This window comes from Colwellia sp. Bg11-28, assembly GCF_002836245.1.
Lineage (GTDB): Bacteria > Pseudomonadota > Gammaproteobacteria > Enterobacterales > Alteromonadaceae > Colwellia > Colwellia psychrerythraea_A.
Window position 1 is genome coordinate 173015 of record NZ_PJBA01000018.1, and the last position, 57671, is coordinate 230685.

A 57671-nucleotide genomic window follows, 5' to 3' on the forward strand; every position below is an offset into this window, starting at 1 on the left:
AAAACAAAACCACCCGCCGTAGCAACGTGGGTATTGGACATATATTTATCACGGGCAACGACATGATGTAAGTCAACTAAGTAGCGACGAGGGATCTGTAATAACCCAAGCCAATGTATCGTTGATGATTGTCCCTGTGACCACAGCAACATACGTTTAACTGCACCGACTAACGTTAGCAATAAGGCAAACGAAATGAGGGTAAACAGAAAATGGGAAAGAAATTCGGATGATGACATAACAAGACCTATTAATTATCCTAGGTGTATACCCAAGCTACTTGATGATGTGTTTTCATGTAACTTGAGTTGCATACCACCGCACAGAACGATGGTATGCATTCTAAAAGCAACTTAAGCTAGAAATCCTTACATAAACGCAATGCGTCATATATTGCCGCATGAGTATTACGCTGCGATACACAATCACCAATGCGATAGAGTAAGTAGCCTTCGCCTTCTTCTGACAACATTGGCTGAGGTAAAGCCGCATAAAGTGCTTCAATATCAATTTGCCCTTTGTTGCGAGAATCGCTTTTCAATTGCAGATAAATTTCTTCATCAGGACGCACGCCATTTTCAATCACAACCTGATCAACAACACGCTCTTCTTGCTGTCCGGTATATTCATTCTCTAGCACTGCCACCAATTTATCGCCTTCACGATAGACTTTTTCTAGTATTAAATCCGAGGACATGATCACCTCTTTTTCATACAAGTTACGGTAATAGGTAGGGAACGTTGTTCCACCCACTGCAGCACCTGGTTTAATATCATCAGTTACCATCTCAACCAATGAACCGTTTTGTGCTAAAAAGTCTGCGGCTGACAAGCCACTAAATTCACAAATGGTGTCATACACTAAAACATTTTTACCTGGCGCAACCTTGCCACTTAAAATATCCCAAGTGCTTACTGATAAACCTTCTTCAACACCCCAATGCGGGTTTTGTGCTAAGAAAGGTTGGCCACCAACTGCTAAAATAACCACATCGGCATTTAGGCTGCGGATCATTGCTTCATCAGCAGCGGTATCAAGACGTAGATCAATTCCTAAGCGGTCTAGCTCTAAAGCAAACCAACGGGTTATACCGGCAATTTGGTCGCGCTGTGGTGCTTTTGAGGCAATAGTGATTTGCCCGCCAAGTTCTGGATTTTTTTCAATTAAGGTAACGTCATGACCACGCTCGGCACAAACGCGTGCTGCTTCCATACCAGCTGGACCACCACCAATAACGACAACTTTACGTACTTTTCCTTCGGTTTTAGCGATGATGTGTGGCATCGTCGATTCACGTGATGTAGCGGCATTTTGAATACACAATACATCTAAACCTTGGTACTGACGATCGATACAATAGTTAGCACCCACACATTGTTTTATTTGGTCAACTTGGCCAAGTTTGATCTTAGCGATCAAATGCGGATCAGCAATATGTGCACGGGTCATACCAACAAAATCAACATAACCAGCTTCGAGAATACGCTGTGCCTGATTAGGATCTTTAATGTTTTGTGCATGCATTACCGGCACATTAACCACTTCTTTAATGCCTGCGGCTAAATGTAAAAATGGTTCAGGTGGATAACTCATATTCGGAATAACATTGGCCAAGGTATTATGAGTATCACAACCAGAGCCGATTACGCTGAAGAAATCGAGTAAACCAGTGGCATCATAATAAGCAGCAACCTGTTTCATGTCCTCATGGTTTAGTCCATCTGGATGAAATTCATCACCACAAATGCGCAAGCCCACAGCAAAGTCACGACCCACTTCTTCACGAATAGCATGTAGTACTTCCATACCAAAACGCATTCTATTTTCGAAACTTCCGCCATATTCATCGTCACGCTGGTTAACCCGAGGGCTCCAGAATTGATCGATTAAATGCTGATGAACTGCTGACAGTTCAATACCATCTAAACCACCCGCTTTTGCACGCCCCGCCGCCTTGGCATAATCACCAACAATGCGTTGCATTTCTTCAATTTCAATAGTTTTACACGTGGCGCGATGCACAGGCTCACGAATACCACTTGGACTAACTAACGTTGACCAATTACCACCATCCCAACGAGAACGACGTCCCATATGGGTAATTTGAATCATGATTTTACCGCCGTGCTTGTGTACAGCATCGGCTAAGTTTTGAAAATGAGGGATGATTCTGTCAGTAGATAAGTTAACTGACTTCCACCAGTCTTGTGGACTGTCAATCGATACTACGCTAGAGCCGCCACAAATTGACAGACCAACCCCACCTTTGGCTTTTTCTTCGTAATACTTAACATATCGTTCGGTCGTCATGCCACCTTCGGTAGCATATACTTCGGCGTGTGCCGTACTCACCACACGATTTCGTATGGTAAGTTGATTAATTTTTAATGGCTGAAATAGTGCATCGAACTGCGCCATGATGAGCTCCTGATATTAGTTCTTTAAAAAGCTGTTTATACCCATGATACTTCAAGATGCACGTCTCAGGATGCCTGTGCGATTCATGATCGAGGCGCATTTTTTTATTAAGGGTTATTCCCTTAAAAAGAAATGCTACGAAGAGCATGATTTGCTCAGGTATCCCCGTAGGGCTGCTCCAGAAACGCTTTAAGCTACGTTATTGATTTCGACAATAGAATAACTATTCTCTTCAATCAATGCCTTGCCTAAAGGCATTTCTAATTCCAGCTGAATCCTGCATCTTGAGGTAACATGGGTATATAATAAAAAGTTAGCGTGGTGTTACTTCAAAGTAACCAACATCGCAACCCTCTTCAGCGGCACATTGTGTTTGTTTTGCAACGGTTTTCACTGGGTAACCTAAGGTTTCAGAAATTTGATCCATCGCACCAGCAAACCAACCAGTAAACATATAATCGACTTTGCGATTAACCTTGCCGTATTGATAAACAAAAGCAGAATTTTCTAATCGAACTTTTGCTGTACCATTTTCAAGATCGAGTTCTTCAGTTATGAAAAAGCCCCAACCACGTTGTGATAAACGTTTCATGTAATGCTCAAACAATTCTTCACCACGAATACCGTGCTCTTCGCCTTCTTTTTCACACCAGTAAAAAGCAGATTTATAACCAGCTTTATATAAAACATCGGCGTATTTTTCGGCGCCAAGTTCTTCTTCGATGCCCATATGGTTGTTAACAAAAAAGTGACGCGGTACATACAACATAGGTAAAGCATCGGTGGTCCAAACGCCAGTCTCATTGTCGACTAAAATCGGCATATCAGGACTGTGGCTCGCGGTATTCAGGTTATTTACATTACTCATTGTCTATTCTCCCCAGACGTCTTTAAGAACGCGAACCCAGTTCTCGCCCATGATTTTTTTAATTTTAGATTCTGACCAGCCGTGTTTTAACATCGTAGCGGTCAAGTTAGGAAATTCACCTAAGGTACGAATGCCCTCAGGGTTAATAATGGTGCCAAAGTTAGTTAAATTACGGGCATAACCTTTGTCGTGAGTTAACATATCGAAGAATGCTTGATCATGGCCTTGCGTAAAATCAGTGCCTATACCAACACAGTCTTCACCAGCTATATTGACTACATAATCTATCGCTTCAACGTAGTCATCAACCGTAGAATCAATGCCATTTTTTAAGAAGGGAGCAAACATGGTTACGCCAATAAAACCGCCGTGTTCGGCGATAAAGCGTAATTCTTCATCCTTTTTATTACGCGGATGTTCTTTTAGTCCGAAAGGTAAACAATGTGAATAACACACTGGCTTAGTGGACGCTAAAATAACTTCTTCTGACGTTTTTGGTCCCACATGAGATAAATCACACATGATGCCAACTCGATTCATTTCAGCAACGATTTCAAGACCAAAGCCAGATAATCCACCGTCACGCTCATAACAACCCGTGCCTACCAGGTTTTGCGTGTTGTAAGCCATTTGTACAATGCCAACACCCAATTTTTTAAATATTTCGACATAACCAATTTTATCTTCAAAAGCATTAGCATTTTGAAAGCCTAAAATGATGCCAGTTTTGCCCTGCTCTTTCGCTTTAGCAATATCAGCAGTCGTATGTACAGGCATAATTAAATCACTGTTATCACAGAAAAATTGATTAAATTCGGTGATGTTGTCAATGGTATCTTTAAAACCTTCCCACACTGATACGGTACAGTTGGCAGCGGTTAAGCCACCTTTAGCCATGTCTTCAAATAAATCTCGGTTCCATTTTGCGATGACTAAACCATCGAAAATTATTGAGCTTTCATGTAACGCTAAAGCTTGATCTGTATTCATTAAATTAACCTCATCTATGCTGTGAGATTTCTACTGATCAATCACAGGCAAATTTAAACTAAAGTCAGTCTAACAAAGGCAAATAGCGTGGTTTGGGAGAATGCGACACCTACCTTACTAAAAACGGCGTAGGTGTCGTTAATTGGATAGCTGACCAGAGATGGGGGTAATCAGCATTTGCTCATGACGCTAACTCATGGCGCTAATATAAGATCAGTTAAGTCAGGGTTATATATGTTGTCGATACAAAGTTAACGTTTTACGCCAAGCAAACTTAACTTCGGGGATCATCAATGGCGAGCGAGGCTCAAAAACATTGCTCGATTGTTCGCCTTGTTCATTTTCGAGATAATAGGCAATAACATGTTCTTTATTCATGCCATAGGTTTGGTGCATAAAGTCGAGTTCTTTGTCCCCTAAGCAAATACCGTAGTACCTATGTATCGCCTGTGCTATCTGCTCAGATGCTTTAACCATGTCTTTTTTGACTTCTTTGGCTACCGACTCGCCCCAGCCAACTTTGGTGGTGGTACTCAAACCAGGTTCGAAGCTACCTAAATCGACAGCATTAGAGGAATATATAGCGCCCTGAACTTCAGGTAAACTAATAAAAACACAGGGATTTAGGGCTAATGCCAAATCTATTGCCAGCTGTTTTGCGGCCCGCACATGCTGATTACTGACTTGCCAATTACTTTGTTGCGTACGGTTTCTTAAACCCTTTGACAATATGCTTTGACTATCAAAATGATGGGCTATTTTTTTAACAACGGTAATTTTATCCGCATCCGTTAACTGTATTTGCCGCTCGATAATGTGTAAGCCCTGCTTACCGGTGACCGATACCTTAGTGTTAGCATCGGCATACTTTAGATTAATTCGCTGCCAGCTATTAATATCTTTTAAGAAATCAGCATGTTCATTGATCACCATAGCACTACTTCGATAGGCTTGTTGATATAACTCCAGCGCCTTAATCAACACGCTACGATTGAGCTTTAACGCACGCATATCGACGTTTTCACGCTTTTGTACGCACTCGATATCGTCGCAAATATTTTGACAAAGCCGATCTATAGTTTCGAGACAAATTTGCAATAAGTCACTACTTGGCAGACGCTCAGCCACGGTGGAGTAATCGAGTAAATTACTGTCACTTAAAAAGTTAGCCAACGCCAATAACTGGCTGTAACCACGTGCTCTAGCGATGCGATATTTGGAGCGCTCTTTTTCTAATTTTTTGGTCGCTATGGTCAATTGCGATGAGCCAACACAATTAACTACTAGCATTGGAATACGTCGCCCAGACAAAAGCTCAAAGGCCAAGGTTAAGACTTCTTCAACATCGCTTAAGCCCATGATGTCTTCGTTATCTTCTTCAATCGCTGAAAATATACGCTCAATAAAAAAGGGCTCTCGTTCTACACCGCTACGCAAAGTATTTTTTTTACCTTGGAGGCGTTGTTCTAACAGCCGGGCCAATCGCGGACGATCTGGTTCTAAGCTTGCTAAGGCAGCAGAGATTTCCGTTGAAAGTTCCTGGTTAATATCGTGGATACGACTATACATACCCGCGCGCCAATAAATTTCAATATTCGCCACGGCCTGAGCAATCACTGGTGAATCAATAATGCTATTTACCGCAAGCGTTAACCATTGCGGACCAAGATCCGATTTTTGCAACAGTATACGTGCCGATTCATAACGCCTCGACTCAGGTTCCATACGACTTAGGGTGAGATCTCTGACCGACAGAATGAAATCAGGCAAGCTGCCAATAACCAATAACAACTGCTCTTTGGCATCATCAAGTTCTTGCCCTTTTGTCGCTTTGTAGATGAACTTTACCAAGACGGCAATCAGTCCCATTAATACGGTGTAACCGACAAAAAATATCAAATTCTCATTGGGCAACCAAGTCCCAAATCCTAGATAATATCCGCCTTGGGCCGCTAAGAAAGTTACCGGACCTGCAGTCCAACCAACTTCAGCGAGACTCCATAATGAAGATTTTCCGACGCCAGATTGCGCCATGCGATCAATACGGCGTTGGCCACTCTGTTGAATTTGAAGATGATTTTTTTCTGAGTTTTCGGAATTTAACAAGGAGGATAATTTCATATCGTTAAGTATTCATAAAGTAAGTTGTATTACCAAACGACTTCAAAAGTGCAGGATTCAGCGGGAATTAGAAACGTCTTAGACATGCTCAATCATCCTGAAATAGCCTATTGAAGTATAGATACCGTTTAACCTCAAGAGTAAACGGTATCTTGCTGTGTTTTGTTAGTTAGTGATGTTGCTGATGTTGATGTTGATGTTGAACCTTAACCGATCCCAAGCTGGATTCTTTACTGGAAGCAAATTGCTTATTTTTAGCTAAAACGTTACGCTCATCTCGGGGCGGAATGCTAAAAGAATTACGATAACACTTACTAAAATGCGGCGTAGAGACAAAACCACAGGCTATAGCAATTTCAATAATAGACATATTGGTTTGCTTTAATAACTGACGTGCTTTTCCTAATCGTAACTGTAAATAATAACGATGCGGCGAACAGTTGAGATATTTTTGAAACAATCGCTCTAACTGACGTCGAGATAAATCAACAAAACTAGCTAATTCATCTAGGCATAATATTTCTTCAATATTTGCTTCCATTAACGCGACTACATCTTGCAATTTTGACTGAGTAGCACCAACAATATGCTGTAATGGTATGCGTTGCTGGTCGTTTTCATCACGAATATGTTCATGAGAAAACATGTCTGAAATAGCCGTTGTTAAAGCTTTACCGTACTCTTTAGAAATCACCTGCAACATCATATCAATAGGTGCTGTACCGCCTGAACAAGTCATGCGATTACGGTCAAGTATAAACAATTGATTGGAGCTTTTTATTAAAGGGAACTCTTCCTGACAACTCGCCAACAATTCCCAATGAATGGTGCTTTGATAGCCGTTTAATAAACCCGCTTTAGCCAATAAATAACTGCCTGTGCAAATGCCGCCTAGCACGATATTACAGCGAGATAAATGGGTTAACCAGCTAAGCACTTTTCGCGTCACTGTGCCTTTTATATCTACACCGCCACAAACCAACACAGTATCAAACTCAACATAATTATTGATGCAAGAATCAACCTCGATCTTCAGTCCATCACTGGCAGTAACAACGCCGCCATCTTCACTGAGAATAGTCCAACGATATAGTTGTTCTCCAGACAATTGATTGGCCATTCGCAATGGCGCAATTGCCGAGGACAACGCTAACATGGTAAAATTGGGTTGTAATAAAAAACCAATATGTTTACATTTTATCTGTGCCTGACTGCTAGTTGATGGTACTAATGGCATGTGATTTATTCCTATTCTGAAGATTGCAGTTCTTATTATTATTATTGCAGTTTTTTTTAAAACAGCATGTAGATTTCCCTAATAACTTAATTATTCACTCGTTTAAATCTAGTTAGTCAAAATTTATCACCCAGGGATTGATTTAGATCAAAAAGCCAGGTTTTAATTAATAACAACGCATGATTTGAATCAATAAAAGCGTTAAGTTCAAAGTTGAAATCTACGCATACAATAGATTTACAGTACTTTAAAATCATCCCAATTACGACGTTATTCATACCAATTAGCGACATTCAAAGATAAGCATTTGATTTATTGTTGATTAATTAACCAGCTCTTCAAAGGCATTGGCAAGGGACAAATGTCTCTATTAGCTATGAAGATGTCTTAATCGGCTATATTTATTATAATCACTTATTTGATAATGGTATTAATGTAAAATGCCCAGAGGATTATTATGACTGCTACCAACGACAAAGGCCTGCAACAGATTGCGACTATTATCGAGCAACACCAAACATTGCCCGGAGCGATGTTACCAATATTACATGCCATTCAGAATGACTTGTCTTTTATTCCGTCCAATGCACTACCTTTAATCGCCAAGGCTTTAAACGTATCTAAAGCTGAAGTTCACGGGGTGATTAGCTTTTACCATCATTTTCGCACTGAAGAACCCGGTGCTCATGTGATTGAAATCTGCCGAGGCGAATCATGCCAAGCCATGGGGTCACGCGCGTTAGAAGAAAATATCAAACAAAATTTGTCAATTGATTATCATCAAACCAGCAAAGATAGACAATATACTTTAGAACCGGTTTATTGTTTGGGTAATTGTGCGTGCTCACCTGCAATGCGTATTGGTGATGACATTCATGGTGAATTAGATCTACAAAAATTTGAACAAATTATTGCATCGTTAAATACTTATTCGTTGGAGTTAAAATGAATCACTCACCTTCCGATGACAGCTCAATGCCAGTAGCGTCACGAAAAATTTTCGTTTCTTTAGATACTACTGCCCGCTCCCGCGGTAGTGATAAGGTAGCAACGCAGGTTGAAAGTGTACTTAACGCACAACCAGAACTAGCAGCAACATTAGTAAGAAATGGCTCTCGCGGCATGTTTTGGTTAGAGCCTTTATTAGAAATTAATACCCCCAAAGGTCGAGTCGCTTATGGTCCGGTAAAAGCGGAAGATGTAAACGACATCATTAACCTGCAATGTTTTGATGATGCTACTGAACACCCATTATGCCTTGGTTTAACCGAAGAATTACCCTGGTTTAAATCTCAACAACGGTTAACGTTTGCCCGAGTGGGCATTATCGATCCTATCGATGTTGATGATTACATTAGCCATGGTGGATTTGTCGGTTTAACTAATGCTTTCGCAAAAACTGCACAACAGTTAGTCGATGAAGTAAAAGAGTCTGGTCTCAGAGGTCGTGGCGGTGCTGCATTTCCTACAGGTATAAAGTGGCAAACCGTTTTGAATGAACCAAAGCAGCAGAAATATATTGTCTGTAACGCCGATGAAGGTGATTCAGGTACTTTTGCCGATCGTATGTTAATGGAAGGCGATCCGTTAGTACTAGTTGAAGGCATGATCATCGCAGGCCTTAGCGTAGGAGCAGACCAAGGTTATATCTATTTACGCAGTGAGTATCCTCAGGCCCATGACCTATTAAATAAAGCCATTAGCAATGCAAAAGCAGCTGGTTATCTAGGTGATAATATTTGTGGCACTGAGCACAACTTTCATTTAGAAGTGCGTTTAGGCGCTGGTGCTTATATTTGTGGCGAGGAAACATCCTTATTAGAAAGCCTTGAAGGCAAACGTGGCTTAGTTCGCGCTAAACCACCACTACCCGCTATTGAAGGTTTATTTGGTCAACCAACCGTGGTAAATAACGTCATATCACTCGCTTCTGTACCTTATATTTTAAGCCATGGCGGTGATAGTTATCGTGATTTCGGCATGGGCCGATCTCGTGGCACCTTACCCATTCAATTAGCGGGTAACATTGCTCAAGGGGGGTTAGTTGAATTAGCTTTCGGTATATCCCTTAATGAATTACTGCAGCAATATGGCAATGGCTGTAAAAGCAAACGTGCTATGCGCAGTGTACAAGTAGGCGGACCGTTAGGTGCTTATTTGCCCGCAGAGCAATGGGATACCGCGCTTGATTATGAAGAATTTGCCAGTATTGGTGCCGTATTAGGCCACGGTGGAATTGTTGTTTTTGACGACACTGTCGATATGGCTGCACAGGCTCGTTTTGCCATGGAATTTTGTGAAGTAGAATCTTGTGGTAAATGTACCCCATGTCGAATTGGCGCCGTACGTGGCGTTGAAGTCATTGATAAAATTATCGATGGCAACAATGACGAACAACAACGACAAGACAGCGTAGACTTATTACATGACCTATGTGACACCATGGAATTCGGTTCTTTATGTGCTATGGGCGGCATGACCCCATTCCCGGTGCGCAGCGCACTAAAATATTTCCCTGATGATTTTTCGCCACAACCGTCAACACAAAAGGCTCAATAAAATGATAACTTATTATGATCCCAAAACAGAGCCTGCTGCCAATCAATCAGCCGACCTTAGTAAAGATTTAGGCACACCGCCTTCTAAATCTACGGTACAAGTTAGCGTAGAAATTGATGGTGTTACTATTGTTGTACCTGAAGGAACTTCAGTATTACGCGCTGCCGCTATTGCCGATATTAATATTCCCAAATTATGTGCCAGTGATAATTTAGAAGCCTTTGGTTCATGTCGTTTGTGTGCGGTAGAGATCGAAGGCATGCGCGGCATGCCAGCTTCTTGTACTACACCGGTAAGAGAGGGCATGAAGGTACAAACGCAAAATCCTAAAATAGCGACATTACGTCGTAATGTTATGGAACTTTACATTTCAGACCATCCATTAGATTGTCTTACCTGTCCGGCCAATGGCGATTGTGAGCTGCAAGATATGGCAGGTGCCGTCGGTTTACGTGAAGTACGCTATGGTTTTGAAGGAAAAAATCACCTCGACGGAGCAACTGATTCGTCGAATCCTTATTTCAGCTTTGATGATTCTAAATGTATTTCCTGTTCTCGTTGTGTCAGAGCGTGTGAAGAAGTACAAGGTACCTTTGCCTTAACGGTTGAAGGTAGAGGTTTTGATTCACGTATAAGTACTGGTCAAGACACTAACTTTCTAGAATCTGACTGTGTTTCATGTGGTGCCTGTGTACAAGCTTGTCCAACAGCTACACTCACTGAAAAATCTGTAATAGATAATGGCCAGCCAGATCATAGCATCATTACTACCTGCGCTTATTGCGGTGTAGGCTGTTCGTTCCGCGCTGATATGCAAGGCGATAAAGTACTGAGAATGGTGCCAGATAAAAATGGTAAAGCGAACCAAGGACATTCTTGTGTTAAAGGCCGATTTGCTTTTGGCTACGCTACTCATCAGGACAGAATAACTAGCCCGATGATTCGCGATAATATAGAACAAGACTGGCGTGAGGTGAGTTGGGAAGAAGCATTAGCCTTTGCTGCTAAGCGCTTAACCGATATTCAAGAAGAACATGGCCGCAACAGTATCGGCGCGATAACGTCGTCTCGTTGTACCAATGAAGAAACCTATTTAGTACAGAAACTAGTCCGTGCAGTTTTTCAAAATAATAATGTCGATACCTGTGCCCGCGTTTGTCATTCGCCAACAGGTTATGGCCTAAAAGCTACCTTAAACGAGTCAGCAGGAACACAAACCTTTGAATCGGTGATGAAAGCTGATGTGGTACTCATCATTGGCGCCAACCCTACCGATGCGCATCCGGTATTTGGTTCATTACTTAAACGTCGTTTACGCCAAGGGGCTAAATTAGTAGTGGCCGATCCGCGCAGCATCGATCTTATCGACAGTCCGCATACCAAAGCACAACATCATCTTAAACTGCGTCCTGGGACAAACGTGGCATTAATCAATGCCCTCGCCCATGTCATTGTTGATGAAGGTTTAGAAGATGCTGACTTCATTCAAAGTCGTTGTGATGATGCTAGCTTCCAGCAATGGTACAAACATATTCAAGACCAACGCCATTCACCAGAAAACACCATGGAAATTACCGGTGTCGACGCAACAGAGTTACGCGCAGCGGCCAGACTATATGCTAACGCGGGTAACGGCGCTATTTATTACGGTTTAGGTGTTACAGAACATTCTCAAGGCAGTTCATCTGTCATGGCTATTGCTAACTTAGCAATGGTTAGCGGTAATATTGGTCGAGAAGGTGTTGGTGTTAATCCACTGCGCGGCCAAAATAATGTACAAGGCTCTTGTGATATGGGTTCGTTTCCACATGAGTTGCCTGGATACCGCCATGTAAGTGATGAGAGCACGCGCAACTTATTTGAACAAGAATGGCAAGTTTCATTGGATTGTGAGCCTGGTTTGCGCATTCCAAATATGTTCGAAGCAGCAATACACGGTGACTTTAAAGGTTTGTATTGCCAAGGCGAAGATATTGCTCAATCGGATCCAAATACTCAGCATGTACAAAAAGCGTTAAGTTCGATGAAATGCATCATTGTACAAGATATCTTCCTTAACGAGACGGCAAAATACGCCCATGTATTTTTACCCGGCTCATCGTTTATGGAAAAAAATGGTACCTTCACCAATGCTGAACGACGCATTTCTAGAGTACGTAAATTGATGCCAGCACTAGCAGGTAAAGAAGATTGGCAAGTAACGATTGAACTTGCCAAAGTACTCGGTTATGAAATGAATTATGAGCATCCAAGTGAGATAATGGATGAAATTGCCCGCTTAACACCAACATTTAGTGGTGTCAGTTATGAAAGGTTAGATCAGCTTGGCTCTATTCAATGGCCATGTAATGAAAAGTCACCTCTTGGTACGCCAATTATGCATACCGAGGATTTTGTGGGCGAAAAAGGCAAGTTTGCGATTACTGAGTATGTGGCCACACCTGAAAAAGCGAATAAGCATTTTCCGTTGTTATTGACCACAGGCCGTATTTTAAGCCAGTATAATGTTGGCGCACAAACAAGACGTACTGCCAATCAAGTTTGGCACGATGAAGATGTATTAGAAATCCACCCTAATGACGCTGAAGATCGTGGCATAAATGATGGTGATTGGGTAGGTATTGCCAGTCGTGCAGGTACCACCGCACTACGCGCACTCATTAGTCAACGCGTTCAACCAGGGGTTGTTTATACTACCTTCCATCACCCGTTAAGTGGTGCCAATGTAGTCACCACTGACAATTCTGATTGGGCAACTAACTGTCCTGAATATAAGGTAACAGCAGTGCAAGCAACTAAAGTTGATGAGCCGTCGCAATGGCAAGCAGAATACGCCCAGTTCAGTCAGCGACAAGCGAAATACTTAAAGAATAAAAATGGGGGGGAAGTTGCTAAAACATGACATTACAGTAGCAGACACTGACGTTAATGTGCCTACAGCACAGCAGCGTCAAGTGCTGCGCTGTACCAACGACACTCTAACAACAGCGATGGACGACATCGCTGAAGAGACTGCTATTGCCTTGGTTTATAACGGCATTTCTCATGTGGTGATGATGAGTACACCCAATGATTTGTACGACTTGGCAATCGGCTTTAGTTTAAGCGAGAAAATTGTCGATGACGCTAGTGAAATACTTGATATAAGTGCGACTAAACAAGCATTAGGCATTGAAGTAAATATCACAGTATCCAATCGAGCAGTTTGGCGCTTAAAACAACAACGTCGCAATATGACGGGTCGCACTGGTTGTGGTTTGTGTGGTGCTGAGTCGTTACAACAAGCGATGAAAAATCAACAAACTTCGATAGCTGATGGACAAAAAAACAAAAAAGCACCGCGAGAATTGAGTGAGTTAACTAATTTGGCGATACAAAAAGCTGTAGTTGACTTGCAAGCGCACCAACCATTGCAACAGATGACTGGTGCAGTGCATGCTGCTGCTTGGTGTGATGAAAATGGCAGCATTAAACTCATTCGCGAAGATATTGGCCGACACAACGCATTAGACAAGCTTATTGGCGCACTCAGTGCGTCAAAAATTGTCATTAACCATAGCAGTTTTTTGCTCATTTCTAGCCGTGCTAGTTATGAAATGATCAGCAAAGCACAAGTTGCAGGTATTAGTATGTTGGTAGCGGTTTCGGCCCCAACCGCTTTGGCGATAAACATAGCAAAAAACACTGGTATGACGTTAGTGGGGTTTGCCCGTAACGGTCGTCATACCATTTACAGTTAAACTAATTACAGTAAAACAAAGAAGCAAGAGAGCAGCATATGTCAGATGATCGTTTAAAATATGTGGTAGATATGGCCAATCAAATTGCGGTTAATTTATTACATGGTAAAGAACAGCAACAATGTGTGACTGAGATTAGTCATCACATCAATCGTTTTTGGGCGCCAAGCATGCGTGCACAACTTGCAGAAGCGGCAAACAATGATAACTATCAGCTCGAAGCTATGGTTATTTTAGCGCTCAAGCAAATCAAGAACGAGCAATAACACACTAGATATCACAGTATTAATGGCGATGATAATCGCCATTTTTTTCATTCAAACTTCCGCTGTTAATTGTCAAAACTATCCAATCACGCCCCTTTTCATCCAATTCCCCGTATTACCAATAGTAGAATTCACAAAGCTTTAAGCAATGATATATTGTCCAAAAAAACGTCGCTAGTCGTTTTAAAGATAATCAACTACGTCGTTATTTATTTAATAATTAACACTGCATGAATGCAGCTTATTAGACAATGCAAGAGCATATTGTCCTGAACAACTAGTTATTAAACTGAACTACATACCGGCTAAAGACGGTAGGTTCTTTTGCGGACTGAAAGTCCTATAGTGATCGTTGTACTCATATCCTTCCAAGTTAAATTGTCGGGCCTCGCTACGCTCGTGCCGACCTACCAAAGCTAAGCTGGTTTATTCCGTAGGTCGATGCTTGCCTCGACAAAAAGAATTATACCAGGACTTTCGCCTATCAATTTTTCATTGACGATATAAATCTGCATGTTCTTTATATATCTTTTCGGTTAACTCAGTTGCCACTTAACACTGTGATTTCTTTCTTTCCTACTGCGTTCTAAAGTCAACGGCTAGCTAAAGCTACTCATCTAAAGATGAGGGTTTTAACACACGTTCGGACTAATAAATTCCTTGTATTTGGCCATTTTCCCTACGTATAAAGTAGATCACTTAATTAATGAAACTGGTATTAATCGGCCTTTAATTTTTCCTTTACCTAAAGTAAAAAAAACCTGTAATTAGTGACAAAAAAGCCAGAGCATATTACCGCTCTGGCCTTGTTAATTAACACTTATCTTAATTTTTCACTAGTTAGTCACTAGCTTAGCTGGAGCGTATACCGCAGGAGTCAACTTCTCCTCTTTTAGCGATCTCATTAAACCCCACATCATAACTATCATGACTAATGAAAAAGGTAATGCGGCGGTAATAGCGGCTGTTTGCAGACCTTTCAATCCGCCTACCAACAGTAAGATGGCCGCGACAGCGCCTTCACCTAATCCCCATGCTACACGATGAGCCGTTGGTGGATGTTCATTACCCATTGACAAAATAGTGGTAACCACTAACGTGCCTGAATCTGATGAAGTAATGAAGTAGGTCGCAATAAGTAATGTCGCCATAAATGCTGCGATAGTACCCATGAAGCCAGCATCAAGCTTGTCTAATGTTACATATAGCGCTGAAGTTACATCTGCCTTAACAGCATCAACAATACCCGCTTGTCCAACAGCAGCAACTAGTTCTCCTGCTTCATTGGTTACTTGATGGAACAGCTCTAGGTATATAGCGGTGCCTCCGAAAAGAGTTAACCAAATAAAACCTAGCATAGTGGGTACTAACAATACGCCAACAATAAACTCACGAATGGTACGACCTTTAGAGATACGCGCAATAAACATACCTACAAATGGTGCCCAAGACATCCACCAACCCCAATAAAATGCGGTCCACCAAGATTGCCACTGACTATTTTCGTTAGCATCAGTCCAGGTACTTAGTGATAAGACATTACCTAAATAATCACCAGTACTTTGCAATACAGCACCCAATAAATAACGAGTAGGACCAAAACAAAGTAAAAATACCAAAATACCAATGGTCAACCACATATTGACTTCCGATAAGATTTTTACACCTTTACCGACACCTGATACCACTGAAATTGTCGCAATAGCAGAAATAACAGCAATCAGTATAATTTGATTACTCAGAGAAACCTCCATACCAAACATGGTATTAAGGCCAGTATTCATTTGAGTAACGCCTAAACCTAACGACGTTGCTACACCAAATACAGTACCAAACACGGCAAGCACATCAACTGCATGCCCAATAGGACCGTACATTTTTTTCCCAATTAATGGGTAAAGTGCTGAACGGATGGTCAAAGGTAATTTCTTTCTATAAGAAAAATAAGCCAACGACAAACCAACAACTACATAAATTGCCCATGGGTGAAGCCCCCAATGGAAAAAGGTTAGACGCATCGCTACTTGTGCTGCTTCCGGCGTTAATCCTTCAGTGATAAATGGATTACTTTGAAAGTGGTAAATAGGCTCCGCAATAGACCAAAAGACTAAACCTATACCCATTCCTGCACTAAATAACATGGAAAACCACGAGAAGTTACTGTATTCAGGTCTTGAGTCATCATCACCTAAACGTAAGTTACCGTAGCGACTAAATGCCAGCCAGATACAGAAGAACAAGAATATTGCAACAATGCCAATGTAATACCATTTAAGATAAGACAGTATCCAACCCGATACCGCCGTAAATAATGCTGCTGTTTGTTCAGTGAAAAACACACCGCACAAAACAAACAGAGTAATTATAGCCATTGATACAAGTGTTGTAACTGGATTCATGCCTTTTAACAGACCATGATTCGCTACCATGAGAAACCACCTTTTTTTTAGTTGTTATAAGTAAAAGTATAGATTTCTATAAACTGTTAATTTAGGTATCAGTTTATAAGCATCTAGATGAAAAATGTGCATTTACATTTATTATTAATAAGTGACTTACTTATAATTGGAGTTCACTTACAATAATTTTCTGTCAAGTTAATTGAAAAAATCAACTTATCCCATTAAGTCAGAGTTGATTTAGATCAAGGTATCTAAACACGACACCGAAAGAACATGTACCGACTTATAGCCATTCCACTTGTAGATTCAGAATTCTGCTGGAATTATAAACATATTTAGGTAAGCCTTTTGATGCTCACTAAGTGATAAATTTATTGAAATCTGTCTATACCCAAGCTACTTGAAGATGCTAGCTTCAGGATGCCTGAGCTAGTCATGATCAAGGTGTCTCTTTTTATTAATGGTTACTCCCTTAAAAAAGGAGACAACGAAGTGCATGGTTAGCTGAGACATCTCCGCAGGGCTGGTTTAAAAACGATTTATGCAGCTTTATTGATTTCGACAATGGAACGACTATTCTCTTTAATCGAAGCCTTGCCTAAATACGTTTTTAATTCCAGCTGAATCCTGCATATTCATGTGGCTTGGGTATATATTCAGACAAAAAAAACCAGCGATATAAATCACTGGTTTCAAGGCTGGTAATGAATTAACTCGACAACACGGTGGAAATGGCCCCCTTATTATTCAAAGACGGCGTTATCCACTAGCTGTTTAACTCTTTTCAGCTGACGCTTTAATATTACTTTGCATCGTATGGCTGAACCAATCGATAAAATTCACCACGCCAAACTCAAAGGTCGTTGAGTAAGGTCCAGGTTGGTAAGCCTTAGAATTAATACCTTTTTGATTATTCTCAGCTAACGTTCTGTCTTGCACATTGGTTGCATCCCATACTTGGCGTAATTGGGCAACATCATAATCAACACCTTCTACTGCGTCTTTATGGACTATCCACTTGGTGGTTACTTGAGTTTTTTGTGCGCCTAATGGGATCACCTGAAAGGCAATTAAATGATCTCCCATCGCGTGACTCCACGAGTTAGGTAGGTGCAAAATTCGCATCGAACCCAGATCAGGGTTTTTAATACGGCCCATTAATTTTTTACAACCCGCTTTACCGTCAATCGTCATAGATACTGTGCCTTCAAGTAAAGGCATACGTACTATGCGGTTACGTAAACCATGGCCATGTGAAACATGCTTATACGGGATACCTTCTGCTTCCCACATTGCTTGTTTAGCCGCTACCTGTGCCTTGAATTCATCACTAGCGCGTGGATCTTCAGTATCATCCCACTCTAATAAAGTATTTAATAGTTCAGGGTGATTGCCGCTACAGTGATAACACTCACGGTTATTTTCAATCACTAACTTCCAGTTAGCATCTTCAATTAAAGTGCTTTCTACAGCGACCTTACAATTATCTAAATCATATGGTTCTAGGTAATGGGTTAAATCATCGAAGAAACCATCGATATTTGTTGGATTTTCACTCAGAGAAACAAAAATATAACCACCAGCAACACGACAATTAACTTTGTGCAGACCATAATCATTCTTATCGAAATCATCGCCCATTTCAGTGCCTGCAAAGAGTAAATTGCCATCTAATTCATAAGTCCATTGATGATAAGGACATACTAACTTAGGTACCTTACCTTGTTTAACTAAACAAATTTTAGAACCACGATGACGACAAGTATTATGAAAAGCGCGTACTTCACCATTTTGATCTCTGATAACAGTAATCGGGTTATCGCCAATATCTAAGGTGATAAAATTACCATTATCTGGAATTTCGCCAGTGATGCCAACGAACAGCCATTCTTTGTAAAAAATTTGTTCCATTTCTACTTGAAAAACATCGGCGTCGCTATAAAACTGCTGTGGTAAAGAAAACGTTATTGGGTGTTTTTCTAATGCATCCGCAACAGCCTGCGCTGATTTATTTGGTGAAGTAACTAGTAAACTTTCGTGTTCATGTGAGCAAGACATAAGTAATTCCTCTGTTCTTTATATTCGACAAAATAGATGTCGCTTTTTTTTAGTTAAAATGAACAACTTTATCGAATCAAGTGTTCACATTATTTGTTGTTAGATATTGAGTCTCACGGCGTCAATCGGTTTACCTAAAAACGACCAAAAAGCGAATTAATACCGACCAAAAAGCGAATTAATACCAGCCAAAAAAAGTAATTATTAAATAAATTGATCTAGATCAAAATTATTACACAAAGGATAATTTTTAGAGCTGGCAAAAACGACTACATTCATGTCGCTTTTAGTTAAGTGGTTGATAAGTACTTAGCGCATCGTATTGCCATAACTATAATATTCGGATCCACTCATGATAAACACCTCCCAATACTCTGTTAACACGCAAACATGGACCAATGGGCGTCACGATGTTCAATGCGTTAAAGTGATTGACGAAACCATTGATGCACGTACCTATTGCTTTACCAGCACAGAGCCTGTAATGCACTTTTTCAAACCTGGCCAATTCGTGACGCTAGAATTAGAAATTGACGGTATGCAAGTATTGCGTAGTTACACTATTTCATCATCTCCTTCAGTGCCATACAGTTTTTCAATCACTGTAAAAAGAATGCCTGGAGGTCAAGTATCAAATTGGCTGCATGATAACCTTAAACAAGGTGATCAAATCGCGGTGCATGGCCCGGTAGGTATATTCAATTGCATCGATATTACGGCCGAAAAAGTTTTATTACTCTCTGGTGGTGTTGGTATAACACCAGTGATGTCAATGGCCCGTTGGTGGTTTGATACCAACGGTGATGTTGATATGGTTTTTGCCCATAGTGCCCGCACCCCTAAGGACATAATATATCGTCGCGAACTTGAGTATATGGATTCCAGAATAACTAACTTCAATCTCAACTTTATTTGTGAGAGGTATGACATTGGCGATAGCTGGAGCGGTTTTTGTGGCTTCTTCGATGAACAAAAGCTTCGAATGATAGCGCCTGATTTTCTCGATCGCACCATTTATTGTTGTGGACCGACGCCTTATATGACTGCTGTCAAAAGTATGTTGCAAAATATAGGCTTTGACATGGCCAATTACCATGAAGAAAGTTTTGGTGCGCCACCGGAAGAAGCACAACTCGACGCTGAACAGCAAATGGAAGATGCCGCAGGCGAATCAATCGATGACGATACTTTAATAGAAGTAGCATTTAGCAAAACGGGTAAATCAGTCAAGATACAACCCGGTGGCACAGTGCATTTAGCCGCTTCACAAGTTGGCCTTCATATTCCTAAAGCTTGTGGTATGGGCATATGCGGCACCTGTAAAGTGAAAAAAATTCATGGTGAAGTGATTATGTCACATAACGGTGGCATCACAGATGAAGATGTTGCTGATGGATATATTCTTAGCTGCTGTAGTGTTCCTCAAGGTGATGTTTCAGTCGAATATTAAAATTTAGACCCATTCCACATGAAGATACAGGATTCAACGGGTATATATACCCGTTCCACTTGAAGATGATATTTTAACTAAAATATCATCTTTTTTTTTTATGTCGTAAATAGATGTAAAAAAGACGTTAGCTGAATGGTTAGCCACTATTTAGCAAGCTACTATCGACTTAATCCAAAACAAAAAAACTACGGCGAATTGAGCCGCGGAGAAAGCAAAATGTTTTACAAAAATGATCAAATAGCCGGTTTCGATGACAGTATTTGGCAAGCCATGGAGCAAGAAGACAAACGTCAACAAGATCACGTTGAATTAATTGCCTCAGAAAACTATACCAGTGCGCGCGTGATGCAAGCCCAAGGCAGTCAACTGACTAACAAATACGCCGAAGGTTATCCTGGTAAACGTTATTACGGCGGCTGTGAACACGTTGATGTGATTGAGCAACTGGCAATTGATCGTGCAAAAGAATTGTTCGGCGCTGATTATGCCAATGTGCAACCTCATTCTGGCTCACAAGCCAATGCCGCAGTCTTTATGGCCTTGCTTAAGCCCGGTGAAACGGTGCTGGGCATGAGCTTAGCGCACGGTGGTCATTTAACCCACGGCTCTAAAGTAAGCTTCTCTGGTAAAATTTATAACGCAGTGCAATACGGCTTAAATGAAGCAACCGGTGAAATTGACTACGAAGAAGTCGAGCGTCTTGCAAAAGAGCATCAACCGAAAATGATCATTGCCGGTTTCTCAGCGTATTCACGTGTGGTTGATTGGCAGCGTTTTCGTGACATTGCCGATAGCATTGGCGCCTGGTTATTTGTCGATATGGCGCACGTAGCTGGTTTAGTGGCAGCAGGTCTTTATCCTAATCCTGTACCGATTGCGGATGTGGTAACCACCACTACCCATAAAACCTTACGTGGTCCACGTGGCGGCTTGATTTTAGCGAAACAAAATGACGAACTGGCTAAGAAATTAAATTCAGCGGTATTCCCTGCCGGTCAAGGTGGCCCATTGATGCATGTTATCGCGGCCAAAGCGATTTGTTTCAAAGAAGCACTTGGTGAGGGTTATGTTGAGTATCAGCAACAGGTTATCGATAACGCCCGTGAAATGGCAAAAACATTCCAAACCCGTGGTTATAACGTAGTTTCTGGTGGTACGGACAATCACCTGTTTTTATTGGATTTAATCGATAAAGGTATTACCGGTAAAGACGCCGATGCTGCGCTGGGCCGCGCCAATATCACGGTCAATAAAAACTCCGTGCCTAACGACCCACAATCGCCATTTGTCACCAGTGGTCTGCGTATCGGCACACCGGCCATCACCAGTCGTGGTTTTGGACTTGAAGAAGCAGCAGCATTAACGGGTTGGATTTGTGATGTGTTAGATGACATTAGCAATGAGCAAGTGATTGATGACGTGCGAAGTAAAGTGTTGGACTTATGTGAAAAAAATCCGGTCTACCGCTAATTAATACCCAAGCTGCTTCAAAAGGCGAGTTTCAGGTTGCCTGAGCGGGGCATGGTCAAGGCACATCTTTTTATTAATAGTTGTTCTATTAAAAACAGATGTAACGATGAACATGTTTTGCTCAGTCATCCCCGCAGGGCTGGTTTAGAAACGTTTTAAGCTGCGTTATTGATGTTGAGAAGGGACAGCCATTCTCTGCAATCAATGCCTTGCTTAAAGACGTTTCTAATGCCAGCTGAATTCTGCATTTTGAAGTAACTTGGGTATTTACCCACGGAGCGCTAAGCGGCTTAGCTATCCTTGTTTAGCCAATAATACAATGTAGAAAAAGGGTATACCATGCAACAATATTCAGGATTTGGTTTATTAAAACACTCGTTAACTTACCACGAGAATTGGCAGCGGGTTTGGAGTAATCCTACCCCGAAAAAACACTATGATGTTGTTATCATAGGCGGTGGTGGACATGGCCTGGCAACGGCTTATTATTTAGCGAAAGAGCATGGCATCACTAACATTGCCGTGATTGAAAAAGGTTATTTAGGCGGCGGTAATACCGCGCGTAATACCACCATAGTGCGTTCAAACTATTTATGGGACGAAGCGTCACATTTGTATGAGCATTCCTTAAAATTATGGGAAGGCTTAGCACAAGAGCTGAACTATAACTTGATGTTTAGTCAACGCGGTGTATTAAACCTAGGTCATACCTTACAAGACATGCGTGATATTGAACGCCGCGTGAATGCTAACCGTCTTAACGGCATTGATGGTGAAGTCTTAACCACCGCACAAGTACAAGAAATGGTGCCTATTTTAGATTGCTCAACCAATGCACGTTTTCCGGTGATGGGCGCTTCATGGCAAGCCCGTGCAGGTACGGCTCGTCACGATGCGGTTGCCTGGGGTTTTGCTCGCGCAGCTGATGCGTTAGGGGTTGATTTATTACAGCAAACGGAAGTCACGGGCATTCGCCGCAAAGATGGCGCAGTAGAGGGCGTTGAAACCAATCGCGGCTTTATTTCGGCCGGTAAAGTGGCGTGTGTCGCTGCGGGTAACTCCAGTGTTATCGCCAAGATGGTGGGCATGGAATTACCGCTTGAATCTCATCCACTGCAAGCGATGGTATCAGAGCCATTAAAACCAGTTTTAAATACCGTGGTCATGTCCAATCATGTACATGGTTATGTCAGTCAATCCGATAAAGGTGACTTGGTCATCGGCGCGGGTATTGATGGTTATACCGGTTATGGTCAGCGCGGCTCTTTTAATGTGGTTGAGCATACTATTGCCGCCATTATCGAAATGTTTCCTATTTTCAGTCGTGTGCGCCTTAATCGCGCCTGGGGCGGCGTGGTTGATACGTGCCCAGATGCCTGTCCTATCATTTCGAAAACACACATCAAAGGACTGTATTTTAACTGTGGTTGGGGCACGGGTGGTTTTAAAGCCACGCCGGGCGCAGGACATGTGTTTGCGCATACTATCGCCCACGATGAGCCACACCCGTTAGCCAAACCCTTTAGTATCGACCGCTTTTCATCAGGCGAATTAATTGACGAACACGGCGCTGCCGGTGTTGCGCACTAAGAGGAATTTATTATGTTACTTATCCACTGTCCTTATTGTGAAGAGCTGCGCGAAGAAGAAGAGTTTAGCCCTGCTGGGCAAGCTCATATCGTGCGCCCACTTCAACCCGAAGAAATTAGTGATGAGCAATGGGCACGTTACTTGTTTTTCCGTAAAAACCCGCGCGGTTTACATCACGAGATGTGGCTACACGCCGCCGGTTGTCGCAAATATTTCAACGCGACCCGAAACACCGTGACCTATGAAATCATGGAAACTTACAAAATGGGCCTAAAGCCCAGTGTTACCGCTAGTGAAGAGGGCCAATCATGAGCCAAGTTAATCGGATCGCTGGAAGCAGCAAACGCATTAATCGCAACCGCACCTTAACCTTTAGCTTTAACGGCAAAGAGTATAAAGGTTTTGAAGGCGATACCGTCGCATCAGCCTTGTTAGCTAATGGTGTTGATGTCGTTGGGCGTAGTTTTAAGTACTCACGTCCTCGCGGTATTATTACCAGTGACTCGCAAGAGCCGAACGCCATTTTTCAAATTGGCTCGACGCAAGCGACCACTATTCCGAATCCGCGCGCGACACAAACCGACTTGTATCAAGGATTAACCGCAAGCTCAACCAACGGTTGGCCTAATGTTGATTTCGATTTAATGGGCACCGTGGGCAAATTAGGTGGCTCGATGATGCCGCCCGGGTTTTATTACAAAACCTTTATGTTTCCACAATCGTTATGGATGTCATACGAGCACTTAATTCGCAAAGGCGCTGGTTTAGGGGCAAGTCCTCAGCAAAGTGACCCGGACAGTTATGACAAAATGCACCATCATTGTGATGTGATGATTGTCGGTGGTGGCCCAGCGGGCTTAGCCGCAGCGTTATCTGCTGCGCAAACAGGCGCACGCGTTATCATCAGTGATGAGCAAAATGAATTTGGCGGCAGTTTATTATGCTCAACGCAGCAAATAGATGGCCAATTGCCGAGTCAATGGGTAGAAAAAACCGTGGCACAGCTTAGCGAGATGGATAACGTGATGTTACTTCCTCGCAGCACGGTGTTTGGTTATTACGACCATAACCTAGTGGGCATTAATGAACGTCGCACCGACCATTTAGGTGAGCATCAACTGCAAAGCACCCGTCAACGTGTGCACAAAGTGCGCGCTAAACAAGTGATTTTGGCCACCGGTGCTCATGAGCGTCCGCTGGTGTATGGTAACAATGACGTGCCAGGTTGTATGTTAGCCAATGCAATTTCTACCTACATTAATCGCTATGATGTGGTGCCAGGTAATCAGTTGGTGTTAATGACCACCAATGATAATGCTTACAAAACAGCGATTGATTGGCATCAAGCCGGTCGTAAAGTGGTTGCTATCGTTGATACGCGAAGCACCTCAAATGGCGACTTGGTCAATAAGGTCAAAAAACTGGGCATCGATATCATCTTTGGCCATGGCGTGATTGAAGTTAAAGGCAGCAAACGCGTCAAAGGCGTTGAGGTTGCGCCAATCAATGCGAGTAATCACAGTGTTACCGGTCCAGCGAAACATATTGTCTGTGATACGGTTGCCAGCTCGGGTGGTTGGAGCCCTGTTATTCATTTGTCATCACACACAGGCTCGCGTCCGGTGTGGAACGACGACATTGCGGGCTTTGTCCCTGGTGATACCGTACAAAAGCAACACAGTTGCGGTGGACTGGAAGGCGTTTACGCGTTATCAAAAGTCATCAGTGATGGTTTCACCACTGGCGCTGTCGCAGCAGAGGCCGCGGGCAAAGGTGATGGACGTTATGCGGGGAACTCGCCAACAACCAGCGACCCACAAGAAGATGCGTCCATGGCGCTGTTTCACATACCGCACAGTAAAAAAACCAGTCGCGCGCCAAAGCAGTTTGTTGATTATCAAAATGATGTCACGGCCGCAGGTATTGAGCTGGCTAACCGTGAAGGCTTTGAGTCGATTGAGCATGTCAAACGCTACACCGCGTTAGGTTTTGGCACGGACCAAGGCAAGTTAGGTAATATCAACGGCATGGCGATTACCGCTAAATCGTTAGGTAAAACCATTCCTGAAACGGGCACCACTATCTTCCGCCCTATGTATACCCCCACCACGTTTGGCGCCTTAGCGGGTGCGGATGTGAAGCACTTGTTCGACCCAGCACGTTTTAGCGCTATGCATAAATGGCATTTAGAAAATGGCGCTGAGTTTGAAGATGTGGGCCAATGGAAACGCCCGTGGTACTTCCCACAGCCAGGCGAAACCATGCAGCAATCACTCGAGCGTGAATGTTTAGCAACACGTAACAGTGTCGGCATTTTAGATGCCTCGACCTTAGGTAAAATTGATATTCAAGGTAAAGATGCACGCGAATTTTTAAACCGTGTTTATACCAACCCATGGAGCAAATTAGGCGTTGGCAAATGTCGCTACGGCGTCATGTGTAAAGAAGACGGTATGGTCTTTGATGATGGTGTTACCGTCTGTCTTGACGATAATCGTTTTATCATGACCACTACCACCGGCGGCGCGGCGGGCGTATTGCAATGGTTAGAGCTATGGCATCAAACTGAGTGGCCTGAGCTGGAGGTGTATTTCTCAACCGTGACTGACCATTGGTCAACCATGACTATCTCAGGACCTAACTCACGTAAAGTCTTAGAGAAAATCTGTGATATTGATGTCAGTAATGACAGTTTCAAGTACATGGATTGGCGCGCAGCGACGGTTGCGGGGGTTAAAGCACGCATTTTCCGTATCTCGTTTACCGGCGAGCTGTCGTTCGAAATTAACGTGCAAGCGAACTATGGCATGCATGCCTGGAAAGCGGTGATGGCGGCCGGTGAAGAGTTTAATATCACCCCGTATGGCACCGAAACTATGCATATTTTACGTGCAGAAAAAGGCTTTATCATTGTCGGACAAGACACTGATGGCTCGGTGACGCCACAAGATTTAGACATGGACTGGGTTGTGGGTAAGAAAAAAGACTTTAGCTTTATTGGTAAACGCTCTTGGACGCGCTTTGACAATAAACGTGACGATCGTAAACAAATGGTGGGCTTGAAACCGAAAGACCCTACTTTTGTTTTACCCGAAGGCGCACAAATTGTCTTTGAGAAAAACCAATCCATCCCAATGAAAATGGTGGGTCACGTTACCTCAAGTTATTACAGTGCTTGTATGGGCTACTCGTTTGCCTTAGCAGTCGTTAAAGGCGGTATTAGCCGCAAAGGTGAGAGTGTCTATTTGCCATTAAGTGATGGCACCACCGTGGAAGCTGAAATTTGCAGCCCAGTATTTTATGATCCAAAGGGAGACCGTCAAAATGTCTAACTCAATCCAAGTAGAATCGCCGCTACACCATGCTCAACTTGACCAATTAATTGGCCAATCAAGCGCGGGTGGCATTGTCTTGCATGAGCATAAGTTATTGGGTCACCTTAACTTACGTGGCAACTGTGCGGATGCTGAATTTTTAGCGGGTGTACAAGAAGCACTCGGGGTCGCACTGCCTATTACGCCGTGTAGCAGCGCCAAGAGTGAGCTCGCACAAATCATGTGGTTAGCGCCCGATGAATGGTTAATTATTGTCGCCTCAGGCAATGAAGATGAAGTCGAGCAAAAGCTGCGTTCGTATTTAACCGGCCACTTTGCCGTCAGTGATATCAGTGGCGCGCAAACCCTGATAGAACTGAGTGGTGAGCATGTTATCGACTTGATGAAAAAATCGACCGGTTATGATTTACACCTCGATAGCTTTCCCGTGGGTAAAGTCGTGGGTACCACCTTTGCTAAAACGGGTGCGCATATCTTGCGCGTGAGCGAAGATTCGTTTCAGCTGGTGGTACGTCGCAGTTTTTCTGACTATGTGTGGTTATGGATCCAACAAGGTAGCCAAGAATACGGCCTGACGATCGTTTAACGCTTGTTTAGCTAAAACCAATCGCCCCTTAACGCACATTGTTTGTTGTTTCAATGCGCGTTAAGGGTAGCGATCACTCATTATAAAACCGCTTATGTTTAACTGAATAGCTTGAATGCATAAAATCATTCTGTTCAAACTAAGCGGTTTTCACTTCAAAATAGGATCGAACATGTCCGATATCAAACCTGTATCGCGAACGCATATTATTACCGCCGATTGTCCTAGTCGTCCTGGCACGGTTGATGTGGTGACCCGTTTTTTGTGCGAAAAAGGCTTCTATATTAATGAAATTCACTCGTTTGATGATACCGCGGTCAATCGTTTTTTCATTCGCATAGAATTTAGAGCACAAACGGCGACAGACTTTAGCGCTGAGGCGTTTAGTGAAGAATTTGAGCAACGCGCCAGTGAATTTGAGATGCAATGGCAACTAGCCTCCAGTCCGTATAAATCCAAAGTTGTGATCATGGTGTCAAAGCACGATCATTGCTTGAATGACTTATTATACCGTTATCGCACCGGCGATTTGGATATTGAGATCCCCGCGATCATCTCTAATCACCCAGATTTAGAAGAGCTCGCTAAATGGCATGGAATTCCTTATTACCACCTGCCCATCACGAAGGACACTAAACCTGAGCAAGAAGCCAAGGTCTGGCAGATTATTCAAGAATCAGAGGCGGACTTGGTGGTCTTAGCACGTTATATGCAGGTCTTATCGAGCGATTTGTGTCAAAAGCTGTCCGGTAAAGCCATTAATATTCACCACTCGTTATTACCCGGTTTCAAAGGCGCAAGACCGTATTTTCAAGCCTATGACCGTGGCATTAAGTTAGTGGGCGCGACTGCGCATTATGTCAGTGATGACCTCGATGAAGGGCCAATCATCAGCCAAGGCGTTGAGACGGTTGACCACGGTTATTATCCTAAAGACTTAGCGGCTAAAGGACGTGATATAGAATGTTTAACGCTGTCGCGCGCGGTGCGTTGTCATATCGAACATCGCATATTCATGTATGGGAAAAAGACCGTGGTCTTTTCTAAGTAGGGGCTCTTAGTCGCCACTTACTAATCGCCACTCTTATTAGAAATAATCAACGACAACGTTTATTCATTTATCGTAAACATTGTCGCTGTTTGTTAAGTATTAACCCTCATTTGCAAAGGTACGTTTGTCTATTTATAGCGTATTAATGTCTCTTGAACTGCTCACTCTGCTTGCTAAATGACATGATGAGCAATAGTGTAAAAAGGACATCTAAATGTCAATGACAGTAACAAGCAGTAAACATGATGTGCGAGCAATTGGCGCTATTAGCATAGGCGCGCAGCTAAAGTCGATCCGAATAAGGAACAAGCTAACCCTTAGAGAGGCGGCTAACCTGACTAACTTGGCAGCTTCAACCTTATCTAAAATTGAGAATGAACAAATTTCGCCAACCTTTACTGTGATGCAGAAGTTAGCAACCGGTTTAAATATCGAGTTACCGCAATTATTTACTAAACCAACAGTGGCTCAAGCGGTTGGGCGTCGTGATATAACGTTAAAGGACCAAGGTAATTATCATTTAACCTCCACGTATGAGCATGAATTACTGTCCACGCAATTTAGCCATAAAAAAATGATGCCATACAAGTGCAGAGTTCACGCGCGCAGTTTCGATGACTTCGGTGAATGGGTTCGCCATAGTGGCGAAGAGTACATGTTGGTGTTAGAAGGCGAAGTCCAGTTGGTGACTGAATTCTATGAACCGGTGAATTTGGTGGAAGGTGATAGTGTCTATTATGATGCAATGATGGGGCATTTAGTTATTTCTGTCAGTGAAGACGATGCACAAATTCTCTGGGTAACTGCCAAGTAACGTCTCTATATAGCGATCCACAAACGATCCATGCGTTCAATTTAGTTTAACACGACTAAAATAAAACCTTATTCGCTGATTTTATAGTTCTTTAGTGAAGTTGACTCCTGAGCTGTGATAACCAATTAACCCATCTAACAATCAGATCTTTCAACTAAAAATCATTTGTAGAAGAGTAAAGATTGTCGATCATTTTATTCTCTAATGTAGCACTTCTCATTCTTTTTAAACTAGTTCCGTCTGTTTTTGGCATGCTAGTGTCTTTTTTAGGTATGCCCATATAATCATCAAAACGGTACCCTAAACACAGTGCTTTTCACCTTAGCCAGTAACTATTTCAATAATGATAAGGAGATTGGCTTCGATTCTTAATTAATGACCAAAGCAACATTTTAAAAATATTATTAGTGTCATTTAACCAACAAGAGAGATTGATATGTGCTCAAATCATGGAAACCGCGGCGTTGTTTATACTGGCCCTGGAAGTGTTGAAATTCAAGATATTGCCTACCCTAAGCTTGCCATTGGCAATCGAAAATGTGAGCACGGTGTTATTTTAAAAGTAGTAACTACCAATATTTGTGGCAGTGATCAACATATGGTACGTGGCCGTACTACCGCTGAACCTGGGCTTGTTTTAGGTCATGAAATCACCGGTATGATCATTGAAAAAGGCAGCGATGTAGAGTTTTTAGACATTGGTGATATTGTCTCTGTACCTTTTAATATTGCTTGTGGTCGCTGTAGAAACTGTCGCGAAGGAAACACAGGTATTTGCTTAAACGTTAATCCTGGTCGCGCTGGTGCCGCCTTTGGTTACGTTGATATGGGCGGCTGGGTTGGTGGTCAATCTGAATATGTGATGGTGCCTTATGCTGACTTCAACCTGCTAAAATTTCCTGATAAAGATCAGGCATTAGAAAAAATTCGTGACTTGACCATGCTCTCTGATATTTTCCCAACGGGATATCATGGTGCTGTAACTGCTGGTGTTGTTCCTGGTGCCACAGTTTATATTGCTGGTGCTGGACCTGTAGGTCTTGCTGCTGCAGCTTCATCACAATTACTTGGCGCGGCTTGTGTCATTGTAGGTGATATGAATCCAGAGCGTCTAGCTCAAGCTCGTAGCTTTGGCTGTGAAACTATCGATTTACGTCAAGATGCCACAGTGCCAGATATGATAGAACAAATATTAGGTGTTCCAGAAGTAGATGCTGCTGTGGATTGTGTTGGTTTTGAAGCCCACAGCCACGGTTGTAGTCATCATAAAGAACAACCTGCAATTGTCCTTAATACTATGATGGAAGTAACACGTGCCGGTGGTGGTATCGGTATTCCAGGGCTTTATGTAACTGGCGATCCTGGTGCATCTACTGAAGCGGCTAAAACTGGCCAACTTAGTATGAATTTTGGTCTTGGTTGGGCGAAATCACATTACTTTGTTACCGGTCAGTGTCCAGTAATGAAATATCATCGCAACCTAATGCAGGCTATTTTGTGGGATAAAGTTCAAATTGCTAAAGCGGTTAACGTGAAAGTCATTTCACTTGATGGTGCACCTGAAGGTTATAATGCCTTTGATAAAGGCGCCGCACAAAAGTTTGTCATTGACCCTCATTCAATGGTGGTTTAATTTTAATATATCTATAACAAACGGCACATTTATTGTGCCGTTTTAGTAACTATAGAGTGACATAGATGAACAAAGTCAGCAAAGACCTTTTAGCATTGATGTTATCAACTACAAAGCAATAATTCACTCCTGCCTAACACTATCTCAGTATTGCTGTGCGTCTAGCTTTACAAGCAATACACACATCAGCTCAGCGAAATATAGCGATTTGAAACAAGAAAAGTGAGTGATGTAAACGACTGTATAAGGAGAATCATAAGATAATGGAAAGGTTATGCTCTAGAAACAAAAAGGCCTGAATAATGAATTATTCAGGCCTTTATTCAAACTTTCTTTACAGAAAATTGTATTAGAAATATTTCTATTTCTTAGCCAATTTTTCTTTGATACGTGCTTTACGGCCAGATAGCTCGCGCAAGTAGTAAAGTTTAGCTTGACGAACATCGCCACGACGTTTAACTTCAATTGAATCAACAATAGGGCTATGTGTCTGGAATACACGTTCTACACCAACACCGTTCGAAATTTTACGAACAGTGAAAGCAGAATGTAAGCCGCGGCTTTTAACAGCGATAACTACACCTTCAAACGCTTGAAGACGTGATTTATCAGCTTCAGTAACTTTTACTTGAACTACAACAGTATCGCCTGGGGCGAATGCTGGTAGATCTGTTTTCATTTGCTCTTGTTCGAGCATTTCAAGAATTTTACTCATATTACCTTCTTCCTAGTGTGCACAGTCTAAGTGGTTTATTTCACTTGCTTTTTAATCAAAGTAAGTGCTTTCTCCTGCTCAGCTGTCAGAGCTAGGTTGTTTAATAGTTCTGGTCTTCTAGTCCACGTTCTTAGCAAAGATTGCTCTTGTCGCCATAAGCGTATGTGTTCATGATTACCACTTAACAATACTTTTGGTACTGACATTTCATCTCCCTGAGGAGTTGTTAGTACTTCTGGCCGAGTGTAATGAGGACAATCTAATAAACCGTTAGAGAAGGAGTCCTGCTCTGCTGATTCTTTATGTCCTAATACCCCTGGCACTAAGCGTGCTACAGCATCAATAACATTCATAGCAGGGAGTTCACCACCACTTAAAATGTAATCGCCAACCGACCACTCTTCGTCAATATCTGACGCGATTAGTCGCTCGTCTATGCCTTCATACCTACCAGCAATAAATACTAGTCGATCATGTTGTGCTAATTCACTTACGCCTTGTTGATCAAGCTTTCTTCCTTGCGGAGACAAGTAGATAACTTTAGCTTTACCACCATTAACTTCTGCCGCTTTACGCGCAGCTGCAATGGCATCTCGTAATGGTTGCACCATCATTAACATGCCCGGACCACCGCCATAAGGACGATCATCAACGGTACGATGCTTATCATGGGTGAAGTCTCTTGGATTCCATAAATGAAAATCAATTAACCCATTGCGAATCGCTCGGCCTGTTACCCCGTACTCCGTGATAGCATTAAACATTTCGGGAAAAAGGCTTATCACCCCAATCCACATTTTGTTCTTCCCTTTATCAGAGATAGTGCTAGTCACAAGTTAAAAACCTGGGTCCCAGTCAACACAAATTTGTTTATTTTCAATGCTAACCGACTCAATTACTTGTTCAAAAAGGTACGGGATTAACCGTTCTTTTTTACTAAAGCCATCTTTTAAATTAGCTTTCACAACCAGTACATCATTAGCGCCAGTTTCCATCATGTCAGTAACTACACCCAGGTCGTAACCTTTGTTAGTCACAACAGACATACCTATTAAATCGCGCCAGTAAAAATCATCTTCCGATAATTCTGGCAACGCTGCTTCATTGGTTAATATTTCAGAGCCGACTAATGCTTGCGCTTCATCTCTGTCATCAATACCAGCCACTTTCACAATAAGTACTTTGTTATGCTTGCGCCAATCAGTTATTTCAACTGTTTGTGTATTATTCCCTAATTTTAATGACCAAGGGAAATAGTCAAGTATGGCTTCAGTTTCATCAGTGAATGAATGAATTTTTAACCAGCCTTTGATTCCGTAAACTGCGCCTACTTTACCCAAGATGATTTTTTTTTCTTCTGTACTCACAAAAATTCTCCTACTGCCTACTAAGCTATTAAGCCGCAGTTGCGTCTTTAACTAACTTAGCCACACGATCAGATACTGTCGCACCTTGACCTACCCAATGGGTAATACGGTCTAGATCTAAGCGTAATTTTTCAGCTTGACCTTGTGCTGTTGGGTTGAAGAAACCAACTTTCTCGATGAAACGACCATCGCGAGAGTTACGGCTATCTGCAACAACAACCTGATAGAATGGACGCTTTTTAGCGCCGCCACGAGCTAAACGAATGGTAACCATATCGTCCTCTATATATGTTAAGTGTAAAAACGGATTTTCCAGACACTTCCTGTCAACAAGCGACAGAAAAGCTCGCGTATTTTACGCTTCTAGTATATTTTTACAAGTTTTATTTACCTATCGGGTAATGAGCGTTGTGACGGGGGGTGTTTAAAGAGAACAAATTAGGTCAAATAGATTAATTTGATTGCCATGACGGGGATTGTAAGAGTTGTTCAAAGGCTTTGGCAGCTACGGGTCGGCTAAAGTGATAACCCTGCATAGAGTCAACATTATTAGTCATCATGAACTCACATTGATTGGCTGTTTCAACGCCTTCAGCCGTTACGTGTAGTTTTAGTTGTTTAGCTAGAGCAATGATGGCTCTTGTAGCAATGATATCTCCTGCACTTTCAGGAATATGTTTTATAAAACTACCATCAATCTTTAATTTGTTGAGCTTGAACTTAGCTAAATGTTTGATAGACGAATAACCGGTGCCAAAATCATCAAGTGCAATAGAAACACCTAAAGCACTCAACTCTCTAAGTTGCACTATCGATTGTTTTGCATCTTTCATCAGCGTGTTCTCTGTGAACTCTAACTCCAAGTATTGAGGCTCCAAACTTGTTTCGGTAAGAGACGTGGATACCGTACGGGCATAATTGCTAATAGCTAATTGCATCACTGACATGTTAATGGTCATTACGATGCAAGGATAACCCTGCTGCTGCCAGGTTTTATTTTGCAGGCAAGCTTGTGCAAGTACCCAATCACCAATTTTTGTAATGATGCCAATCTCTTCTGCTATCGGAATAAAGACATCTGGCGCCAAATCACCGAGTAACTCATTATTCCATCGTAACAAGGCCTCTACAGCAATAATTTCATTAGAGTGGGTTGCAATGATAGGTTGGTAGTGTAGGACTAATTCATCCCTTTCCATTGCACCTCGTAATTGTTCAGCAATTTTCTTCTTGATATTAACTTGCTCTTGTAGCTCTTTAGAGAAAAAAGCTAGGCGATTACGGCCTTTTTCTTTGGCAAAGCACATCGCCGTATCTGCATGTTGAATTAACTCTTTACCGTATTCACCATCACTTGGGTATAAAGCAACTCCGATATTACCCGTGATATAGACCTCTTGCATGGCAATTCGATAACATTTAGTGAGCTTTAACAATATTTTGTCAGCAAACATATTTATATTATCTTTAGGCGAAATAGTCTCGAGTATGATAATAAATTCCACCCCAGTTATTCTCGCTAAGGTATCACCTGAACGTAATTGACCAGATAAACGTTTAGCTATTTGTTTCAAAAGCTTATCGCCGCCCACATGACCTTGTTGATCATTAACGGCTTTAAAGTCATCAATGCCAATAAATAATACGGCAATTGAAGTATTGTTTCTTGCCGCACGCGCTAGAGCCTGTTCGATACGATCTTGACAAAGTTCTTTGTTAGGTAAATTAGTTAAACTATCAAAAAAAGCCAGTCTTTTAATTTCCTCTTCAGCAACAAATTGTAGCTTCATTTTTTTACGTAAATGCAAACTATAACGAATGAGTAAAACCAGTGAGCCTAAGGCTGAAATGCTAACTAGCGTGATAATGTTACCTAATTGCCAATGCGGTTGACTGCTAGATAAATTCATTACAAATTCAGTGATATCGAAAAAACGTGTTGACCACATCAGTGCCGCAGTAATAAGCACGATAAACAGACTTTCAAATACCATAGCAAAACGTTGAAAAAATCCTACGTCTTCAGTCTGACTCACTGAGCTGCGAGCGACAGCTTTGCTAACTTTATGTATAGCCATTGAATCGATTACCTTAAATTACAAACTAGAGCTTAATTGAACAGACAACCATGGGATGGTTGCCTTTTGATCACTTTAATTGGGCAAGCGAATACTTAACACTCATGAAATTTTATAAATTAAGTGATGGTAAAACGAATTAAGTATAGCTAGACGATAAGAAAATAACTTACCTTTTGCCGATAAGTGACAGTTTGCCTAATTCCATCATGTTTGACATGATCTGTATTAACCGATTAAGCAATAATTGTATTATTTCTGAAAATAAAAAAGCCGTAAATACGGCTTTTTTTTGTTTGAAGTGTTTTTTGCAATAGAATTAACGGCCGAACATTCCGCCGCCACCGCCCATACCACCACCGCCTGGTGGCATCATGCCTTGCATGCTGCGCATCATCTTTTTCATGCCGCCTTTACCTGACATTTTTTTCATCATTTTTTGCATTTGAGTAAACTGCTTAAGTAGCTTATTTACATCTTGAATTTGAGTACCTGAGCCAACAGCAATACGACGTTTACGAGAACCTTTAATAATGTCAGGACGCTCACGTTCACCAGGAGTCATAGAATTGATAATAGCTTCCATTTGCACGGTAATTTTATCATCCATTTGATCTTTGATTTTACCAGACATGTTGCCCATGCCAGGCAGCTTATCCATCATGCCAGTCATCCCGCCCATACTTTTCATTTGTACAAGCTGGTCACGAAAATCTTCTAAACTAAAACCTTTACCGCTTTTAACTTTATTAGCTAATTTCTCAGCTTGCTTTCTATCAACTTTTTGCTCAATTTCTTCAACTAATGAAAGCACATCTCCCATACCAAGAATACGAGAAGCTATACGGTCTGGATGGAAAGGTTCAAGGGCTTCAATTTTTTCACCAACACCCATAAATTTAATAGGCTTGCCAGTGATATGACGGATTGATAACGCAGCACCGCCACGGGCATCACCATCGGTTTTGGTTAAGATAATACCAGTTAGTGGCAACGCATCATTAAAGGCCTTCGCTGTATTAGCAGCATCTTGGCCTGTCATAGCATCAACAGTGAAAAGGGTTTCTATTGGATTGATAGCAGCATGAAGTTGCTGGATCTCAGCCATCATGTTTTCATCAATATGCAAACGACCTGCAGTATCAACAATTAGCACATCGTAAAAATTTTTCTTAGCGTGATCAATGGCAGCATTGGCAATATCAATAGGTTTTTGCTTGATATCACTCGGGAAGAAACCAACACTTATTTCTTCAGCTAGCGTTTCAAGTTGCTTAATAGCGGCAGGACGATAGACATCTGCACTTACTACTAATACTTTTTTCTTTTCACGTTCTGTTAAAAATTTGGCTAGTTTAGCTACAGAAGTTGTTTTACCTGCACCTTGCAAACCGGCCATTAGCACAACCGCTGGTGGCGCAGCTCTTAAATCAAGACCTTCATTGACTTCACCCATCGCTGATTCAAGTTCTTTTTGAACTATTTTGACAAAAATCTGCCCAGGAGTGAGGCTTTTAGAAACATCTGTACCAACAGCTTTTTCTTTTACTTTGGCGATAAATTCACGAATGACGGGTAAAGCGACATCAGCTTCAAGTAATGCCATACGCACTTCGCGTAAAGTTTCTTTGATATTGTCTTCGGTTAAACGGCCACGGCCACTAATATTTTTAAGCGTTTTACTTAAGCGTTCGGAAAGATTGTCAAACATGAAATACTCTAACAGCGAAATATGGATAAGGTTAATGCTGCTATTATACCCAAATATACCTAAGATGCGACAGCAGATAGTTCCACATATGATTTAGTCGCTATATAAAGTTGATAAAATAGGCCAAGCGTCAATACTAGCCATGGTATAGTAACGGTGATTTTCTTCGATATATTAGACATTAACCTAGGTATTTTATGGAACAGTTGACCGCCTTAACAATAAATTTTCTCGACTTGAGTGCTGAAGCAAGTCCTTGGCTATTATTAGGTTTATTAATTGCGGGGCTAATGAAAGCGTGGGTACCTAGTAAAGTATTAAGTAAACATCTTGGCCAAGGAAAACTTGCCATCATCAAAGCGGCACTTATTGGTGCTCCATTACCTTTATGTTCTTGCGGGGTTATTCCGGTAGCAACAGAGCTTAGACGAAGCGGAGCTTCAGCTTCAGCAACTTCTTCATTTTTGGTCGCAACCCCCGAAACTGGCATTGACTCAGTATCAGTTTCTTATGCTTTATTAGGCCCTGTTTTTGCTATTTACCGCCCTATCGCAGCGATTATGTCTGCCATCATCACAGGTTTATTGGTTGCGACGATTAAAGAGGAACAGATGAAATCACCAGCTGAACAACTGCAGAATGAAAAATCTGGATGTTGCAGCAATAAAGAGACAGTTAAAGTAGAAGAAGTACCTAAAAGCAAAAAACCCTGTTGCGGCAGTAAAAAAGTTACACCCGAAATAATTAAAAACACTTTTGTAAGTAAAACTCAGCAAGGGGTTTATTACGCATCAACTAAACTTATCGATGATATTATTATTTGGCTTTTAATTGGTTTAATTTTTGCCTCGCTAGTGCGAACTTTTTTACCTCAAGAGTTTCTATTAAGTTATGGCAGCGGTTTACCTGCCATGCTACTGATGATTTTGATATCAATTCCTATGTATATTTGTGCAACAGCCTCAACGCCTATTGCCGCTGGGTTTATTATGGCGGGGCTATCACCTGGTACAGCTTTGGTATTTATGATGGCGGGCCCAGCAACAAACATTTCAACTTTAGGCGTTATTCGCAATGAAATGGGTAGTGCTGTATTGATACGATACTTGCTTGGCGTGGCAGGTTGCGCTATTGGCTTCGCGTTATTATTGGATTTTTCATTAAGTTTTTATGACATTAATATTACTGAGCAAATGCAGCATAGCCATGAACTTTTACCTAAATGGTTTGGATTAAGCTGTGCTGGCTTGATTGCTTTTCTATCAATAAAGCCACTAAGACACTTGTTAATTAAATAAGCCTTAGCTTTCTTAATTTAAGTCAATACTTTGCGCTAATCACATGGCGCTAAAGATTTTATCTGATAGAATCAACTTTTTAATGCATATTTTCAGTTGTTTTAGGGGTTTTAAGTGAATTTTTTGGTTATAGGTTCAAGTTTAGCATTCTTGCTTTATATACTTGCTACGTTGGCAATCGTTACACGATTATTCCATCCTAAAGGACCGAATATCACCTTAGTTTTAAGTTTAGCTACTGCAGCTATTATTGTGCATGGTTTTAATGACGGTTTATTGTTTTTTTCACAAGATACAATTAACTTTAACTTGCCTAATGTAATTTCCTTGGTCAGTTTAATTATAACGATAGCGGTAACGCTAGTATCATTACGCTTTAAAGTTAATTTATTATTGCCGGTTATCTATGGATTTACAGGTCTATGGCAATTAGTCATTCTCTTTATCCCACCTATTGACTCCATTCCTTTGGTGGTAGAAAAAGTTATTTTATTAAGTCATATCAGTTTTGCGTTAATCGCTTATTGTGTGCTAATTATCGCTACTTTATATGCTTTTCAAGTGACCTATATCAATTTAAAACTCAAGAGTAAGAACTTGACTGCGGTGGCACATTTACCACCACTTATGCAGGTAGAGAAGCAACTTTTTAGTATCTTAACTGTTGGCACTGCAATCTTATTTATCAGTCAAATTATTGGTTTTGTTTTTTTAGACGGTTTTTTAGCAAAAGAAAATGCCCATAAAACAATACTTTCATTACTCTCTTTTGCTATTTATGGCCTAATTCTTTGGGGACATTTTGAAAAAGGTTGGCGTGGGCACAAAGTGCTTGTGTTAATGGTGAGTGCAAGTGCCTTACTTACTCTTGCTTATTTTGGTAGCCGATTCGTTAAAGAATTTATTTTATAAATAACAACTATTCCTCCCCTCCCTTGTCGCAATGACACTGCTGGTATAAGCTAGCAGTGTTATTTTAACTATTAGAAAAGGAAATTCCCTTCTTGGACAGTATATCCACCCAGATGCTTTTTACCATTCTTGGCATCTTAATACTGATTTCTGCTTATTTTTCAGGTTCTGAAACTGGCATGATGTCATTGAATAGATATCGATTACGTCATCTTGAAAAACAAAAACACAGAGGTGCTAAGCGAGTTAGTAAATTACTCGCTCGACCAGATCGCCTAATTGGTTTAATTCTTATTGGTAATAACCTAGTTAATGTTTTTGCATCATTAGTTGCTGGGGTTATTTTTAATCGATACTTCGGCGATGCTGGGATTTTATATGCTGGTTTAGTACTGACCTTGGTCATCTTAATTTTTGCAGAGGTCACGCCAAAAACATTGGCGGCACTCTATCCTGAACAAGTAGCTTTCCCTAGTTCAATAGTTTTAAGCTTATTGCTTAAAATCCTTTTTCCTATTGTGGTTGTCGTCAATTGGATAACCAATGGTATTTTAAGGCTTCTTGGTGTTAGCTCTGAACAAAGAGAGCAACATAGCCTTAGTAGTGAGGAGCTAAGAACCGTTGTGAATGAATCTGGCGCGTTATTACATCAGCGTGATCAAGATATGCTAGTAAGTATTCTAGACTTAGAAAAGGTCTCCGTTGAAGACATAATGATCCCACGCAGTGACTTAGTTGGCATTGATGTTAACGATGACTGGAAAAAAATTCAAAAACAGCTTACTCAAGCTAATCATACCCGTGTATTACTCTATCGCGATAGTATCGATGATGTTGTTGGTTATATCCATGCTAGAGATGCCTTAAAATTGTTATCAAAAAATCAGTTCAACAAAGCTACTTTACTAAGAGCGGTACGTGAGTTGTATTTTGTACCTGAAGGTACTCCATTAAATATTCAACTATTAAAGTTTCAGCATGCTAAAGAGCGTATAGGTCTAGTGGTTGATGAATACGGTGATATTCAAGGCTTAGTAACGTTAGAAGATATTCTTGAAGAGATTGTTGGTGACTTTACTACCACCATGACCCCAACAACCAGTGATGAGGTAACCTTACAGCCTGATGGCAGCTATTTAGTGGATGGTAGCGCGAGTATTCGTGATATTAATAAAGAGATGTCATGGCAATTGCCCACAGATGGCCCTAAAACCCTTAACGGCTTAATTATCGAGTATTTGGAAGAGATACCAAAAAGTAATATTAGCTTGCGTATCTCTGGCTACCCTGTCGAAATCATTGACGTTGCAGGCAATAAGATTAAAACTGTTAGGGTCATGCCTGAGCACTTTATCGATGAAAGTCCTGAAGAAGAGTAATTAGAGCAATATAAAAGTTAATCACAAAGTTATCCACAGAATGAGGGTTTCTAAAATCCTCAATAGCTTTCCACAATTTCTGTGGATAACAATAGCCAACCCTATCAGCAGCAGCATTTTGCTATTTCAACAATTATTTAACGAAAAACCATTCTTTTTTTTCTGGTTTTTTAATGATAATACTAGCTATTCTTGGAGCGGTTATCGCAGCTAGCCTTAACGGATTTTTATTGTAAAATTAACAAATTGGCAAGCTTTATGCGCTTGTCGCATTATTAAACACATCGATTAACTGACTAAATAATGCCATTCTAGTTTTCACAATATTGTCCGACTTATTCGAAAAACAATCGCCATAACCAACCATGATCTAAGTCTTTTTCACAACTTTTTAGTTGACTGCTATAACGTCGAGCGCGGTTATCTACTTTCCTCGACACTTTCACCAACCAAGGCTTCTTTTTATAGCTTTTATGCTTAAAGCCACCCCAACCTTCATGATAATTTAAATACTGACTATATGCGTCCCATTTAGATACACCATTAACTTTTTGGGTTTTAAAAATAAACCAGCCCATAAAGTCTATTGCATCATCAAAGTCATCACGATCAGCCCCTGAATTACCCGTTTCCCTAATGTAGTCTTTCCAGGTCATCGTTTTCGCTTGTGAATAACCATATGCAGTACTTACCCTGCCCCAAGGTATAAAACCAAAGAGATAATCCATAGGAGGCGTTGCATCATGACGAAAAGAACTCTCTTGATACATCATGCTCATAGGAACATGGATAGGTACGCCCCAGCGTTCACGGGTTTCTTTGGCAGCAAAATACCAATCACGATGTTCGCGAAAAATTTCACATATATTTTCAGGATTTTTTGGTGGCGGGGTGGCGCAACTTGCCAGTAATAAGACGCTGGCTGCTGTTAACAGTACTGTTTTACATGAAGACATAAACAAATAACGGTTATTATAATTTGTCATTTATAATGACAGAAATAGATTATTAATGGCAGTTTTTGCTAATAAAATTATCAGTTTAATTAAATTCAAAGAATAATTAAAATAAATTGAACTAAACAAGAGAACTGCACTCTTATTTAACAGTTATGTTATTCCCTTAGTGTTTCATGTTTTATGCGCTCTCTATTTTTAGTTGGGCGCTTTTTTTTGTCTAAAATTCAGTACGTCAAAATAACAGTAATGTTATTCCGCTCTCTTTTAGTGATGGTTCACACTTTTATTCGCCCTCCTGTCTTTAATAAGCAGTTGGGCGCTTTTTTTTGCCTAAAAGTCAGCACTCCTAAATAACAGTAATGTTATTCCGCTCTCTTTTAGTGATGGTTCACACTTTTATTCGCTCTCCTATCTAACATAAGCAGTTGGGCGCTTTTTTTTGCCTAAAATTCTGCACTCCTAAATAACAGCAATGTTATTCCGCTCCCTTTTAGTGATGCTTCATGTTTTATGCGCTCTCTATTTTTAGAGGGTTCCCTTTTACCACCTAAAATTCAGCACACCTAAATAACAGTAATGTGTTAATTAAAGGCTCAGTTGCACATTCCAGTAAGGGCATAAATTAATATTAAAATTAATTTGAACTAATCAACAAAACACCCCTCTTACTTAACAGTTATGTTATTCCCTTAGTGTTTCATGTTTTATGCGCCCTCCTGTCTTTAATAAGCAGTTGGGCGCTTTTTTTTGCCTAAAATTCAGTACGTCAAAATAACAATAATGTTATTCCACTCTCTTTTAGTGATGGTTCACACTTTTATTCGCTCTCCTATCTAACATAAGCAGTTGGGCGCTTTTTTTTGCCTAAAATTCAGTACGTCAAAAATAACAGTGATGTGTTAGTTAAAGACCAGTTGTACCATTTGAGTAGGAACATGAATTAATATCAAAATAATTTGAACTAAACAACATAACAACACTCTTAATTAATAGTTATGTTATTCCCTTAGTGTTTCATGTTTTATGCGCCCTCCTGTCTTTAATAAGCAGTTGGGCGCTTTTTTTTGCCTAAAATTCAGTACGTCAAAATAACAATAATGTTATCCCGCTCTCTTTTAGTGATGGTTCATTTTTTTATGCGTTCTCTGTTTTTAGAGGGTTCCCTTTTATCGCCTAAAACTCTGCACTCCTAAATAACAGCAATGTGTTAGTTAAAGATTAAGCTGTACAATATTAGTAAGAACAAGAATTAATATGAAAATTAATTTGAACTAAGTAACAATACAGCACTCTTACTTAACAGTTATGTTATTCCCTAAGTTATTAGTAATGTTTCATGTTTTATGCGCTCACTATTTTTAGTTGGCGCTTTTTTTTGCTTAAAATAAATGAATCAATGGCTAACTGTTTTAACTAACCGATGACACGAATGAAAAAACTAGTTATTTATTAGCTGTATATAAAATGAATTTTAAGAAAAATGCTGATTAGCTATTCGATATGAATGGATTTTTTGGCAAGAAATATATGGCAATGAAAATATTTTAAATAAAATGAACTTATCACTAATTTCGTCCTCTTATTTAATGAAACATTCCTCCCTGGATTGCTTTCATTTGATTTAAGTTTTGTTTGCTTAAATAACCGGCGCGTCACCTTGACGCGCTTTTTTTATAGCTATTATTCTGTTTTTACTACTTTTCTATCAATAATTGAACCAATCAAACTCCAGTCTGTTTTATGCGAAATAATCTGATAAAAAGTCATCAAAATTTAGTTCGTCACCTGCTTCAATATCTGCTTGAGCTTTATGAGAGTCAGGAACGCTTGCATCAAAAAATGCTTGATCATAGGATTGATAATCACGCACTTTAGCTTCTCGTTGATATTCAATCGCTTTATCTAACGCAAATTGCGATAAAGATTGCTCTTGAATAATCGATAACAACTGTGCGGAAGGTGTTAAGCTTGAATCATTAATTTTAGCTTGTTCACGAACAATAGCTTCACTGTATTTACTGGTTTGGTATGATTTATCTAACAGTTGTGCAACTTGCTTCATCTGCTCGAATAATTCATTGCCCCACTCAGGAACCGATTTAAGCGTAACTTCACCACTACAATTAGCATCGCTAAGTAATAATTCAGGATCTCGACCACGAAGAACCACTGCATTCATGTTATCTTCATGAAATTTCTGGCGTGTACAATCAAACTCTTTATTATCAATAAAAGCACAATAAGTTATAAATATATCTAAAAAGTGAACCTGCTCAAGGCTAATGCCTGTATCTGAAAAAGGATTTACATCAAGCGCCCTCACTTCAATATATTCAACACCACGCTCTCCTAGAGCATCTGAGGGTTTTTCACCTGCTTTAGCAACTCGTTTAGGGCGAATAGGTGCGTACAGCTCATTTTCAATTTGTAGTACGTTATCGTTAAGCTGTTGGTATTGACCATCAACTTTTACACCAAGGCTGGCAAAGTCGTTAGATTTAAGTTTTATAGCCTGTTGAACACCATCAACATAATCAGCTAAATTATTATAACAAATTTTCAGTGCTGACTGCTCAGAGCTGGTATAACCTAAGTCACTCATACGCAACGAGGTGGCATGTTCGAGGTAAAGCGCGCCAAATGGAGATTTCTTAAAAGGCAATTTATGTTCTTTACCTTGTAAAAATGATCCACAGATTGCTGGAGAGCTTCCGTATAAGTAAGGGATTAACCAACAGAATCGTTTGTAATTTCTTAAGATAGAAAAGTAGCGTTCAGAAATAAAATCATTAATAGGTAATGACTTTTCACCGGATGACTGATGCAAATCTTGCTGCACTTGCCAGAAGTCTTGAGAGAATGAAAAGTTAAAATGTATGCCTGAAATAACTTGCATCATTGAGCCGTAGCGATTTTTCAAACCTTGACGATAAACTGTCTTCATGGTGCCGATATTTGAACTGCCGTATTGCGCTAAGGGTATTTTTTCAGCATCATCAACAAAGCAAGGCATGCTCATTGGCCACAATAATTCACCTTCAATGTTATCAAAGGTATATTTTTGAATATCTTGAAGTTGTGCAATGGTTTGCTCTGGAGAAAAACTAACCGGAGTAATGAATTCAAGCAGGGTTTCCGAGTAATCAGTAGTTATCTGTCCATGCGTGAGCGCGGAACCAAGTTGATGATAATGACCATGCTCCGATAGCTTACCCTCTGGTAATATTCTCAAGGCTTCTCGCTCTATACCGCGTCCAATACCGGCAACGGCAGCCAAGTTTTTATTTTGGCTAAAAGCGCCAATATAATCAGTTAATGATAGTGTCAAAATAATTCCTATATATACTAATCAGCCTAACTATTATCTCAGTTTAGCTTAGTTTGATTTAGTATTTAGCGAGAAAAGGGTAAAAAGCCTCCCCTTATAGATATTCATATAAATAAGGGGTCTGTTGGTATTTTTCAATACTTAACTATTTTTAATTGCCAAATAGTTTATTTAGCTAGTTCAAGATCAACTACTTCGATATCAAGCTTTTGAAGTTGTGGCCTAACTACTTGACCGTCTCCTACAACAATCCATTGCATAGGTTTTGATAATTCTTGTGCCGCTATAGCGTTTAACTGCTCAATACTTATGCTGTTAATTATACTGCTTTGTTCTTCACCATAATTAACAGGCAGATTGAACTGTAACAATTGTCTTAAGAAACCACTTTTTTGGCCCGGCGTTTCAAAGCTTAATGCTTCATTTTGCGAAATGGCTTGGCGCATAAAAGTCACTTCACTTTCTGTTAAGCCATGTTGTTGGTAATTTTTCAATTCCTGTTCAATTTCAACCATAGCATCATAAGTATGCTCTTTTTTAACACTGGCACCTGCACTAAAACGACCTAAAGTTTTACCCGCAGAAAAGTAGCTTGATGCGCCATAGGTATAACCTTTATCTTCACGTAAATTCAAATTAATACGGCTATTGAACGCACTACCTAGTGGGTAATTCATTAACGTCGCTTTAAAGTGTTCACCCGTTGCATCATAAGTCATCGCTCTACGTGATAGCTTTATCACCGATTGGCTGGCATTAGGTAAATCAACAAAATACAGCTTGTTAGGTGTTACCTCAGGGAAGTTATAATCGCCACTAATCGTATAATCTTTACCTTGCCAAGTGCTTAATGAAGCAAGTTTTATTAATAATTCAGCTTTATCTATGTCTCCAACCACCACTAAACTTGCTTTAGCTGGCGAAAAGTATGTTTGATAAAAACCTTTAATATCATCTAGCGTTATCGCAGATACAGTAGCAATAGTACCGCTATCAGCTAAACCAAAACGATTATCTTTGCCGTAAGTCACTTGCTTTAAAGCATTGCTAGCTAACGATCGAGCATCTTTATTACCTTGCTCTAATCCTTGAATCAGTTGATTTTTAACACGATTAAAATCATCTTGTGCAAATTCAGGTTTAAACATCATCTCGTTCATTAACACTAAGGTAGCATCGAAGTTTTTAACTAAGCTATTAACTTTAATGTAAGTATTTCGCCCTGCTGCACCAATAGAAATATTACTGCCCAGTTTAGCTAATTCATTCGATAACTCTTCTTTGCTGTGAACTGTGGTGCCTTCATTCATCAAACTCGCTGTTAAACTTGCTAAACCCGCTTTTTCCACAGAATCAAGCAATACACCACCATCAAGACTTAGTAGCAAACTAATAGTCGGTGTTTCACTATTTTTAGTCGCAATAATTTCAATGCCATTTTCAAAAGATTCACGCCATAGAGTTGGTACTGTAATTTGTGGATTAGCAGGAGAGCTCGGCATCACGCTGCGATCAAAATCACTAGCATTCTTCATAATAGGCGTATCAAGTTGTGCTAGTTTCGCAGGATTACTTACGTCCGGTAAAACAAAATCATTTGCTTTGGCAACTAACGCTTCTTGACCTTCAGGAACTATCGATAATATTGCTGCGCCTTTACCTTGAATATATTTTTTGAATACACGCATAACGTCAGCTTTGGTCACTTTATTATAACGAGCAACTTGTTGCTCCGTATAATTTGCATCCCCTAACATGGTTTGATAATGCGCTAAATTAGAGACCTTGCCTGAGACACTTTGCAGTCCATATATAGTACCCGTTTCGATACCGACTTTAGTCTTCAATAAATCATCGGCATTAACACCGCGCTCTTCAAACTCAACTAAAGTATCATTAATCACTTGTTCAATTTTTGCTAATGATAAACCTTGCTGTGGGTTTGGCAGCGCATAGAAGCTCATTTGACAAGCAAGTTCACGACAAGGATGGCTTGCACCAGCTTGAACAGCAATACCTGATTTAACGAGATTTTTATAAAGTAATGAAGTTGGACCACTACCTAAAATATTAGCAAGTACATCTAAAGCTGGCTCATCTTCGTGCATGCCATAAACAGTAGGGAAGCTAATGTAAAGTAAAGGTAAAGATACATTGTCGCTAAATGAATAATAACGGTTCTCGCTTAATGTCACTGACGATTTAGCGATATTATTTACCGCAGGTCCCGCATTTAAACTACCAAAATACTTATTTACCCAAGCCAGCGTTTGCGCTTCATCGATATCACCACCAATAGTGATTACCGCATTATTTGGACCGTACCAACGAGAGAAGAACTCTTTTAAATCAGTTACCGTACCACGGTCTAGATCTGACATGTAGCCAATAACTGGCCATGAATATGGATGTTCACGTGGGAAAATCATTTGATTAACAGTTTCATTTAATCGGCCATAAGGGCGATTATCAACATTCTGCCCACGCTCATTTTTTACCGTCGCACGTTGTATTTCAAACTTTTCTGGAGTGATAGCTTCGAGTAAAAAACCCATGCGGTCAGACTCAAGCCATAACATTTTTTCTAACTGGTTTTTCGGTACTGTTTCAAAGTAGTTAGTGCGATCTGAGTTAGTGGTGCCATTGAGGTCACCACCACTTTGTGTCACGACTTTAAAGTGTTGTTCATCAGCCACATTTTGTGAGCCTTGAAACATCATATGTTCAAAGAAGTGCGCAAAACCAGACTTCCCTAATTGTTCACGAGCGGAGCCAACATGATAGGTAACATCAACATGCACCAAGGGATCTGAATTATCTTGATGCAAAATAACTGTTAAGCCATTAGCTAATTTATACTTTTTAAAAGGAATATTCAGAGTATCTTGCTGAGCGGTAACCGTTTCAACCAAACTCACGCCTGTGGGTAAGGTTATAGTTTCTTGGCTACTACAGGCAAATAATAATGCTGTACTAGCAGCTATTGCCGTGATTCTAAATTTATTGATTATTTGTGCCGGAAAGCGGATTTGAGGAGATTGTCGCAAAATAACATCCTGTAAAAAGAGTAAAAATGAATAGTTTGAATTATCATAACAAACATAGAGACTACTCGGTAAATTTAAATGTATAAAACTATTGCAGAACATCATGATTTTATTGTTGTTGATAAAGAAGCAGGTGTAAATTTTCATGACGAAGGTGACATAGGCTCAGGACTGTTTTCTCTGGTGAAAAAACAGTTACAAAGCCAAAATAACAATACTGAATTATACCCAGTACATAGATTAGATAAGATGACTTCAGGTTTAGTTATTTTTGCCAAAACTTTAGCTTGCGCGCAGATCTTTGGCCAACTATTTAATGATCACGACATAGAAAAGTATTACTTGGCTATTGGTGATAAAAAGCCGATTAAAAAACAAGGTTTAATTAAAGGTGACATGGCGAAAAGCCGACGTGGTATGTTCAAGTTATTACGGTCGATGAAAAATCCTGCTATTACGCAGTTTTTTTCATTTAGCATACCTAACAAACAACGCTTATACCTGCTTAAACCACATTCAGGTAAAACCCATCAATTACGTGTTGCTTTAGCAAGTATTGGTGCCCCTATTGTTGGTGATCCACTTTATTACACAACATCGCAGGCAGACAGAGGTTACTTACATGCTTTTGTCCTAAAATTTAACTATTTAGGGGAATGCTTCGAGTTTATTTCTCTACCTACTATGGGTGAACTCTATTTAAATACTGAAGTGATTGAGCAATTATCGGCAATAAAAAAGCCTTGGCAGTTAAACTGGCCAAGGCTTTAATTCGATTATTAATTACTAATAATACAGTGTTCTGATTTGTTTACAGTGAATGCCAAAAAACTAAGCCTATGGCTGTTGGACACACAAATTTACCGTAAATAACAAAGTACCAAGGCCTTATTAGTAGTTACCTATAATGAATGCCAGAAAGCTAAACCAATGGCTGTTGGACAAACAAATTTACCGTAAATAACAAAGTACCAAGGCCTTGGCCTTATTAGTAGTTACCTATAATGAATGCCAGAAAACTAAACCAATGGCTGTTGGACACACAAATTTAGTATACCAAGGCCAAATTTTCCAAAATAGGCTATGTTCAACATGTTCATTGCCTTGCTTAATTTCCGACAAAATATCACTTCTATACCATATCCAACCAGCAAATACACAACACAACATAGCAATAATTGGCTGGCCATATTGTGTTGATAAAGTAGCAACGAAGTCTAACATCCACTCTAAATTGATAACGATAAGAATACTCAGTACTAGAATACCTAAACCAATGAGCGTTGTTGCTTTTTCACGTGGCGTATCGTGACGCTCCACCACATAAGACACAGGACCTTCAAGCATCGATATACTTGAGGTGAGCGCCGCTATTGACATTAACACGAAGAAACCAAAAGCAACGAAAAGACCAACATCACCCATACCAGTAAACAGTGCAGGCAATACAGTAAATACCAAATTTGAACCTGATATGAGGCTGCCATCTTCTGCGAATATAGCTACACCTTGTGCTTGAGCAACATACATAGCAGGAATAATTAATAAACCGGCTAAAAAGGCGATAGAAACATCTATTAACGTTACTTGTGCACCAAGCGTTACTAAATTCTCTTTTTTAGCAATATAAGAGCCATAAATGATCATTACACTAGTACCCAATGACAAAGAGAAAAACGCTTGTCCTAAAGCACTTATTAAAAGGTCGGGTTCAAATACACGAGAAATGTCAGGATTTAAATAAGCATTGAAACCTTCTCTTGCCCCATCAAGCGTAAAGACGTAGATAATTAATAAGATCAATAAACCGATTAACATAGGCATTAGGCGTTTTGACCATTTTTCAATACCTTCTTCAACACCCCGACGAATGATAAAAATGGTTAGTCCCATAAAGAGCGCGGTGAAGAGTATATTGCGAATTAATGAGTGATTTATCAGCCAGTCAGCTGCGCCCGTAAAACCACCTAATCTTGCTAAGGGCTCTATGGCATAAGACATCATCCAACCGGCGATGATGCTATAGAAACTTAAAATAAGTGCCGCACAAATAATACCGCCAAAGCCAACAACAAAACCAAAGCGCTTTTGCCAAGTATTACGTGCAATCTTTTGCATACTGCTAACGGCGTTTGCCTGACCATATCGGCCAATTAACAGCTCTGCCATAAAAGCGGGGTAAGCTAAAGAGAACGCCAATACTAAATAGACGAGCACAAAAGCAGCACCACCGTTGCTCGCTGTTTGGGTTGGAAAACCCCAAATATTACCTAAGCCTACAGCGGAGCCTGCCGCCGCCATAATAAAACCGAAACGCGAACTAAAGCCGCCTCTTGAAACACCCATTCATTTCCCCAAATTTCTTACGAACACTATTTGCTAACTATTTACCTTTGAGTAACGCTCTATACCCGCTCCACTTGAAGGTGCTCGTTTCAGGAAGTCTGAGCGATTCATAATTAAGACACATTTTTTTATTAAGGGTTATTCCCTTAAAAAGAAATGTAACGCAGAGTATGATTTGCTCAGCCTTCCCCAAGGGGTTGGTTTAGAAACGCTTTATGCTGCGTTATTGATTTCGACAATAGAATAACTATTCTCTTCAATCAATGCCTTGCCTAAAGGCGTTTCTAATTCCAGCTGAATCATGCATCTTCAAGTGGAACGGGTATATATAATTTCCTCAAGGTTGTTTTTATTTTTATAATTGCTGTGTTTTTATAATGACGAACTTCTATAAAAACACTAATCTACGCAATTACGATAAAGAAAAATAGAGTTATACATTAAAAAAAAAAAAAGCCCTGTGTATAGCTCTTTTTACAGACTTTACACAGGGCTAATATTTTTAACGCTCAAGCTTTACTAACAAAACAGAACGTTATGATCCTTATTCCGCTTCTGGGCGCATATGTGGGAATAAAATTACATCTTTGATCGTTGGCGAATCAGTAAATAACATCACCAAACGGTCAATACCAATACCTTCACCTGCTGTTGGTGGTAAACCATACTCTAAGGCGTTGATATAGTCGGCATCATAATGCATAGCTTCATCATCGCCAGCATCTTTTTCTGCTACTTGTTTTTGGAAACGTTCAGCTTGATCTTCTGCATCGTTCAGCTCAGAGAAACCATTAGCTAGTTCACGACCACCAACAAAGAATTCAAATCTATCGGTTATGAATGAGTTTTCATCGTTACGACGCGCCAGTGGTGAAACTTCCCAAGGGTATTCCGTGATAAAGGTAGGTTGATCTAATAAATGTTCTGCAACTTCTTCAAAGATTTCACAAATGTATTTACCTGGGCCCCAAACTTTAGAAGCACTGTTTTCTTTAACACCAACAGCTTTAGCCATGGCTTTGATTGCATCAAAATTATTTTCAGGGTCACGTAAAGCCGCTTCATCAAGTTGCTCAGCGCCACGATGATCTTTGCCGTATTGTAAAATAGCATCAACCATAGATAAGCGTACAAACGGCTTACCTAGGTCGTAGAATTTCTCTTCTACTACTTCACCTTCAGAATTTTTAACGGTATTACGAATAGTAGTAGTACCTAATACATCTTGTGCAATAGTACGTAACATTTCTTCTGTAGTGTTCATCAGATCATGGTAATCAGCGTAAGCTTGATAGAATTCAATCATGGTGAATTCTGGATTATGACGCGTTGAAATACCTTCGTTACGGAAACTACGGTTAATTTCAAACACACGGTCAAAACCACCAACGACTAAACGCTTTAAGTTAAGCTCTGGTGCTATACGTAGGTACATATCAAGATCAAAAGTATTATGATGCGTCATAAAAGGTTTAGCCGTTGCGCCGCCCGGTATGATTTGCAACATCGGCGTTTCAACTTCCATAAAGTCACGCTGCGTTAAGAAGTTACGTATGCCCGCAACAATTTTTGAACGCATTTTAAAGGTATTACGGGTATCTTCATTAATAATTAAATCAATATAACGCTGACGATACTTAGTTTCTTGATCGGATAAACCATGAAACTTTTCAGGTAATGGACGAAGTGACTTAGTTAATAATGAGTAATGATCCATGTTCACGTAAAGATCACCTTTACCTGATTTATGTAAAATACCTTTAATACCAACAATATCACCAATATCTAATGAACCCCATTTAGCACGTATCTCTTTTTGCACTGTTTTTTCAGCATAACCTTGAATACGACCAGACGAGTCTTGTATCACTAAAAATGGTCCACGCTTCGCCATAACACGACCGGCAATAGCATAAGTTACTTGTAGCTCTTCAAGTTCTTCTTTGGTTTTTTCACCATGTTCAGCTTGAATATCAGCGGCTAAATGTTCACGATTAAAATCGTTAGGAAAACCATTAGCTGAACAATTAGAGCGAATTTTTTCAAGTTTTACACGACGCTCAGCAATCAGTTTATTTTCATCTTGTGCTACGGGTGTATTATTGGCTTTATCTGTCATGTTAATTTCTCGTGGTTATCTTTAATTTTTCAATTGGTTTTATTTGGCTTTGCTTATGTTTTATCTTGTTAAACGTAAGCTACAAACCAGACTTTAAACTGGCTTCTAGAAACTTATCTAAATCACCATCTAATACAGCTTGGGTATTACGATTCTCAACACCCGTGCGTAAATCTTTAATACGGCTATCATCTAATACGTACGAGCGAATTTGACTGCCCCAACCTATATCTGATTTGCCATCTTCTAATACTTGTTTATCTGAGTTTTGCTTTTGCATTTCCATTTCATACAATTTAGCTTTCAGTAGCTTCATCGCCGTCGCTCTATTTTTATGCTGAGAACGATCTGCCTGACAAGCAACCACGGCCCCTGTAGGCTCATGGGTAATACGAATAGCTGAATCAGTTTTATTTACATGTTGTCCGCCAGCGCCAGAAGCACGAAAAGTATCAATACGTAAATCTGCAGGGTTGATATCAATTTCAATATTGTCATCAATTTCAGGGTAAATAAACGCTGAAGCAAATGAGGTATGACGACGACCTGATGAGTCAAATGGTGATTTTCGCACTAAACGATGTACACCCGTTTCAGTACGTAACCAACCATAAGCGTATTCACCGGTATACTTGATGGTGCAACCTTTTATTCCGGCAACATCACCATCGGTCACTTCAATCACTTCAGTTTTATAGCCGTGTGCTTCGCCCCAACGTAAATACATGCGCATCAGCATTTCTGCCCAATCTTGCGCTTCTGTACCGCCTGAGCCTGACTGAATATCTAAATAGCTATTATTAGCATCTTGTTCGCCAGAAAACATTCGACGAAATTCTAGTTTTTCTAACACCTTATCTAAAGCATCAGCTTCAACTTCAGCATCATCAAAAGTTTCTTGGTCTGATTCTTCTACAGCCAGTTCAACTAAACCTTCAATATCTTCACAACCCGTTTCGAGTTCAACAATGGTATTAACCACTTCTTCTAAAGAACTTCGCTCTTTACCAAGGGCTTGAGCACGTTCTGGCTCATTCCAAACATCAGGGAGTTCGAGTTCGCGAGAAACTTCAACTAAACGTTCCGCTTTAACATCGTAGTCAAAGGTACCCCCGAAGCAAATTAGCGCGCTCACGGATTTCTTTTAATTTACTTAATATAGGGTTTGTTTCGAACATAAGCCTTCAAAAATAAGTTTTCAAATATATCTTTTACAACGATTTCACTCGTTAAGATAATTAAAAAATAGTCGCGCATTGTAGCGTAAAAAGACGAGCAAATAAACGGCTAACACTGGACCCTTTCGCTATAAAATTCATAATATTTAATAAAAGCAGAAATAATCTCAATTACACTAACTAAGTGAGCATTTTTTAGTGATTTAAATACATCCCTAAGTCATCCGAAAACTCGCAGTTTGAGGTATCATAGAGAGACAATAAAGACTTTACTTTCAATGTAATATACTTGTATTGGTACTTCAGAAACTCGGATCTGTTGTTCTTTCAGTTTGTAACGCTGTTGCACTTGAAAAAGATGGTAATTGAGGCGCTTCATTTAATCTTTGGTTGTTCCAAATGCGAATGAAGCAACAAAGAGTGACGTTTTTTCGAGGCAACCCGAAGGACTATGTCTAATTTTCAACCTAACATCGTTGGAAATCATTAAAGTAGAGTGACTACATAGTACTCTTTTCGCCTTGTTAACTTAAAAATTAGCCTATAGCAGAGACTAAAATGAAAGATAAACAGACCCTAAACAATAAAAAAGGCCAGTATGTGATCATACTGGCCTTTAAATACGATAATTAAACCGCTAATTTTTTGCGATAAAAATTAGTGATAAAAATTTATTTATCAAATTTAACTGATTCTTTAACTAGAGAAGTAACTTCTTCTGAAGTTTTTGAAACAACATCAAAAGCTTCTTTAGCTGAATTTGAAACTTTAGCTTGAAGCGCTTCGTTAAATGATTTTTGAGATTCAACAGCGGCTGTAAAATCTGTTTGTGATGATAATGCTTTAGTTTGAGCAGCACTGTCATTAAGAATAGAAGTAATTAAAGCTGTTTGCTGGCTGATTAATTGCTCAACAGTTTTAGTATTTAATTCTACCAAACTATTCAATGGTTTCATTGCAGTTTCAACTTGCGCTGTATTGCTGAAAGATTTCATTGCAGTAGTAAATTGATTTGTTAATTGTTCAGTTAATTGAGTAAACATAATTAAGATTCCTATTTTATTTCGTATTATACTGCGGTGCAGCAATCAGATTTGAAGTGAGTATACCTAGCAATATTGTATTGGTCAATAATTATTTGCTGCGCCGCAACAAAATAATAATGTATCCATAATATCCTCTACGATTTACCAATAATCAGCAATAAAAAAGCCAGTATCGAGATACTGGCTTTTTCAATCATAAGCACAAAAATGGCTTATTTTTTGATGATAAACTATTTAGCAATGGTCGTTACTTCAGCCATAGAGTCTTTAACTAGATTAGATACTTCTTCAGAAGTTCTAGTTACAACATCATAAGCTTCTTTAGCTGAAGCTGAAACTTTTGCTTGAAGCTCTTCAGTGAAAACTTTTTGTGATTCAATTGCTGTTGCTAAATCTGTTTGCGCTGATAACGTTTTAGTTTGAGCTACGCTATCGTTCATGATTGTAGTAATTAATGCAGCTTGTTGATTGATTAATTGTTCAACCGTTTTAGTATTAATTTCTACAAGACTGTTAAATGGCTTCATAGCTGCCGAAAACTGGTCTTCATTGTTGAATGACTTCATTGCAGTAGTAAATTGTTCCGTTAATTGTGTAAACATAATAAAGCTTCCTTTTTAAGTATGCTGCATCGCAGCAGATTGATTAAAACTAGTATAATAGGTCAAAAGATGGTCGTCAACATTTTTTTTGCTGCACCGCATCAAACCACAAAAAGTAAACGCAGATAATTGATATTAAAGAATAAAACTCAAAAATAAACATTTATCACTCATTTAAATTGATTACTTTTTTGGCGCTGTCTTAACTTCAGTCTTTGGCGCTGCTTTAACTTCAGCTTTTGGCGCTGCTTTAACTTCAGTCTTTGGCGCTGCTTTAACTTCAGCTTTTGGCGCTGCTTTAACTTCAGCTTTTGGCGCTGCTTTAACTTCAGCTTTTGGCGCTGCTTTAACTTCAGCTTTTGGCGCTGTTTTAACTGCTGCTTTTGGCGCTGCTTTAACTGCTGCTTTTGGCGCTGCTTTAACTTCAGCTTTTGGCGCTGCTTTAACTTCAGCTTTTGGCGCTGCTTTAACTTCAGCTTTTGGCGCGGCTTTAACTGCTGCTTTTGGCGCGGCTTTAACTGCTGCTTTTGGCGCGGCTTTAACTGCTGCTTTTGGCGCGGCTTTAACTACTGCTTTTGGCGCGGCTTTAACTACTGCTTTTGGCGCGGACTGAGACTTCTCTTTAATAAGTACTTTTGGAACAAGCGGTTGATTGTCAACTGAAGTCTGACTTACGTTAGCTGACAATACTGAAAAAGAGTCACTGAGAATAATTTCTGCATCTTTTTGCGCCTTGGTAAGCGTTTCAGATGTTTGTTTCATCGCTTCAGTCAATTGGCTCTGAACATCGGCATTAAATTTAGATTGTTCTGCAACAAATTCAGTTATGTCTGTCGTTACAGGTATATTTTGGCTAAATGAAATACTGTCGTCGACCAAACTTGCAATAAGCAATCCTTGCTGATGTGCAACAGTACTCGCTGTTGATATATTTAATTCGACCAATTTTTCAATTGGTTTTAATGAGGTCTGAAATAACTCTGTAAATTGATTAAACATGCACTTCTCCTATAATTTTGCTGCTAAGCAGCATTACTTGATGAGAATTTAATCAATTTTTTAGTTTGGAGTCAATCATTATTTTGTTGCGGTGCAACAAAATTTTATTTTTTATCTGTTGGCTTCTGAAATTTAGTCCACATATTCATATTTTGTTCAACAATACTGCTGAATAAACCAAAAGGTGAATTTTTATTAATATCACTACTCAGTTTTAAAATATCATCTTGATGTTCAATAAAAGCAGAAAGACTTTGCTCAAGAAATTGTTGTAAATAGTCTTGGTTATCATTACCATAAAAACATATCAACCGTTTCAATAAGGTATTGGTTAATAACGATTGTTTCTCACTAGTTTCTTCTTCACTTATAATTTGAATTAAAATACTACGCGTTTTATCTTCATTTGTTTTCGAATCAACTATTTTAAATTCTTCATTGGCAATAACTAATTCTCGAATATAATCCAAGTTTACATAATGACTCTTTGTAGTGTCATAAAGACGGCGGTTTGGATATCTTTTAATTGTGATCAACGTCAACCTCGGTTGGTTATTAATTTTACTTACGCTAGGGTAGAGGAAGTAGTCTTAACTGCTAGTATAACAGAGATACTATCTATAAAAAAAGCGACCTTATTGGTCGCCTTTCATATTAACTACTCTGTAGTAGGGATTATCGTTACAAATGCTAAATACGCTTTCTAACGTAGCTGCCAGGAGCAGCTTCAATACTTGGGTATTTTTTAGAACCTTGTTTACGTGCTGTTACTTGCTTACCTGATTGAGGTTCAACCCAGTTTTCCCAATCTGTCCACCAAGAACCTTCTTTTTTGGTTGAACTTTCAAACCATTGTTCCGCGGTATCAGAAAGCTCTTCATTAACCCAATGTGGATATTTACCGTGATCTACAGAGTTAATAACACCGGCTAAATGGCCAGAGCCAGCTAAAACAAACCTTGTAGGTCCAGAAAGAGCTTTGGCTCCTTTGTATGATGCCTGCCATAAAACAATATGATCCGCGATTGTAGCTAAGAAATAACTCGGCGTATCAATTTTACTTAGTTCAATAGGAACACCTTCAACTTCAACAGCACCATCTTTTATCAAGTTGTTTTCTTGATAAGTATTGGTCATATAAAAATCAAAAGTTTCCGCCGGCAAGTTTGAAGAGTCACTGTTCCAGTATAAAATATCGAACGGAGCAGGATCTTTACCTTTTAAATAATTATTAACAAAATACGACCAAAAAAGACTATTTTCACGTAGCATGCTAAACGCCAAACCAAGCACTCGACCATCTAATAACCCTTTTTCTTTAATATCCTTTTTCAAGAACGGTAACATTTTCTCAGAAAGATAAACGCCTATTTCACCCGGCTCTTCAAAATCTAATAATGTTGTTAAAAAGGTCAATGAGTTTATTCGAGTATCACCTTTTGCCAATAAGTATGATTGGGTTGTTGCTAATAATGTTCCGCCAATACAATAACCAACGACATTCACTTTCTTTGATTTAGTTAATTCTTCAATAACATCAAGTGATGCGATTGGTCCTTCTTTCATATAGTCATTAAAGCCTTTATGAGAAAGTGTCTTGTCTGGATTGATCCATGAAATTACAAAGACTGTATGGCCCTGACCTACAGCCCATTTGATCAGTGACTTTTGCTCATCCATGTCCAAGACATAATACTTATTAATAAAAGGAGGGATAAACAATAAAGGGACTTCATTGACTTTTTTAGTACTGGCTTTGTACTGTATAAGTTGGATTAAGTCATTTTGGTAAATTACATCACCTGGCGTGTATGCTAAGTCTTCGCCTAAAGTGAACGCATCCACGTCAGTTTGGTTAATTTTAAGGGCATCCGCAGGACTTTGTTGTAAGTCTTGCATAAAGTTTTGTAGCCCCTTGATGAGGTTCTCGCCTTTAGATTTTAATATGTCTCGGCAAACTTCAGGATTCGTTAATGCATTATTGGTTGGAGAAAC

The 57671-nt window shown here is 40.0% G+C and carries 43 protein-coding genes (2 of these 43 running past the window's edge); 18 read left to right on the forward strand and 25 right to left on the reverse strand.

Going from position 1 to position 57671, the window contains the following annotated elements; genetic code table 11:
• From CXF79_RS18110 to CXF79_RS18135, 6 genes are all read right to left on the reverse strand, one after another.
• Window positions 1-239, reverse strand: partial view of a (Fe-S)-binding protein gene (locus tag CXF79_RS18110; protein ID WP_101157011.1) — the beginning only. It extends 1747 nt beyond the left edge of the window; only the first 239 of its 1986 coding nucleotides appear in the window; the start codon lies at window positions 237-239; its stop codon lies beyond the left edge, outside the window.
• A gap of 119 nt (window positions 240-358) precedes the next feature.
• On the reverse strand, window positions 359-2419 hold the full coding sequence (gene dgcA / locus CXF79_RS18115; RefSeq protein WP_011044761.1) for a dimethylglycine demethylation protein DgcA: 2061 nt from the start codon (window positions 2417-2419) through the stop codon (window positions 359-361).
• A 313-nt stretch (window positions 2420-2732) separates the two neighbouring features.
• Complete coding sequence (locus CXF79_RS18120; protein WP_101157013.1) at window positions 2733-3287, reverse strand: 4-vinyl reductase; 555 nt, start codon at window positions 3285-3287, stop codon at window positions 2733-2735.
• A 3-nt stretch (window positions 3288-3290) separates the two neighbouring features.
• A complete protein-coding gene (locus CXF79_RS18125; protein WP_011044763.1) occupies window positions 3291-4277 on the reverse strand; it encodes a dipeptidase in 987 nt (328 codons plus the stop codon).
• Between the two features lie 228 nt (window positions 4278-4505).
• Window positions 4506-6398 (reverse strand): hypothetical protein, encoded by a 1893-nt coding sequence (locus CXF79_RS18130; RefSeq protein WP_101157015.1) that lies wholly within the window; start codon window positions 6396-6398, stop codon window positions 4506-4508.
• Window positions 6399-6567: 169 nt separating this feature from the next.
• Window positions 6568-7635, reverse strand: coding sequence for a GlxA family transcriptional regulator (locus tag CXF79_RS18135; RefSeq protein ID WP_101157017.1), 1068 nt, complete (start codon window positions 7633-7635; stop codon window positions 6568-6570).
• Window positions 7636-8092: 457 nt separating this feature from the next.
• On the opposite strand from CXF79_RS18135, the gene CXF79_RS18140 reads away from it, so the two are divergent.
• From CXF79_RS18140 to CXF79_RS18160, 5 genes are read left to right on the forward strand one after another with little or no spacing between them, the layout of a single operon-like run.
• Window positions 8093-8584 (forward strand): formate dehydrogenase subunit gamma, encoded by a 492-nt coding sequence (locus CXF79_RS18140; protein WP_011044766.1) that lies wholly within the window; start codon window positions 8093-8095, stop codon window positions 8582-8584.
• Window positions 8581-10194: a formate dehydrogenase beta subunit gene (locus CXF79_RS18145; protein ID WP_101157019.1), complete on the forward strand. Its 1614-nt coding sequence runs from the start codon at window positions 8581-8583 to the stop codon at window positions 10192-10194. Before CXF79_RS18140 ends, CXF79_RS18145 begins: the two co-directional genes overlap by 4 nt.
• A 1-nt stretch (window position 10195) precedes the next feature.
• On the forward strand, window positions 10196-13096 hold the full coding sequence (gene fdhF, locus CXF79_RS18150; protein WP_101157021.1) for a formate dehydrogenase subunit alpha: 2901 nt from the start codon (window positions 10196-10198) through the stop codon (window positions 13094-13096).
• Window positions 13071-13934 (forward strand): formate dehydrogenase accessory sulfurtransferase FdhD, encoded by an 864-nt coding sequence (gene fdhD / locus CXF79_RS18155; protein ID WP_232769244.1) that lies wholly within the window; start codon window positions 13071-13073, stop codon window positions 13932-13934. The genes fdhF and fdhD overlap by 26 nt, the downstream gene beginning before the upstream one ends.
• Window positions 13935-13972: 38 nt before the next feature.
• Complete coding sequence (locus tag CXF79_RS18160; protein WP_011044770.1) at window positions 13973-14200, forward strand: formate dehydrogenase subunit delta; 228 nt, start codon at window positions 13973-13975, stop codon at window positions 14198-14200.
• 836 nt (window positions 14201-15036) lie between these two features.
• On the opposite strand, the gene CXF79_RS18165 is transcribed toward CXF79_RS18160, so the two are convergent.
• Window positions 15037-16629, reverse strand: coding sequence for a BCCT family transporter (locus CXF79_RS18165; RefSeq protein WP_011044771.1), 1593 nt, complete (start codon window positions 16627-16629; stop codon window positions 15037-15039).
• 747 nt (window positions 16630-17376) lie between these two features.
• Complete coding sequence (locus CXF79_RS18175; protein WP_011044773.1) at window positions 17377-18660, reverse strand: aromatic ring-hydroxylating oxygenase subunit alpha; 1284 nt, start codon at window positions 18658-18660, stop codon at window positions 17377-17379.
• A gap of 352 nt (window positions 18661-19012) precedes the next feature.
• On the opposite strand from CXF79_RS18175, the gene CXF79_RS18180 reads away from it, so the two are divergent.
• The 9 genes from CXF79_RS18180 (at window position 19013) to fdhA (ending at window position 30592) form a co-directional block, all read left to right on the forward strand.
• Window positions 19013-20110 (forward strand): hybrid-cluster NAD(P)-dependent oxidoreductase, encoded by a 1098-nt coding sequence (locus CXF79_RS18180; RefSeq protein ID WP_011044774.1) that lies wholly within the window; start codon window positions 19013-19015, stop codon window positions 20108-20110.
• A gap of 219 nt (window positions 20111-20329) precedes the next feature.
• Complete coding sequence (gene glyA, locus CXF79_RS18185) at window positions 20330-21583, forward strand: serine hydroxymethyltransferase (protein WP_011043287.1); 1254 nt, start codon at window positions 20330-20332, stop codon at window positions 21581-21583.
• A 339-nt stretch (window positions 21584-21922) separates the two neighbouring features.
• Window positions 21923-23173, forward strand: coding sequence for a sarcosine oxidase subunit beta family protein (locus tag CXF79_RS18190; protein WP_101157023.1), 1251 nt, complete (start codon window positions 21923-21925; stop codon window positions 23171-23173).
• A gap of 12 nt (window positions 23174-23185) precedes the next feature.
• On the forward strand, window positions 23186-23485 hold the full coding sequence (locus tag CXF79_RS18195; RefSeq protein ID WP_011043289.1) for a sarcosine oxidase subunit delta: 300 nt from the start codon (window positions 23186-23188) through the stop codon (window positions 23483-23485).
• Window positions 23482-26505, forward strand: a complete 3024-nt coding sequence (locus CXF79_RS18200; RefSeq protein ID WP_101157025.1) for a sarcosine oxidase subunit alpha — start codon at window positions 23482-23484, stop codon at window positions 26503-26505. The genes CXF79_RS18195 and CXF79_RS18200 overlap by 4 nt, the downstream gene beginning before the upstream one ends.
• Window positions 26498-27094 carry a sarcosine oxidase subunit gamma gene (locus tag CXF79_RS18205; protein WP_011043291.1) on the forward strand — a complete coding sequence of 199 codons (597 nt, stop codon included), beginning with the start codon at window positions 26498-26500 and terminating at the stop codon, window positions 27092-27094. The genes CXF79_RS18200 and CXF79_RS18205 overlap by 8 nt, the downstream gene beginning before the upstream one ends.
• Window positions 27095-27266: 172 nt before the next feature.
• Window positions 27267-28145, forward strand: coding sequence for a formyltetrahydrofolate deformylase (gene purU, locus CXF79_RS18210; RefSeq protein ID WP_101157027.1), 879 nt, complete (start codon window positions 27267-27269; stop codon window positions 28143-28145).
• Window positions 28146-28359: 214 nt separating this feature from the next.
• Window positions 28360-28959, forward strand: coding sequence for a helix-turn-helix domain-containing protein (locus CXF79_RS18215; RefSeq protein ID WP_011044776.1), 600 nt, complete (start codon window positions 28360-28362; stop codon window positions 28957-28959).
• A 436-nt stretch (window positions 28960-29395) separates the two neighbouring features.
• On the forward strand, window positions 29396-30592 hold the full coding sequence (fdhA, locus tag CXF79_RS18220; protein WP_011044778.1) for a formaldehyde dehydrogenase, glutathione-independent: 1197 nt from the start codon (window positions 29396-29398) through the stop codon (window positions 30590-30592).
• 361 nt (window positions 30593-30953) lie between these two features.
• Here the strand turns inward: fdhA and rplS are convergent, their stop codons facing one another.
• The 6 genes from rplS to ffh all read right to left on the reverse strand — a co-directional run bounded on the left by rplS (window position 30954) and on the right by ffh (window position 36463).
• Window positions 30954-31307, reverse strand: coding sequence for a 50S ribosomal protein L19 (rplS, locus tag CXF79_RS18225; RefSeq protein WP_011044802.1), 354 nt, complete (start codon window positions 31305-31307; stop codon window positions 30954-30956).
• A gap of 35 nt (window positions 31308-31342) precedes the next feature.
• Window positions 31343-32104 (reverse strand): tRNA (guanosine(37)-N1)-methyltransferase TrmD, encoded by a 762-nt coding sequence (gene trmD, locus CXF79_RS18230; RefSeq protein ID WP_011044803.1) that lies wholly within the window; start codon window positions 32102-32104, stop codon window positions 31343-31345.
• Window positions 32105-32143: 39 nt separating this feature from the next.
• Window positions 32144-32674, reverse strand: a complete 531-nt coding sequence (gene rimM, locus CXF79_RS18235; RefSeq protein WP_011044804.1) for a ribosome maturation factor RimM — start codon at window positions 32672-32674, stop codon at window positions 32144-32146.
• A gap of 28 nt (window positions 32675-32702) precedes the next feature.
• On the reverse strand, window positions 32703-32948 hold the full coding sequence (gene rpsP / locus CXF79_RS18240; RefSeq protein ID WP_011044805.1) for a 30S ribosomal protein S16: 246 nt from the start codon (window positions 32946-32948) through the stop codon (window positions 32703-32705).
• A gap of 178 nt (window positions 32949-33126) precedes the next feature.
• Complete coding sequence (locus CXF79_RS18245; RefSeq protein ID WP_101157029.1) at window positions 33127-34752, reverse strand: putative bifunctional diguanylate cyclase/phosphodiesterase; 1626 nt, start codon at window positions 34750-34752, stop codon at window positions 33127-33129.
• A 319-nt stretch (window positions 34753-35071) separates the two neighbouring features.
• On the reverse strand, window positions 35072-36463 hold the full coding sequence (ffh, locus tag CXF79_RS18250) for a signal recognition particle protein (RefSeq protein WP_011044809.1): 1392 nt from the start codon (window positions 36461-36463) through the stop codon (window positions 35072-35074).
• 197 nt (window positions 36464-36660) lie between these two features.
• On the opposite strand from ffh, the gene CXF79_RS18255 reads away from it, so the two are divergent.
• From CXF79_RS18255 to CXF79_RS18265, 3 genes are all read left to right on the forward strand, one after another.
• On the forward strand, window positions 36661-37761 hold the full coding sequence (locus CXF79_RS18255) for an SO_0444 family Cu/Zn efflux transporter (protein WP_011044810.1): 1101 nt from the start codon (window positions 36661-36663) through the stop codon (window positions 37759-37761).
• Between the two features lie 114 nt (window positions 37762-37875).
• The gene (locus CXF79_RS18260) at window positions 37876-38673 is read left to right on the forward strand and encodes a cytochrome C assembly family protein (protein WP_011044811.1); all 798 of its coding nucleotides are present in this window, start codon (window positions 37876-37878) and stop codon (window positions 38671-38673) included.
• A 92-nt stretch (window positions 38674-38765) separates the two neighbouring features.
• Window positions 38766-40052 carry an HlyC/CorC family transporter gene (locus tag CXF79_RS18265; protein ID WP_041737130.1) on the forward strand — a complete coding sequence of 429 codons (1287 nt, stop codon included), beginning with the start codon at window positions 38766-38768 and terminating at the stop codon, window positions 40050-40052.
• Window positions 40053-40387: 335 nt separating this feature from the next.
• Here CXF79_RS18265 and CXF79_RS18270 read toward each other — a convergent pair whose 3' ends face one another.
• From CXF79_RS18270 to CXF79_RS18280, 3 genes are all read right to left on the reverse strand, one after another.
• Window positions 40388-41008, reverse strand: coding sequence for a transglycosylase SLT domain-containing protein (locus tag CXF79_RS18270; RefSeq protein WP_011044813.1), 621 nt, complete (start codon window positions 41006-41008; stop codon window positions 40388-40390).
• Between the two features lie 1741 nt (window positions 41009-42749).
• Window positions 42750-44339 carry a glutamate--cysteine ligase gene (gene gshA / locus CXF79_RS18275; protein WP_011044814.1) on the reverse strand — a complete coding sequence of 530 codons (1590 nt, stop codon included), beginning with the start codon at window positions 44337-44339 and terminating at the stop codon, window positions 42750-42752.
• Window positions 44340-44506: 167 nt separating this feature from the next.
• On the reverse strand, window positions 44507-47386 hold the full coding sequence (locus CXF79_RS18280; protein WP_101157031.1) for a M16 family metallopeptidase: 2880 nt from the start codon (window positions 47384-47386) through the stop codon (window positions 44507-44509).
• A gap of 78 nt (window positions 47387-47464) precedes the next feature.
• Here CXF79_RS18280 and CXF79_RS18285 point away from each other — a divergent pair, with 78 nt between their 5' ends.
• Entirely contained in the window at window positions 47465-48157 is a 693-nt protein-coding gene (locus CXF79_RS18285) for a TIGR01621 family pseudouridine synthase (RefSeq protein ID WP_101157033.1), read from the forward strand.
• A gap of 228 nt (window positions 48158-48385) precedes the next feature.
• On the opposite strand, the gene CXF79_RS18290 is transcribed toward CXF79_RS18285, so the two are convergent.
• From CXF79_RS18290 to CXF79_RS18330, 8 genes are all read right to left on the reverse strand, one after another.
• The gene (locus tag CXF79_RS18290; protein WP_101157035.1) at window positions 48386-49732 is read right to left on the reverse strand and encodes a sodium-dependent transporter; all 1347 of its coding nucleotides are present in this window, start codon (window positions 49730-49732) and stop codon (window positions 48386-48388) included.
• A gap of 544 nt (window positions 49733-50276) precedes the next feature.
• Window positions 50277-51851, reverse strand: a complete 1575-nt coding sequence (gene lysS / locus CXF79_RS18300; RefSeq protein ID WP_011044818.1) for a lysine--tRNA ligase — start codon at window positions 51849-51851, stop codon at window positions 50277-50279.
• Window positions 51852-51930: 79 nt separating this feature from the next.
• Window positions 51931-53029, reverse strand: a protein-coding gene (prfB, locus tag CXF79_RS18305) for a peptide chain release factor 2 (RefSeq protein WP_011044819.1) whose coding sequence is annotated in 2 segments (ribosomal slippage) — window positions 51931-52953 and window positions 52955-53029 — 1098 coding nt in all. Because the reading frame shifts where the segments join, the coding sequence is not laid out codon by codon here.
• Window positions 53030-53700: 671 nt separating this feature from the next.
• The gene (phaP, locus tag CXF79_RS18310) at window positions 53701-54072 is read right to left on the reverse strand and encodes a TIGR01841 family phasin (RefSeq protein ID WP_101157039.1); all 372 of its coding nucleotides are present in this window, start codon (window positions 54070-54072) and stop codon (window positions 53701-53703) included.
• Between the two features lie 233 nt (window positions 54073-54305).
• Window positions 54306-54677 carry a phasin family protein gene (locus tag CXF79_RS18315; RefSeq protein ID WP_101157041.1) on the reverse strand — a complete coding sequence of 124 codons (372 nt, stop codon included), beginning with the start codon at window positions 54675-54677 and terminating at the stop codon, window positions 54306-54308.
• Window positions 54678-54860: 183 nt separating this feature from the next.
• A complete protein-coding gene (gene phaP, locus CXF79_RS18320; protein WP_101157043.1) occupies window positions 54861-55676 on the reverse strand; it encodes a phasin family protein in 816 nt (271 codons plus the stop codon).
• A 104-nt stretch (window positions 55677-55780) separates the two neighbouring features.
• Entirely contained in the window at window positions 55781-56218 is a 438-nt protein-coding gene (gene phaR, locus CXF79_RS18325) for a polyhydroxyalkanoate synthesis repressor PhaR (protein ID WP_332871611.1), read from the reverse strand.
• A gap of 148 nt (window positions 56219-56366) precedes the next feature.
• Window positions 56367-57671 carry the 3' portion of a PHA/PHB synthase family protein gene (locus CXF79_RS18330; protein ID WP_101157046.1) on the reverse strand. 459 nt of this gene lie beyond the right edge of the window, so 1305 of the gene's 1764 nt are visible here — the last part of the coding sequence; its start codon lies beyond the right edge, outside the window; its stop codon occupies window positions 56367-56369.

Excerpts from the sequence above, each read along its gene's own strand:
- dgcA (WP_011044761.1), bottom strand. The coding sequence starts at position 2,419 with ATGGCGCAGTTCGATGCACTATTTCAGCCATTAAAAATTAATCAACTT.
- CXF79_RS18120 (WP_101157013.1), bottom strand. The coding sequence starts at position 3,287 with ATGAGTAATGTAAATAACCTGAATACCGCGAGCCACAGTCCTGATATG.
- CXF79_RS18125 (WP_011044763.1), bottom strand. The coding sequence starts at position 4,277 with ATGAATACAGATCAAGCTTTAGCGTTACATGAAAGCTCAATAATTTTC.
- CXF79_RS18130 (WP_101157015.1), bottom strand. The coding sequence starts at position 6,398 with ATGAAATTATCCTCCTTGTTAAATTCCGAAAACTCAGAAAAAAATCAT.
- CXF79_RS18135 (WP_101157017.1), bottom strand. The coding sequence starts at position 7,635 with ATGCCATTAGTACCATCAACTAGCAGTCAGGCACAGATAAAATGTAAA.
- CXF79_RS18140 (WP_011044766.1), top strand. The coding sequence starts at position 8,093 with ATGACTGCTACCAACGACAAAGGCCTGCAACAGATTGCGACTATTATC.
- CXF79_RS18145 (WP_101157019.1), top strand. The coding sequence starts at position 8,581 with ATGAATCACTCACCTTCCGATGACAGCTCAATGCCAGTAGCGTCACGA.
- fdhF (WP_101157021.1), top strand. The coding sequence starts at position 10,196 with ATGATAACTTATTATGATCCCAAAACAGAGCCTGCTGCCAATCAATCA.
- fdhD (WP_232769244.1), top strand. The coding sequence starts at position 13,071 with ATGGGGGGGAAGTTGCTAAAACATGACATTACAGTAGCAGACACTGAC.
- CXF79_RS18160 (WP_011044770.1), top strand. The coding sequence starts at position 13,973 with ATGTCAGATGATCGTTTAAAATATGTGGTAGATATGGCCAATCAAATT.
- CXF79_RS18165 (WP_011044771.1), bottom strand. The coding sequence starts at position 16,629 with ATGGTAGCGAATCATGGTCTGTTAAAAGGCATGAATCCAGTTACAACA.
- CXF79_RS18175 (WP_011044773.1), bottom strand. The coding sequence starts at position 18,660 with ATGTCTTGCTCACATGAACACGAAAGTTTACTAGTTACTTCACCAAAT.
- CXF79_RS18180 (WP_011044774.1), top strand. The coding sequence starts at position 19,013 with ATGATAAACACCTCCCAATACTCTGTTAACACGCAAACATGGACCAAT.
- glyA (WP_011043287.1), top strand. The coding sequence starts at position 20,330 with ATGTTTTACAAAAATGATCAAATAGCCGGTTTCGATGACAGTATTTGG.
- CXF79_RS18190 (WP_101157023.1), top strand. The coding sequence starts at position 21,923 with ATGCAACAATATTCAGGATTTGGTTTATTAAAACACTCGTTAACTTAC.
- CXF79_RS18195 (WP_011043289.1), top strand. The coding sequence starts at position 23,186 with ATGTTACTTATCCACTGTCCTTATTGTGAAGAGCTGCGCGAAGAAGAA.
- CXF79_RS18200 (WP_101157025.1), top strand. The coding sequence starts at position 23,482 with ATGAGCCAAGTTAATCGGATCGCTGGAAGCAGCAAACGCATTAATCGC.
- CXF79_RS18205 (WP_011043291.1), top strand. The coding sequence starts at position 26,498 with ATGTCTAACTCAATCCAAGTAGAATCGCCGCTACACCATGCTCAACTT.
- purU (WP_101157027.1), top strand. The coding sequence starts at position 27,267 with ATGTCCGATATCAAACCTGTATCGCGAACGCATATTATTACCGCCGAT.
- CXF79_RS18215 (WP_011044776.1), top strand. The coding sequence starts at position 28,360 with ATGTCAATGACAGTAACAAGCAGTAAACATGATGTGCGAGCAATTGGC.
- fdhA (WP_011044778.1), top strand. The coding sequence starts at position 29,396 with ATGTGCTCAAATCATGGAAACCGCGGCGTTGTTTATACTGGCCCTGGA.
- rplS (WP_011044802.1), bottom strand. The coding sequence starts at position 31,307 with ATGAGTAAAATTCTTGAAATGCTCGAACAAGAGCAAATGAAAACAGAT.
- trmD (WP_011044803.1), bottom strand. The coding sequence starts at position 32,104 with ATGTGGATTGGGGTGATAAGCCTTTTTCCCGAAATGTTTAATGCTATC.
- rpsP (WP_011044805.1), bottom strand. The coding sequence starts at position 32,948 with ATGGTTACCATTCGTTTAGCTCGTGGCGGCGCTAAAAAGCGTCCATTC.
- CXF79_RS18245 (WP_101157029.1), bottom strand. The coding sequence starts at position 34,752 with ATGGCTATACATAAAGTTAGCAAAGCTGTCGCTCGCAGCTCAGTGAGT.
- ffh (WP_011044809.1), bottom strand. The coding sequence starts at position 36,463 with ATGTTTGACAATCTTTCCGAACGCTTAAGTAAAACGCTTAAAAATATT.
- CXF79_RS18255 (WP_011044810.1), top strand. The coding sequence starts at position 36,661 with ATGGAACAGTTGACCGCCTTAACAATAAATTTTCTCGACTTGAGTGCT.
- CXF79_RS18270 (WP_011044813.1), bottom strand. The coding sequence starts at position 41,008 with ATGTCTTCATGTAAAACAGTACTGTTAACAGCAGCCAGCGTCTTATTA.
- CXF79_RS18285 (WP_101157033.1), top strand. The coding sequence starts at position 47,465 with ATGTATAAAACTATTGCAGAACATCATGATTTTATTGTTGTTGATAAA.
- CXF79_RS18290 (WP_101157035.1), bottom strand. The coding sequence starts at position 49,732 with ATGGGTGTTTCAAGAGGCGGCTTTAGTTCGCGTTTCGGTTTTATTATG.
- lysS (WP_011044818.1), bottom strand. The coding sequence starts at position 51,851 with ATGACAGATAAAGCCAATAATACACCCGTAGCACAAGATGAAAATAAA.
- phaP (WP_101157039.1), bottom strand. The coding sequence starts at position 54,072 with ATGTTTACTCAATTAACTGAACAATTAACAAATCAATTTACTACTGCA.
- CXF79_RS18315 (WP_101157041.1), bottom strand. The coding sequence starts at position 54,677 with ATGTTTACACAATTAACGGAACAATTTACTACTGCAATGAAGTCATTC.
- phaP (WP_101157043.1), bottom strand. The coding sequence starts at position 55,676 with ATGTTTAATCAATTTACAGAGTTATTTCAGACCTCATTAAAACCAATT.